Here is a 54586-nt window from a genome sequence, read left to right as displayed (position 1 = left end):
ACCTGCGGGCCGTCACCACCAACTCCATCATTGCCCACCCCCTCGGCATCCTGCAGGGCGTGGATCACCTGTTCACCGGCAAGGTCGAACGCATTGACGTCGAAATGCTGCAAAAGCTGCTCGACGGCGGGGTGATTCCCGTGGTGCCGCCGCTCGGTTTCGACGGGGACGGCCGCACTTACCGCGTCAACTCCGACAGCGTGGCGGTGGCCCTCGCCGAGGCGCTCCGGGCAACCAAGCTCATTTTCATCACCACCACCGACGGCATCCGCGTCGGCGACCAGATGATCCGCCAGATGCTCGTGGGCGAACTCGAAAGCGTGCTGGCCTTGCAGCGCAACGCCATTCCGCCGGACACGCTCTCCAAAGCCGTCCATGCCGTGGCCGCGTGCAAGGCGGGCATTCCGCGCGTGCACATCATCAACGGCCGCGTGGATGAGGGCCTGCTCGCCGAAGTGTTTTCGAACGAAGGCATCGGCACGCTCATTTACGCCAACGAATATCAGCAAATCCGCCGGGCCATGAAAAAGGATGTGCGCAGCATCCTCAACCTGACCAAGGCATCCGTGGCAACCACCGAACTGGTGAAGCGGACGCGCGCCGCCATCGAGAAGCAGCTCGGCGATTATTACCTGTTCGAGATCGACAAGAACACCGTGGCCTGCATCGCGCTGCACGTTCATGCCGACCAGAAGAAGGGCGAGCTCGCCTGCCTTTACGTGAGTCCCTCGCACGAAAACCAGGGCATTGGCCGCAAACTCATCCAGTTCATCGAAACCAAGGCCCGCGAACTGGGGCTCACCGAACTCATCGCGCTCTCGACGCAGGCGTTCAACTATTTTCAGTCCAAGGCCGGCTTCGCCGAAGGCACGCCGGACGACCTCCCGCCAGCGCGCCGCGAGAAATACGACCAAAGCGGCCGCAACTCCAAGGTGCTCGTCAAAAAGTTGAAATAGGCGGCGGCAACGGGCACCCCGCGAGCGCGCCTTCAACCGGCAAGGTTTCGCTATGAGGCGGCGTGGGTTTCCACCCAGCGCGCCATCAGCCAGAGCAGGTCCGCGAGGCGGTTGAGGTAGATGATGATTTCCGCATTGTGCAGTTGCGCGGCCTCCTGCAACGCGCAGACGCGGCGCTCCGCGCGGCGGCAAATCGTGCGGGCGAGATCCAGAGCCGCGGAATGCATCGTGGCACCCGGCGTCGCCCAGCCCTTGAAGGTGAGACTCTGCGCCTCGATTTCCTGCACCAAGGCGTCAAGCTTTTGGGTCATTGCCGACGTGACCAGCGAATAGCCGTCTTTCACGTAACGGGGCAAATCCTCCACCGCCGTGGCCAGTTCGCCCATGAGAATCACCAGGTCCTGCTGGATGACGAGCAGGTGGTCGCGAATGAAACTGTGCGCGGCGGAGGCCCGGGCCATGCCCAAAGCGGCGTTCAGTTCATCCACGGTGCCGTAGGCTTCCACGCGCGGATGGCTCTTCGCGACCCGCCGGCCATACATCACGGCCGTGGTGCCCTGGTCGCCAGTCTTGGTGACAATGCTCATGGCGGGAACTTTGGCACGTGCGGCCGGAACGTGAAAAGTTAAATGAGTGAAATCAGTGAGAAGTGGAAGGCCCACGTGACCGGCTCCCACGCATCACTCATTTGATTTTTCCCCGACCGATCTGACGCCTGCCCATTTCACTTTGCCAAAGCGCGCGGGCTGCCGTAGCGTCCCACCACATTCGTTGCCATGGCACGACTCATTTTCAAAACCGCCTTCACGGCCGCGTTATTGCTGCTGCTGGTCATCATGGGCATGAACAACCGGCAGCTGGTCGAACTGAATCTGCCGCCGTTGCTGTCCCGGACTGAGAAGCAGCCCGCGGCCATCATGTATTTCGGCTTCTTCGCCGCGGGCTTGCTGGCCGGCGCGGTGCTCACGGCCGGACGCCGCGGCAAGAGCAAGTCCGAATAGCCCGCCTCGCGCTTCCTGCATGCACGCGAGCCGGCCACGAATCGTCTCCCCGCCACCCTCCCGGCGCGGGCTCCGGCTCCGGCTCACCCGGGGGCTGGCCGCCTGGCTGTTGTTGCCGATGCTGTCGACCGGCGCCGAAACCAACTCCCCGCCGCCGGACGGCTGGTTGACCAACGCGTTCACCTGGCCGGATTTCGCGGGCTCACCGGCCAGCAGTCAGCCGGACTTCGAAAGCCTGCGGGCCGAAACCAGCGGCGGCAGGCTGAAAATCTTCTGGAGCCCGTCCGCCTTGGATACGAATGCCGCCGTGCAATTCTTTGTCAGTGCAGATTCGCCCGGCCACTGGCCGGCACGCGACTGGCGCGGCTACGGGGCCGTCGCGCACGATACGAATTGGGAGGCCCGGATTCCCGTGGATGATGTGGATGTGCCGCTCGTTTACTTCGCCGCCGCGGCACGCGCGGGCGCGACGAACTTCTCGCCTCCCCGCATCACCCTGCCCCGCGCCCTGGGTCTGGCGGAACCGACGCGCATATTCTGGCCGTTTGTGGAGGGATTCGAGGAAGGGCCCGGCAGTTGGCGGCTCGCCAGCGACGCCGGGTCCCTGCGACTGACCAGCGAGGCAAAGCACGGCAAGGCGGCCCTGTTGCTCACGCTGCCCGCCGGCAAAAAGGCGGTCTCGGTCGGCACCACCCGGCTGCGCGGCTGGAAAGTGATGCAGCACGGCATCCGCGGGTTCAGCGTCTGGCTGCGGACGCGCCAAGGCACCGCCACGGCGCGGTTTGCCCTGCATGCGGATGCCTTTACGCCGCACCATGCGCGCGATGAGAGCCAACTCGAGGTGCGCATCTCGAATCACTGGCAGCGGGTGGACGTGCCGTTCGACTCCTTTCACCAACCGCCGCCGGCGGGTTTGGACTGGGTGACGTTTGAATTCGTGGCGGATGGCCCGCGGGAAATTCTGCTGGATGACCTGCAATACCTCGGTCCGTGGGAATTGGACGCAGAGTAGTCAGCCCGGACGTTCCACGGTTTTTTTGTAAGCTACAATCCCGTCCGCAATGGCCCGGGCCATCTGTTGGCGATACGCAGTCGAGAAAATCTTCTGTCCCTCGGCCGGATGGCTCATGAACCCGGCTTCCACCAGCACGGCGGGCATCGTCGCATCGCGCAGCACGGCAAACCGCGCCCGGCGCACGCCGCGGTCGTCGGTTTTCAAGGTGTCCAGCAGCGCGGATTGGATTTTGCAGGCGAGCCACACGTTCTGTGCGTTGAACCGGTTGCCCGGGTAGCCGCCGGTCTCCGCCCCCACGCCCCGGGCGTTGGTGGAACTGGCGCCCGCAGGCGTCAGGCAATACGTCTCAGCCCCGCGCACCGCTCCCTTGCCGGTGGCCACGGCGTTGAAATGCAGGCTGACGAACAGGTCTGCGTGCGCGCGGGCCGCCGCTTTCGGACGTTCCGGCAGGTCCACATACGTGTCCGTGCCGCGCGTCATCACGACCTTGAATCCGCGTTGTGCAAGCTGGGTCCGTAATTCTTTCGCCAGCAACAAGGTGAATTGCTTTTCCTGCCGGCCCGCCTCCTGATTGCCGGAATCGCGACCACCATGGCCCGGGTCCAGACAGATGGTTCGAACCTTGCGCCCCACCGGCAACCGGGGCGGATTGAGCAACGGCTCCAGCGCCCTTGCCGCGTCGAGTTCGGCAAGGTAAAGGGCGCCGTCCCGGCCCGCGACCGGCAGGGAGAGGTAAAGACGGATGTCGTTGAAACGGATTCCCGGTGAATCCAACGTCAGCCAGAGGCGATTGCCGCCGCCCGCGAGCTGGAGGGTTTTTCCGGGAACCAGCCAGCTCGATGACAACTCGTGGGTGCGCGCCCAGTCCGACACGCGCAGGTAAGCGCGGCCGTTGGCCGCGATGCGTTCCACCGGTCGCGGTGCGGCGGGCGCGGCGGCAACCGCCAGTGCCCCCAGCAATCCGAGCGATACGAAAAAAGCCCGCAAAAAATTCACGCGCCCGGAATGTGCCGCTGGCGCCCCGCGCCGCTCAAGTGAAATTGGCGTTTGCTGTTGCGTGGCTTGGCCCGATGCGGATAGCTTCTGCTGTCGGTTTTGGAGCGAACCGGAGCAAATCACCATGGCAAAAACAGTTGAACTGAAGATCGAAGACAAGACCTATCAATTCCCGGTGGTCGAAGGCAGTGAACAGGAGCGCGGCATCGACATCTCGCAGCTGCGCGCACAGACGGGTTACATCACCTTGGATGACGGCTATGGCAACACCGGTTCCTGCAAAAGCGCGATTACGTTCATTGACGGCGAGCAGGGCATCCTGCGCTATCGCGGCATCCCGATTGAGGAGGTGGCCGAGAAGAGCTCCTTCATCGAGGCGGCGTTCCTGATCATCTGGGGGCACCTGCCCTCACCAGCCGAGCTGCGCCGGTTCTCCGAACTGCTGACGGAAAATTCGATGCTGCACGAGGACATGAAGCAGCAGTTCGAGGCGTTTCCCGCCAACGCCCATCCGATGGCCATCCTGTCGTCCATGATCAACGCGGCCAGTTGTTTTTATCCGGAACTGCTGACGTCTGAGATGAAGGCGTCCTTCGACCTGCAGGCGGCCCGGCTCATTTCACAGGTGCGGACCATTGCGGCGTTTGCGTATCGCACGTCACGCGGCCTGCCCATCATCTACGCCAAGCCGGACTACAAATACACGGCGAATTTCCTGCACATGATGTTCTCGCATCCGCTGAAGGATTTCGAACTCGATCCGGCCGCGGTCAAGGCGCTCGACCTGATTTTCCTGCTGCACGCAGATCACGAACAAAACTGCTCCACCTCGACCGTGCGCATGGTGGCTTCCAGCCGCGCAAACCTGTTTGCCAGTGCCGCCGCAGGCGTGTGTGCCCTCTGGGGGCCGCTGCACGGCGGTGCCAACCAGGCCGTGCTCGAAATGCTCGAGGACATCCACAAGTCCGGCGATGACGGCTCCAAATTCATCACCGCGGCGAAGGACAAAAACAGCGGCAAACGCCTGATGGGCTTCGGTCACCGGGTTTACAAGAATTACGATCCCCGCGCGAAAATCATCAAGCGCGCCTGCGACAACCTGCTGGAAACCTTGAAGATTTCCGACCCGCTGCTGGACATCGCCAAGAAACTCGAGGAGGCCGCACTCCAGGAGTCTTACTTCGTCGAGCGCAAGCTGTATCCGAATGTGGACTTCTACAGCGGCATCATCATGCGCGCCCTCAAGATTCCGGTGGAAATGTTCACCGTGCTGTTTGCCATCGGGCGCATGCCGGGCTGGATCGCGAACTTCAAGGAAGTGATGGAAGATTCCGGCTCGCGCATCAACCGGCCCCGCCAGATTTACACCGGTCCGACCTTGAACCACTACGTGCCCCTTCGGGACCGCAAATAAGCGGCTCCTCCGGGTCACCCTCCGCTCGCGTTCCACGCGGCGGGCAACGCATTTGCCAAAGAAATTCCGATGAACATCCACGAGTATCAAGCCAAGCAACTCCTCGCCCAATACGGCGTCGCCGTCCCCGCCGGTTCGCCGTGCAAGACCGTCGATGAAGCCAAAGCCGCCGCGGAAAAGCTGTTCGCCGCGGGCCACAAGCTCGCCGTCATCAAGTCGCAAATCCACGCCGGCGGACGCGGCAAAGGCACCTTCAAGCACGGCTTCCAGGGCGGCGTGAAGCTCGCCAAATCCGTCGCCGACACGGTGAACTTTGCCGAGAACATGCTCGGCAAGACGCTCATCACGAAGCAGACCGGGCCTGATGGTCGTGTAGTGGGCACCATTCTCGTTGCTGCCGCCGAGGACATCAAAAAGGAATTCTACCTCGCCGTCCTCCTCGACCGCGCCGTAAGCCAGCCGCTCATCATGGCGAGCACCGAAGGCGGCATGGACATCGAGGAAGTGGCGGAAAAGCATCCCGAGAAAATCGTCAAGGAACACGTGGACCCGCTGATGGGCTTCCAAGCGTGGCAGGGCCGCAAGATCGCCGCTGCGCTCGGGCTCAAGGGCGACCTCGCCAGTCAGTGCGCCAAGCTCATCGCCGGTGTTTACAAGACGTGGTGGGAATGCGACGCCTCGCTCGTCGAGATCAATCCCCTTTGCATCTGCATCGGTCCCGATGGTAAGGAGAAGATCATCGCCGTGGACGCCAAGATCGGTCTCGACGACAACGCGCTTTACCGCCACAAGGACATCCAGGAGATGCGCGACCTGGCCGAGGAATCGCCGCTGGAAATCGAGGCGAGCAAGTTCAACCTGAATTACATCAAGCTCGACGGTTCCATCGCCTGCCTCGTCAACGGCGCCGGCCTTGCGATGGCCACGATGGACATCATTCAGCACTTCGGCGCCAGCCCGGCCAACTTCCTCGACGTCGGCGGCGGCGCGAGCAAAGACCAGGTCACGGCGGCGTTCAAGATCATTCTCACCGACCCGAGCGTGAAGGCCATCTTCGTGAACATCTTTGGCGGCATCATGGATTGCAACGTCATCGCCACCGGCATCGTCGCGGCCGTCAAGGAAACGGGCTTGAAGCTCCCGCTCGTCGTGCGCCTCGAGGGCAACAACGTCGCCGCCGGCAAGAAGACGCTGGCTGAATCCGGCCTGACCATCATCAGCGGCGACTCGATGGCCGACGCGGCGCAGAAGGTGGTTAAAGCGGTGAAGTAAATCGCTGGGTGAATCCGGGTGTTCCAACAAGACCGGGCGATCAGCCCCTGCACGACGGCAACATGACCGTTGAGCAGTTGAGGCGCCTGGTGGAAATCCAGACGGAAGTCGTGAAACAGGCAGAGCAGGTTAAACTCGCGCAGCAGCATCGCCGCACCAACGCGCTGAAGCTTGCCGCCGCACCCCGCCGCCTGCTCTCATTTCTGTCGCAACTCTGGTGACCGGGAAGAAGTCGTATGAAAATCAAAGAAATTGCCTTCAGCTGTTATGCCGTCACAGACATGAAGCGCGCCCGCGAATTTTATGAGGGCGTGCTGGGGCTGAAACCCACCAGTCATTACGGCGAGCCCGGCGGTCCGCAGTGGGCCGAATACGAAATCGGTCCCGGTGCACTGGCCATTGGCTGCGCGCCCGGGATGTTCAAGCCCGGCCCGGACGGCTGCTCGGTTGCGCTGGAGGTTGAAGATTTTGATGCCGCCATCGCCACGCTCAAGCAGCATAACGTGAAGTTCCGCATGGAACCGATGGAAACCCCCGTGTGCCACATGGCGATGGCCTTCGACCCCGACGGCAACACGCTGTGCATCCACAAGCGGAAGCAATCATAAATCCCAAATCCGAAATCATAAATTTCCCATGGCCATCCTCGTTAAACCCGACACCAAAGTTCTCGTGCAAGGCATCACCGGCGAATTCGGTGCGCGCCACGCCAAACTCTCCATCGAATACGGCTCTGCCGTCGTCGCAGGCGTCACGCCCGGCAAAGGCGGGCAAGTCTTCGAGCACAACGGCGTCAAGGTGCCCATCTTCGACACCGTCGCCGATGCGGTGAAGCAGACCGGTGCCACGGCAAGTGCTGTGTTCGTTCCGCCCGCCTTCGCGGCCGACGCGATTCTCGAAGGCGTGGATGCTGGCCTTGATCTCGTCGTCGCCATCACGGAAGGCATTCCCGTTCGCGACATGATCCGCGCCAAGCAGGGCATGGCCGGCAGCAAGACGCGCCTCATCGGCCCGAACTGCCCGGGCATCGTCACGCCCGGCACGGGCAAGGATTCGCACGGCGGCTGCCGTATTGGCATCGCGCCCGGCTACATCCACAAGCAAGGCAACATCGGCGTCGTCTCGCGCTCCGGCACGTTGACCTACGAGGCCGTGTGGCAGCTCACCTCGCGTGGTGTTGGCCAGAGCACCTGCGTGGGCATCGGCGGCGACCCCGTCAACGGCACATCGCACCTCGATGTCATCAAACTCTTCATGGCCGACCCGGAAACGACCGGCATCATCATGATCGGCGAAATCGGCGGCAGCGCGGAAGAAGAAGCGGCCGAATGGATCAAGCAGAACGGCACCAAACCGGTCGCCGGCTTCATCGCGGGTGCGACCGCCCCTCCCGGACGCCGCATGGGTCATGCGGGCGCCATCGTCAGCGGTGGCAAGGGAACAGCGGAAGCGAAGATCGCCGCATTCAAGGCCGCTGGCATTGGCGTCGCCACCACGCCGAGCGACATGGCGGACACATTGTTGAAGATGATGTGAGGGCGGACGAGTTGGATGGTTGAATTGTTAAATGGTTAAAGGGCAGTGCACCATCTGCGCCTGTTTGAGCTTTCACTGAGTAAACCGTTTAACTTCGCCCAAGCATGTCCCTGCTCGACTTCATTCTGAATCTGGCGGGGCTGCTCCTCTGGGTGAGCTGGCGTTACGTCCCCTTTGATCCCCTCAGCCAGCGCCGGCCGGCCACGCTGACCGGCACGTTACGGTCAGCCAACCGTCACTCCAAGTTGAGCCGCTCCTTCATGAGCATCGCCTCCTTGGTGGCGCTCTTCGCGTTGCTGTTCCTCCGCGGTCTTTTTTACTGGTGGCTGGGCGAGGCATTGGAGTGGACGCCGGGAATCAATCTGGGAGCCATCACGATTGCGTTCCGCAGTGATCTGCTGTGGCGAATGATGCTTTTTTCCGTGGGCAGCTTTGCCAGCACGCTGCTCCTGTTTTACGGCATGCTAATTCTGCTTTCGGTCGTTCATGGTCGCGACGCGGATGCCGAACCCTGTGTGCGGTTCCTGCGCATCCAACTGGGTGCGATCCACGGCTGGCCGGCGTGGCTGAAAGTGCTGCTCCCCGCGCTGGCCGCCGGACTGGCGTGGCTGGCCTGCGAACCGTTCCTGGCCCGGATGGGCATCGTTCCCCGGGCGCAAACCTGGTCACTGTTGCTGCAACAAGCGGGTGTGCTGAGCTTGAGCACTTATCCGCCCTGGAAACACCTCATCGGGGCCGTGCTGGTGCTTCATCTGCTGAACAATTACATTTACTTCGGCAATCACCCGGTCTGGGGCTTCATCAACACCACGGCGCGTCGACTCCTGCAGCCGCTGGGCTGGACTCCGCGCATCGGCATGGCAGACTTCACGCCACTGGTGGGCATTGCTCTGGTCTTTGTCGCCGCCGAATTCATCCAGCGCGGGCTGACCTGGCTCTACCCCCGACTGCCGCTGTTTTAGCCGGGCGGCGGAAGTTTGACCGTCACCGTGGTCCCCTCTTCCGCATTGCTGGCCAGCGTCAGCGTGCCGCCGTGCAGTTCGGTGATGCGCTTTGTAATGATGAGCCCCAAGCCGGCGCCCTGCTGTTCCTGCGACCGGCGATTGAACTGCATGTAAGCGCCGATGCGGGCGATCTGGTCGGACGTCAGGCCGCGCCCGCGGTCGTTGATTGCCAATGACACGCTGGTGGGCGAGGCGGCCAACGTCACCTTCACCGGCGAACCTGGCTTGGAAAACTTGAAGGCATTTTGCAGCAGCTCCTCGGTCATCTTGGCCAGATAATCCTCCGCGATCGGCATGGAAACTCCAGCAAGCTCCAATTGCAGATCGGCATTCCGGCCCGCGGCGGCGGCCGTCGCGCGCGCCTTTTCCTCGACAATCTGCCGCGCGACCGGCGTCACCTTGCCCCGCAGGGCGGCGGCCTTGTCGGGATCGGCGGCCGCGATTTCCAATTGCACGTAAACGAGAAAATTGTCGATCAGCCGCTCCAGGCGCTTGCCGGATTCGTAAATGGTCTGCCCCATCTCGCTGATCTCCGCGGGGGTCAGCGAGTCCGCGGAAAGTTGCAACAATTCGCCAAAACCGAGAATGCCGTTCAACGGCGTGCGCATTTCGTGTGGCAACATCAGGCTGATGTTGTCCCGCAAATCGGAAAGCTTCTTTTCCGCCTCCTCCCGGGTCGCCTGCGCCTTTTTGAGCCGGGCTTCCACGGCGGCATACAGGGCGTCCAACGTAAAGGGCTTGGGCAGATAATCGTCGGCGCCGAGTTCCATGCCGTGCCGCATGCCGGCAGTGTCGGCCATGCCGGTGATGAGAATGAAGGGAATGGACGCCGTGGCCGGTTCGTTGCGCAGGGTGGAGAGGGTCAGGTAGCCGTCCACCCGCTCCATGCGCACGTCACAGAGGATGAGATCCGGCAAATCTCGCCGCGCGATTTCGATGCCGGTCGTGCCGTTATCCGCTTCAATGACCTCATAGCCGCGCTCGACCAAGGCCATCTTGACCATGTCGCGCAACCATTCTTCGTCATCAATGACCAGGATTTTTTTCATCGGATGCCCGTGATTTACGTCCGCTGCGATGGCAATACTGATGCCAGCTGTCAGCTTCGGGCCAAATTAAGGGGGAAAGCATTGAAGTCGAGCCTCATTCCACCCGACGGAGCCAATGTTCTGCCGACGCCGGCCGGGCTTATTGCAAGGCCCGGGCGTTGACGGTAAAACTTCTCTCCACATTTGAGGCGCTGACATGAAGATCACGCACCAGCCCGTCCCGCAGACTGTAAACCCAGCCGTGCACGGTCAGCGGCTGCCCGCGCTCCCACGCGCTGCGCACCACCGTGGTCTGCGTCACGTTCAGCGCCTGCTCAATCACATTCAGCTCACACAAGCGCGCCACCCGCTGCTCCGCCGGCAGGCGGTCCAGCAATTCAGCGTGCTTCTGCATGACGTCCTGCACGTGCCGCAGCCAGTTGTCCACCAGGCCAAACTTGAGGTTCTCGTAAGCGGCCTGCACGCCACCGCAGCCGTAGTGCCCCACCACGATGATGTGCTTCACCCGCAACACTTCAACGGCGTATTGAATGCAGGAAAGGCAGTTCAAATCGGCATGCACCACGACATTTGCAATGTTGCGATGCACAAAGATTTCCCCCGGCAGAAGGCCCACGATTTCGTTGGCCGGAACCCGGCTGTCCGAACAGCCGATCCAGAGATATTCCGGCGATTGCTGAAGCGACAGCTTCTTGAAAAAATCGGGTCTGTCGGCACGAATGCCCTCGGACCAAGCCCGGTTGTTGTCGAACAGATGCTGTAACGGCTGCATGTGGCACCTGCCGCTTTAGCAGGCATCACCCGCCCTTGGCAAGGATTTGGTCAGTAATGGCCTGCACCAGTTTCTCCGCATCAGGATCGGGCGCGGGGCCGGAAACATCAGAATGCGGCGGCACAGCACAGGTTGCGCCCGGACGCCAGTCACCCGTGTCGCAGAGCTCGCACTCCTTCATGTTGTAGCGTGGATCCACGTAACCGAGGCTCTTCTTGATGTTTAAAATGTCCTTCATCTGCCGGCCCGTGAAGGTGTTGATGGGCTTCCCGAGTTGCGCCGCAACGACGATCGTGCGGCAGTAGGCCTCGATGATTTCCATCCGCCAGTAAGCTTCCTCGATATTGTTGTGCGACCACGTCACGACGCCGTGATTGGCCATGAGGATGGTGTTGTATTGGTCGGTCAACTCGGCGACGAGCTTGCCCATCTCCGGCGAACCGGGCGTGCGATACGGTGCGACACCGACGGAGCAAAAGACTTCATACTCCGGCAGCATGCACGTGGGCGGCGCCTCGCCGACGATGGCGAACGCCGTGGCGTAGGGCGGATGACAGTGGCACGTGGCAACCGCATTGGGCTGGCGCTTCATCATCTGCAGGTGCATCAGGATTTCGCTGGTGCGCTTCTTTGTGCCAAGCAGTTGCGTGCCCTCGAAATCCACGAGGCACATGTCCTCCGGCTTGAGCGAGCCTTTGCTGACGAGCGTGGGCGTGCAGATGGCGATGTCTTCGCCGACACGGATGGCCATGTTGCCGCCGTTGCCGTCCACGTATTCGCGCGCCCAAAGACGCTTGCCCATCTCGCAAATCTGAACCTTCAGACTGTGTGCGTAAGCCGAGTTGAAGAACGCCTCCAACTCACGCTTCGGCGACTTGGAATTCAACTTCACCGGCGGAGGAGCAAGGTGCGCGCCGGCCACGTAGGCCACATCGCCATTCGGCGCTTTGGCTGCGGCAGGCTCGCCGTTGCCACCGGTGGACGCGGCCTTGTTTTCCAAATCACGGATCAGGTCACGGGCCGACGGCGTGATGATCGCGTCGCCCGGCAGTGAACTTAGCGAGCCGCCCTTCTGAATCAGTTCCTCAACGTCCCGGGCTGTGATGACTTTATTCATAGTATCGAGCATCTAGGAGCGAGAAGATAGAATCGCCCGCTCGTAAGCATTTAACATTTTGCTGACTTCCTCGTAATCCGAGAGCAGTTTGCTACAATCGGCATATTTCAAATCCTGCGTCAGTATCAAATAATACTGCACTTCGTCCAAAGACCCTTGCGCGATGTTCATGAACCGCGCTTTGTCCGCTGTGCCCCGCTTCCGAAAACCTTCGGCGATGTTGGCCGGCACGGACACCACCGCCCGGCGCAATTGTGAACTCAACCCAAACCGCTCTTCGGGGAGGGAATCCGCGTGTCATTTGGTATACGCTCAACACCAGCGCATGCGCCCTTTGCCACACCAAAAGATCTTGAAACTTTCGTGCTGGAGTTCCCATGCTCGCTCCCAGCTTCTCGCTCCTCACTCCTTCCGGAATGGATTGTAAAAAATTTCGTCCACCAACGCCGCGTTGATGGCGTCAATCGGTGGCGACGTGGCGAACGGCTGCGCAGCTTCGCGCCCTTCGACGTATCCAATCGTCTGGCCGACCCCGCCGCCAAGCGAGTCGTAAACGACGAGGCTCGGATCCTTACTCAAGCCGGGCGGCGTCTCGCTGCCCTGCTGGTAATGGTCGCGCGTGAACGGGCTCACGATTAGGAAGCGCCCGCCCACTAATTGCGGGTCGAGCTTGCTGAACGTCACGCGACCAATGACCGCGCCCAGCTTCATACCGGCACCCCCGGCTCTTTCTCGTCCACCACGCCGATGACCAGCCAACGTGCCGGGCTTTTGTCGTCGCCCACCGCTTTGCGCGCGGCCATTCCATCCGACGAAATCACCACGCGCTGATGCATGCCGGCGCCATGGGAATCAATCGCCACCTGCGGCGCGCCTTCGGGTTCGCCCGCGTTGTTAATGGGCTGGCAAATCACCAAGCGCCAGCCGTCGAAGCTCGGATGCTTCCGAGTCGCAACCACATTGCCTTCGACGCGTGCGAGGAGCATGCTTAGTAAATCCGTAAATTGTCCACCATTACGCAGCGGCGGACGCGCGTAAAGGTCTTTGGGTTCGTAACGCCTTCGCCGGTCGGCGTGGCGATGGAATAACTCAGGTAACCTTCGCCGCCGAGGCCTAGACCGGCCATGCTCGGACCGTTCTTGATGAACAACGTGGTATCCATCGCCCGCGCCATCGCGGTCATGTGCTCAACGTTGTGCGAGTGGATAATGGACGTGTGGCGATACTCGTGCTCGGATTGCTTCGCGAATTGGATGCCCTGCGCAATGTCTTTCACGCGCACGATGGGCAGGAACGGCATCATCTGCTCTTCCTGCACATAGGGATGCATCAGGTCAGTCTCACCAAAGAGCAACTCGGTGCCTACCGGCAGATTCACGCCCGCGGCTTGCGCCAGGACGGCAGGATCTTTGCCGACAAAATCTTTATGCACATGAGCGCGGGCACAGCCTCCCGCCTCGGCTTCATCGAAGGTGAACGCCGACTTAGTCAAACGCTCGATCTGGCCGCCGTTCAACTTGAGCGCGCCCGCGTTCGCCATCTCGGCCATCAACTTGTCCGCGATGTGGTCGAGCACGAAGACCTGCTTCTCGCCGATGCAGAGAAGATTGTTGTCGAAACTCGCGCCCGCGATGATCGCCTTCGCTGCGCGCTTCAAATCGCATGTGTCGTCCACGAGCACGGGTGGATTGCCAGGGCCAGCGCAGATGGCGCGTTTGCCGGTGAGCATCGCGGCTTTCACCACGGCGGGTCCGCCGGTGATGAGCAACAGGCGGACGACTTCGTGTTTGCAGATGACGTTGAAGGAATCGAGCGTCGGCTTCTCGACCATGCACGCGATGCTCTCGATGCCGGTCTCGCGGAAAATGGCTTCGTTGTAGGCGCGCAGCGCGATGGCGGCGCACTTCGCCGCGCTCGGATGCGCGTTGAACACGACGGCATTCCCCGCCGCGACGATGTTCACGATGTTGCCGCTCATCGTCGGCACAGAATGCGTGCTGGGCGTGACTGCACCCACGACGCCGAACGGAGTGTATTCCTCCATCGTGATGCCGTGGTCACCGCTGCGCCCGTCGGGGCGGATCCATTCCACACCGGGCACAAGCTTGATGATCTTCAGCTTCGCGATCTTGTGGTCGAGGCGGCCGATCTTTGTCTCCTGATATTCAATGCGGCCCCACTCGTCGGCGTAGGCGTCCGCCATCTTCTTGATGATATCAACGATCTTGGAACGACCTTCCATTCCCTTCTCGCGCAATTGCAGAAACGCTTCATGCGCCGCGGCACAAGCTTCGTTCGCGTCTTGAAACACACCGAACTTGCGTCCGCCACTCGACGGCGCGGGTGTGACGGCGGGGGGCACGTGGCAACCGCAGGTGGCGTTCGTTGCGGGCGCGGCGGGCCTCGCGGTCGGCGCGGGAGCAGAGCCGCCCAAGCGGTTCATTACGTCCGCAACCACATCGCGGATCAGGGTTTCGTTGATCTGGCTCATCGAGAGTTAAGTTGCGTCAGGCGCCGGTGCGCGCGTTGTAGATGACTTTCCCCAGCACGTCCACGGTGTCCACGATGCCGATGATGACGGCGTCCACGGGGCAATCCTTGAGGCCGGCGGACAGACGGGCGGAACTGCCCTGGCAGAACATCACCAACTCGCCCAGGCCGGCGCCCACGGTGTCCACGGCCACGATGGTGTTTTGACCGTTCTTGAACTTGGTCGGATCTTTATCATCCACCAGTTGAGGCCGGACGAGCAGGAGCTTGCGTCCGAGCATCGTGCCCTCTTTCTTGGTGGCAACCACCGAGCCTTCGACTTTGGCGAGGAACATAAAGTTAGGAGTTTGAAGTTAGAAGTTAGGAGATAGGAGCCAGAAGGCTGGCACTCGCGTGCCATTCCAACTTCCAGCTTCTCGCTTCTAACTATTTTTTCTTGGGCAACACTGCTTCGACGTCTTCGTGCGGACGCGCAATAACGTGGACGCTGACGATCTCGCCCTTGATGGACCTGACCGCCTGCGCGCCGGCGTCAACCGCGGCCTTCACTGCCGCGACGTCGCCGACGACGCACGCCGTGACGAGCGCGTTGCCGACCTGGGTCATGGGGCCGACGAGCTGGACGTTCGCCGCCTTGAGCATCGCGTCCGTCCCCTCGACGAGGGCGACGAGGCCGCGTGTTTCGATCATACCGATTGCTTGTTGTGCCATAAATTTGTTGATGATTCTAGGTTGATGGTTGAGGGAAAAATCAGTTCTTTGCCGCTTCGAGCAGGCGCTTGGTCTCGCGGGCGACGACGAGTTCTTCGTTCGTTGGGATCACGAGCACTTTCACTTTCGAGTTGTCCGCGCTGATGACAGCTTCAGTCGCCTTCACTGCGGCGTTCTTCGCCGGGTCAATGATGACGCCGAGATTGTCGAGGTTTGCGCAGATGGCGGCGCGCAGGTCGGCGCGGTTTTCACCAATCCCCGCGGTGAACACGATGGCATCCGCACCGTTCAACTGAAAAAAGTAGCTGCCGACCCAGTGCCGCGCGCTGGCCACGAGCACGTCGAGCGCTAGCTTCGCGTTCGCATTGCCCTGCTCCGCCGCGGCGCTGATGTCACGGATGTCGTTGGACACGCCGCTCAAGCCCTTCAAGCCGCCTTCCTTCGAGAGCTGGCGTTGCGCTTCCTCGATGCTTATGCCGAGCGTCTTCACGGCGTAAGGCAATGCCTCGGCATCGAGATCGCCGACGCGATTGTTCTGCGGCAAGCCGGATTGCGGGCTGAGCCCCATGCTGGTGCCGATGCCCGCGCCGTTCAGGATGCCCGTCACGCTGGAGCTGCCGCCGAGGTGGCAGGAGATGATGCGCACGTTCGCGCCGTTTACCGAAGTTTTCACGCCGTCGAGATAGAGTCGACGCGCGCGCTCCGCGATGTCGTTGCGACCGAGCAATTCCGCCGAGCGCTCGGCGATGAACTTGTGGCTCGCGCCGTGGAAGCCGTAGCGTCGCACGCCGATGTCGTGCCACGACTGTGGCACGGCGTAACGCATGTTGGCCTCGGGCGCGAATTGATAGAACGCCGTCTCAAACAACCCGACGCGCGGCACGTCCGGCATCCGTTGAGCGAAGAGCCGGATGCCCGTGATGTAAGGCGGATTGTGCGCGGGCGCGAGCCCGATGTAATCGGTCATGGCCTGCAACACGCGTTCGTCGAGCCGGACGCAGCCACTGACGCCTTTCGCCAGCACCGTCTTGAAACCGACGGCGGCGAGTTCGCGTTCGCTGCTGATGGCGCCCGCCTCCTTCAACTGCGCGAGGCAGTCCTCGATCGCCTTGGGATAATCGGTCACGCGCTCAAACCCGCCCTTGTGGAGCAGGCGCTCGGCGCCGTTCGAGAAATCGAACAGCCGCCACTTGAGCGACGTGGAACCGAGATTGGCGACGAGGATTTTCATTCTGGTAGATAGAAGTTGGAAGCTCGGAGTTAGAATTTGCTTCGGCCGTTCTAACTTCTATCTCCTGACTCCTAGCTCCTGATCAGGCCAGCCACTTGCCGAGACCGGCCAGGTCGTCGTGCGGACGTGGAATCACCTGGACAGCGACGACGGAACCCACTGTTGCGGCCGCCGCAGCGCCGGCATCCGTCGCAGCCTTCACGCTGGCGACGTCGCCGCGGAAGAACACGGTGCAGTAACCGCTGCCGATCTTCTCCCAGCCCGTGAACGTGACGTTTGCGGCCTTGAGGGCGGCATCCGTGGCTTCGAACAGGGCGCAGAGTCCCTTGCATTCGATCATTCCAATTGCTTGTTGAGCCATAAAATTGTTGAGGTTCTTGTTTGGCAGTTGATGGCGTTACTTCTTCACGGCGGCTTCGCCGAGGAAACCCTTCGCCAGGTCTTCGTGCGGACGGGCGATGACGTGGCTGGCGACGAGTTCGCCGACTTTGCTGGCAGCTTTCGCGCCCGCGTCCACAGCGGCTTTGACGCTCGCGACGTCCCCGCGGCAGATGACGGTAATGAGACCACCCCCGATGGGAATCGTCTTGCTGATGGTGATGTTCGCGGCTTTGGCCATGGCATCGGTTGCTTCGATGCTTCCGGTGTAGCCCTTCGTTTCAATCATTCCGATGGCTTCGCTCATAAATTATTAGTTGATGGTTCTTGGTTGATAGTTGATGGGAAAATCACTTCGCAAGTTCGCACGGCGTTTCGAGCTGGAGGTTGCACGCATTACCCTCGTCCGTATCAATGTGAACTTCCAATTTGAAGCTCGGGTCCACGCGGCAGACCATTTTGTCGAGCGTCAACCCGCACGGGCCGCCGATCTTCAGCTTCATATGGTCGCCGGCTTTCACACCGTAAAATTCCGCATCGGTTTGGTGCATGTGAACGTGGCGCATCGCGCGAATCACGCCCTGCTCCATCGCGAAGAAACCCGCCGGCCCCATCAACATGCAGCCGGGAGTGCCCTTGATGTCGCCGGACATGCGGAGTGGAATATCAAAGCCGAGCGCGACGGCGTCGGTGTAAGCAAGTTCGACCTGATTGAGATTCCGGCACGGGCCGAGAATGCGGAGATTGGAAATCACACGGCTGCGCGGGCCGATGAGGGTCACCGTTTCCTTCGCGGCGAATTGGCCATCCATGTAGAGCCACTTGTGAACGGTGAGCTTGTGGCCTTTGCCGAAAAGGATCTCCACTGCTTCGGGCGTGAGATGGCAATGGCGCGCGCTGACGTTCACCACGAGCGGACTGGGGGCCTGCGCCATGCGCGGCAAAGGCTTGCCGAGTCGAGCGTAAACCGACTGCCGAACCATGTGCTCAATCACCGCGCGATGCGGAAGCTGTGCTGGTGCCGTGGCCATAATTGTGGGCGCGACTTTGACGAGTTTTGATAATTCGGTCAACAAATTTCTTGCAATATCTTCCAAAATCTATCACAAACACACTCAATGTCGGCAGACGAGCGTCAAAAGCGCATTGAGGAATACCTGCAAAAGGCGGAATTCGCCTCGTTGGAGGAGCTTTCTGCCCATGTTGGGGCCTCGGTTTCGACAGTTCGCCGTGATTTAACCGCCCTTGAAACGAACGGTAACGTTAAGCGAACCCACGGCGGAGCCCGCATTGTCAGTCCGCCCACGGATGAATTCGCTTTTTCCGCCCGTGATACGCATCAACTGAATGAGAAAGAGGCCATCGGCCGGGCCGCCGCGGCGCTGATTCAGCCGAATCAGAGCGTCATTGTGGACGCGGGCACGACGGCCTTCCACGTCGCGCGCCATTTGGTGGACAAGGTGCAGATGGTCGTCACCAATTCACTGCCGGTTGCGAACCTATTTGCCTCAGCCAGCCGGGTGGAAGTCGTTGTCAGCGGAGGGATTATCTACCCGCGATTGGGCGTTTTGGTGGGGCCGCTTGCGGTTGAGACATTTGGCAAGATTCACACGGATGTGGCGATCATGGGTGCGGGTGGCATTACGCCCGAAGGCATTACGAACTCCCATGCGCTGTTAATTGACATCCAGCACCAGATGATTCGCGGCGCGCAGAAGGTCATTCTCTGCCTGGACCACACCAAATTCGGCCGCAAATCAATGATCCCCCTGTGTGAACTGAGCGCCGTGCACGCCATCGTCACGGATGCCGTCCCGCCGAATGATTTACTGGAAGTCATTCAAACCAAAGGTATTGAAATAATTGTCGCGCCGCCGCCGGAAACGGTGCTTCCCAAATGATGGTGGTCGGGCGCGCAGCCAAGGGCGTCACGACTCCGTGATTTGCGTTGAGTTTTTGGGCGGCTGGCCTGAATTTTCTCCCTGCTGGGTTGCGACCTGCCCATCCGCCTACCATGGTGACAAGCGCCGGAAACGCGCCACTTTTTTGAGCTTTTTAGAGATTGGGATGCTATGAAATCGAACGACGCTGCGAATGCAGCGCCCATTGAGATCCGTGAAATGGCGCTGGGCGACATCGAACCAGTGTTCCATCTGGGCGGCAAACTCTTCACGGCCGAACGCTGGCCCACGTTATACCGCTCGTGGGACGAGTATGAACTCGTGGATCTCTACGAATCACATGGCGAATACTGCCTCGTCGCGGAAGCCAACAAGCGTGTGGTTGGCTTTGCGCTGGGCATGATGATGAAAAAACCGCGCAACGCATGGCGCTACGGCTGGCTGCTCTGGCTCGGCGTCGCGCGGCGACATAAGCGTCGCGGCATTGGCGACCGCCTGGTAAACCGGCTCACGGAGCGTTTCATTGAGGACGGCGCACGCATGATGTTGGTGGACACCGACGTGAACAACGAGAAGGCCATCCACTTCTTCAAGAGTGCCGGTTTCACCAATGGCATCCACCACATCTACATGTCGCTCAACCTGGAATCACACCCGCGTTACATCGAGCGCAAGGCCGAGCGCGAGGGCTGGCTCGCCACCGAATAGTCCGCCCACCCCAAAACTTATACGGCCGCACCCTGCAACAGCACGCCCAGCGCCTGCCAAACCTGTTCCACCGGCAACCTCGCCAGACCGCCTTCCGCGCGGGCAATGATGACGCGCTTTCCCTGCGGCCGCCAGACGGCCTCGGTGGTGTGCCCCCAAAGCGCGAGCGTGGGCACCGCCAGCGCGGCCGCCAGATGCGTGATGCCGGAATCGTGGCCGACAAACGCGGCACAGAACCGCAACAGCCCCGCCAGTTCGGCGAGCGGCAGACTGCGCGCCAGCCGGACGCGCGGCGTGGAAAGCCGCGCCGCCAGCCGCTCCAAACGGTCGCCTTCCGCTTCGCCGCCCACCAGCAGCACGTCATTTGGACTTTCCGCCAGCACGCGCGCCAGCAACGCCTCCCAACTGGCCTCCGGCCAGTTTTTCCGTTCGCTCCCGCTGCCCGGATGCGCCGCGATTAAACCGCGTTCACATGCATTTCCGGCCGCCGCGACCGTTTGTTTGATCAGCCGGGGAACCGGATCGGCATCGAAAATCGCCAGCCGTTCGAGCGGCTTGAGATAAACCTTCGTCGCGTGCTCCTGCCCGCTTTCCTTCGGCCGGTGAGGCCCCTGGAGGAATTGGGCCCGCGAGCACGCCGCCACGTTCGTTCTGAAGATGTCGTCGGGGTCAAACAGGTAGCTGACGATGATGTCAAAACGCGCAAAGTAATCCGCGGTCGCCGGATCCAGCACGCCGCGCCGCGCGAAAAAACCCGCCAGGCCGCGCGCTTCAATGGGTTGAACGCGATCCACCAGGCCGCCGTATTGCGCCAGTTGCGCGATGTGGGGATAGCCAAGAACTTCGAGATGCGCTTCGGGAAATTGCCCGCGAAGCGCAGCCATGGCCGGCAGCGTCAGAATGAAATCGCCGATGGCACCGCCGCGAATGACGAGAATGCGACCCCGGGTGACACGCATGCACGGGGTCAGAAGTTGTGGAACGCCGTCAGTCCCAGTGCCGCAACGAACAGACAGAAGCCCAGGCGCAACCCGCAACCGATCCGGGTGCGGCCCTCGGTGGCGGTGTTCCACTGGATCCAGTCGCGCAGCCGCCACGGAGAAACCGTCAGCCAGATGCCCGCCACCACGAAAACGTAAGCCCAGCCCTGAATCACCAGCACCCAGGGTGAATCTGTGAGGTGCGGCCGGCCCGTGTCCACCATGAGCTTGGCCAGCAACAGAAACACAACCGCCAGTCCGCGCACCGCGAGAAAGTCATGCACAAAGATGCACGTGCCCAGCCCGATGGCGGCAAAGGCGATCATCATGTGCGGCTTGAAGGCGGCGAAGTCGGCGATGGATTCCAGACTCAGGTTGTAGAGGAACCAGGCGGTGCCCAGCACCATCAGCGCCACGCCCGCAGGAATGTGGCGCGGAAACTGGCGCGCCTTCGCGGCCAGCCCTTTGGGGTTCAAGAGCCCGTAAGCCTGCGGCACGGCGCCCATCAGGCCCAGCACGAGGGCCAGCGTAGAAAGCTTGAAATTCATGTCAGGCGGGTAGATTGCCGGAGGCCGGGGTGAGGCTCAATCCAGATTCACAATGGCGGGATCCCCATAAAGGGTGAAATTGCTGGCCCGCGTGATGCGCAGGTCCAGTAACTGGTCGCGGTGCCGTTCAGACCCTTCAAAAACCACGATTTTGTTGCAGCGCGTGCGGCCCGTGAGCCGCGCATCGTTCTTCTTGCTTGGCCCTTCGACGAGAATTTGCACGGTGCGTCCCACAAACGCCCGATGCTTCTCGCGACCTACCTCATTGATGAGCTCGAACAGCCGTGCGTGGCGCTCTTCGATGACCTCCGGCGGGAGCTGCTCCGGCATCGCCGCCGCGGGCGTGCCCTGGCGGGGCGAGTATTTGAAGAGATAGGCCTGGTCGAACGCCGCCTCGCGCACGAGCGAGCACGTCTGTTGAAAATCCCCCTCCGTCTCGCCCGGAAACCCCACGATGATGTCCGTGCTGACGCCGATTTCGGGACGGACGGCACGCAGTTTGCCGACAATCTCAAGAAAGCGCGCCCGCGTGTAGCCACGATGCATGAGCTTCAAGACCCGGTCGCTACCGCTTTGCACCGGCAGATGGGCGCTCTCACACAGTTTGGGCAGGCGTCCATACGCCTCCACGAGGTCGTCACCGTAACCTTTGGGGTGCGGCGAGGTGAAACGAATGCGTTCCAGGCCCTCGATTTCATGCACGGCTTCGATGAGCTGGACAAAGGCGGACTTGCCGTCGCGCCTGGGCAGGTCGCGCTTGGCGTAGCTGTTTACGATCTGCCCCAGCAGCGTGATTTCACGAACGCCGCCCGCCACAAGTGAACGGCATTCGGAAACGATGTCCGTGATGGTGCGGCTGCGTTCCTCGCCGCGCGTGTAAGGCACAATGCAGAAGGTGCAATACTGGTTGCAGCCTTGCATGATGCTGACAAACGCGGTCACGGCCCGGCCGCCTTTGCCGCCCAGCAAATGCTCGCGGATCGCCGCTTCGCTCCCCTGCTCCGCCTCGGTGTCCACCACCTTGTCCCGCCGGCCCGCCAGCAGGTCATCCAGATATTCGGCCGCGCGATGAAACTTCTGCGTGCCCAGGACCAGATCCACATCCGGCAGCCGGTCAATCAACTCCCGGCCACGGCTCTGTGCCATGCAGCCCATGAAGCCGAACACCTGGTTGGGACGCTGCTTTTTGGCCTCGCCGATGACCGCCGCCATTTTGCCGAGCGCCGTCTGTTCGGCGTTGTCCCGCACACTGCACGTGTTGAGCAGCACCACGTCAGCCACATGTTCGGAGGCCGCCAGCGTGTAGCCCTTCGCGACCAGCTGGGCCGCCACGGCCTCGCTGTCGCGCTCGTTCATCTGACATCCGTAGGTCTTGAGGAAAACGCTCGGCATTGAAACAAAAGCGGCGGTCAGTCTAACCATCCGCCGGATGTTGAAAAGCGCGAATGAACCGCGGGGCCCGGCCGCGTTGATCCGGCAGGTCTTACATGTCCTGCAGGAAAAGCGCCCGATTCTTCCACAAGTAGGCGCAGCCGGAATAAATCGTCAAAGCCACGGCCACCCAGACGGAGAGCTGGGCAAAGCTCACCGCCCAGGGAACATCCCGCACGAGATGAAGGCCAAAGATGGACTGACCGACCGTCCCCCATTGCGGGTAAGCGCGCACGGTCAAGATGGCGATGATCGCCACAATCTGCGAAATGGTCTTGTGCTTGCCGAAACCTTCCGCTGCCAGCACGAGATTCTTCGCCGCCGCCAACAACCGCAGCCCCGTGATGGCCAGTTCGCGAGCCACAATCACCACAACCATCCACGCGGGAATCAAATTCAGACCGACAAAGGCGATGAAGGCTGAACAGGTCATGATTTTGTCGGCGAGGGGATCCATCAGGATGCCGAAATTGGTGATGAGCTGGCGTTGCCGCGCAATGCGGCCGTCCAAAAAGTCGGTAATGCCGCCGAGGCTGAACAGCACCAGCGCGAGGGTCTGGTGCCAGGGCATCTCCGTGAACATCACCACCAGAAACGCCGCCGTAAGAACGAAGCGCGAAACGGTCAGCTTGTTGGGCAGATTCATCGGGGAAAGGTTGAACGTTGAATGTTGAACGTTGCAAGTTTCAAAGCGGCAGCCGGCCGCTTTCAACTGGCAACCGGCCGCCTAACCGGCTGGCTCGGCAATCAGATCGTAATCCGTGTGCCCGATGATGTTGACCTTCGCGAACCCGCCGGATGGCAGCTTGCCGCGGATGTAGATCCGGCCGTCAATGTCCGGTGCGTCCGCCTCGCCGCGCGCCACGAGGTAACGGCCCTTGAGTTGGGCCGCATGGGCATCCGTTTCCCGGATAAGGCCGTGCTCCCACGAGGAAACGTTCGCCCCGGCGAGCTGTTTCGCGCTGGCCTCGCCTTCAACCAGCACCTTGATGCTCCGGCCGACGAAGCGTTCCGCCACTTCAACCGCAACCTGGTGTTGCGCGGCCATGGCCCGTTCGCGGCGGCGCTGCTTCACCTGGTCGGACAACTGCCCCGCCATGGCGCCGGCACGCGTGCCGTCCTCCTTGGAATAGGCAAACACGCCAAGCCGCTCGAACTTGGTCTCGCGGATGAAGTCCAGCAACGTTTCAAACGCGGCCTCCGTTTCGCCGGGAAAGCCGACGATGAACGTGGTGCGCAAGGCGATGCCGGGCACGCCGGCGCGAATCCGCCTGAGCAGGTCCACAATGTATTGGCGGGACGTTTCGCGGCGCATGCGTTCCAGCATGTTGTCGTGGATATGCTGGAGCGGAATGTCCACGTAGCGCGCCACCTTGCGACACTCGGCAATGGTCTGGATAAGCTCGTCGGTCCAATGAGCCGGATGCGTGTAGAGGATCCGAATCCAGAAATCGCCGCGCAACGCGTTTAACTCGCGCAACAGCGAGCACAGGGTGGTCGCATCGGCGGTCAGTGATTGGGTGGCTGCGCGGAATTTGTCCGGCGACGAAATCGCGCGGCTGTGATTCGGCCGCAGGTCGAGACCGTAATAGGTCGAGTCCTGCGAAATCAGGTTGATTTCCTTCACGCCGTCGGCAATCAGCGCCTTCGCCTCGGCCACAATGTCGGCCTGCGTGCGGCTCCGGTGCGAGCCGCGCATCCGCGGAATGATGCAGAAGCTGCACGGGTGATTGCAGCCCTCGGCAATCTTCAGGTAGGCGAAATGGCGCGGCGTGAGCCGGAATCGCGGCGTCTCGTAGTCCGGGATGTAAACCGGCCGCGCCGTGACGTCCAAAACCGGCGCGGCAGACGGCGGACTGAGCAGCGTCTTCGTCCGGCCAAACTGCTCCGTGCCGCGCACGGCGTTTTGCGGCCCGTGTTCGTCAGCCGCCCGGCCGTGGTCGAGTTCGGCCAGTTTGGCCACGACCTTTGACTTGCGTCCGCGAACCGGCCCGGACGGATTCGCAACCTTGGCAGCCCGCCGAGCCAGCGCCGTCTTCACGATGTCGCTGACCTGGGCGACCTGATCAATGCCCATGAACGCATCGACCTCGGGGAACAGATTGGGCAATTCGTCGCGGAACCTTTGGGACAGGCAGCCGGAAACAATCAAGCCCTGGCCGCGATTCTTCGCCTCCCGCACCTGCGCGGATTCCAGAATCGTGTCCACGCTCTCTTCCTGCGCCGCGTCAATGAACGAGCAGGTGTTGACAATCACCGCGTCCGCCTGGGCCGCGTCGTTGGTGATCTCGATGCCGTCCTTGAGCAGCGAGCCGAGCATGATCTCGGCGTCCACGAGATTTTTCGCACAACCGAGCGAAATCATGCCGACGCGAATGGGCGGCGGAGTTGGAGCGGGTTTGGTCATGAATCAATGCTGCGCCGGCAAAACGGCGTTCGCCGTGCCGGCCGGCATGGGACGGGCGGAAGGCCTGTGTCGCTAGGCGGCCGCCTGTTTCTCTTTGTGCTGGACGATTGGCTTGGACTCACCGCGCACCACCGGCGCCGTGATGGTCACTTGGGCGACGTCCTCGGAGCCCGGCAGATCATACATCGTGTCGAGCATCAATTTCTCAAGCAAACTGCGGAGCGCGCGGGCGCCGGTGCCCTTTTTAATCGCCTGCACGGCGAGCTCATGCAGGGCGTCCTCCGTGAAATGCAGCGCCACGCCTTCCATCGCCAGAAGCTTGGTATATTGCTTGGTCAGCGCGTTCTTGGGACTCGTCAACACCGTGACCAGCTGGTCTTCGGTGAGTTCGGCCAGCGTCGTCACCATCGGCAACCGGCCGATGAATTCGGGGATGAAACCGAAGCTCAGCAAATCTTCGGGTTCAACGTGCTTGAGCATTTCGTCCCGCTGCACGGCAGCGGCCTTTTGTTGCGCCTCGGCGCCGGCAAAGCCCATCACATGCCGGCCCAGCCGGCGCTGGATGACTTTCTCCAGTCCAACGAACGCGCCGCCGCAGATGAACAGGATGTCCGACGTGTCCACGCGGATGTATTCCTGCTGCGGATGTTTCCGGCCGCCCTGCGGCGGGACTGCGCAAACCGTGCCCTCCAGAATTTTCAACAGCGCCTGCTGGACGCCTTCCCCGGAGACGTCGCGGGTAATGCTGGGTCCGTCCTGCTTGCGCGTGATCTTGTCGATTTCGTCAATATAAACGATGCCGCGCTGGGCGCGTTTGACATCGTAATCACAGTTCTGCAGCAGGCGGAGAATGATGTTCTCCACATCCTCGCCCACGTAACCGGCTTCGGTGAGCACGGTCGCATCGGCGATGGCAAACGGCACGTCGAGGATTTTGGCGAGCGTCCGGGCGAGCAACGTCTTGCCCGAACCGGTCGGTCCAACCATGAGGATGTTGCTCTTTTCCAGTTCGACGTCCGCGTGGGGATCATCGCTGGCGGGCTGCTCTTCACCCGCGGCCGGCCGCTCCTTGATCTGAAGGCGCTTGTAGTGGTTGTGCACCGCCACGGACAAGGTTTTCTTGGCGTGTTCCTGGCCGATGCAATGTTTGTCGAGTTCGTGCCGGATTTCCGCCGGCCGCGGGACGCGGCCGATTGGCTTGTGCTTGCGCTCACGGGCCGCCGCCTCGGTGTCGAGGACGTTCTTGCACAACGTGACGCAGTTGTCGCAGATGTAAACGCCGGGGCCGGAAATCAACTTCTTCACCTCCGCGTGGGACTTCCCGCAGAAGCTGCACATCGTCATGTTCGTCGGACGGGCCATACTCAAGCGACCACGGAGGTTTTCTCGGCCAGCCCGGCAATCTCCTTGCGTGAAACGACCACCTGATCAACCAGGCCGAAAGCCTTGGCTTCGTCGGCGGACATGAAATTGTCGCGGTCGGTGGACTTGCCGATGTCATCCACGCTCTTGCCGGTGTGCTTGGCGAGGATTTCGTTCAGGCGATCCTTGAGGCGCAGAATTTCCTTCGCCTGGATGCTGATGTCCGTGGCCTGGCCCTGCACGCCGCCCCACGGCTGGTGGATCATGATGCGGGCGTTCGGCAGCGCGTAACGCTTGCCCTTCGTGCCGGCCGCCAGCAGCACGGCGCCCATGCTCGCCGCCTGCCCGATGCAATACGTGTTCACGTCGCAGGTCAGAAACTGCATTGTGTCGTAAATCGCCAGGCCCGCCGTGACGCTGCCGCCGGGCGAATTGATGTAGAGATGAATGTCCTTCTTCGGATCCGTCATCTGGAGAAACAAAAGCTGGGCGATGATGAGGTTCGACACCATGTCGTCGACCGGCGTGCCGAGGAACACGATCCGGTCCACAAGCAGGCGCGAATAAATGTCGTAGCCGCGTTCGCCACGACCGGTCTGCTCGACGACCATTGGCACGAGGAAATTTTGTGCGTTCATAATCTTAAATCAGGCGGCGCAACCTAGAGGACGGCGGCGACAGCGTCAAGCAACGCGGGCGAGGGGCATTGTCCTAATTTGCCCTGGTTGGGGCGCGGCTATGCGCGAAGCGTCAGCCGCAGCAGTTCAGGAGTGCTGTGCCTGGTCCCCAATACAGTCGCGCTCCCTTTAAATCCGGACACTGCCATGGTCCGCAAATCGGCGTGCGTTGGGCTGGAAATCGCCTTAAGTAATCCGCATGACGTTTGTCCTCGAACACATTGCCCTGCCGGCCCAAAACCCGGCGGCCCTGCGCGACTGGTATGTGGCCAGGCTCGACGCCACCTGCGTGGCGCCGAATGGCACCGAACCGCCCTACTTCATCAAGCTGCCCGGCACTGCCACGACCTTCGAGGTTTACGCCGCAACGGGTTCCGTCCCTCAGACTGCGGACAACGGCCTCGCCGGCTGGCGCCATCTCGCCCTGCGCGTGGCGGCCATCGAAACCGCCCGGGCCGAACTCGAAAAACGCGGTGTGGTGTTCCTGGACCCAATCAAGCTGGCGGCGGGCGGCGGGCGTGTGCTCTTCTTCCAGGATTGCGAGGGCAACCTGCTCCACCTGGTCGATCGTCCGCCGGATTCAATGTTCGCTTGAGGACGCCGCGGGCGACGAAATCGCGCCCGCGCCGGAGGCGTTGGTGGTTTGGCTTTCGCTCCGGCGGCTTTCGCTCCGGTGGAACTGCATGATGGGCACGGGCTGCGCGGACCGGGCGAAAATGACCGAACGTGTGCTGCCGGTGCCACGCCCGGACATGCGAAACACGGGAGCAAAGAGATTCCGCACCAGCCGGCCGATGTCGTATTGCACGCGCGGCGGCACATCCACCCGACTGCCCCAAACGAAAACCGTTCCATCCGCCGTCAGTCCCGCACTTGAATTCCCAAACGCAGTCACGGCCACCCAGTTGGTCCCTCGCCCCACCCGCACCGGCGATTTTTCCATGCGTCCGGTTCCATTGCCAATTTCGCCGTAACTGTTGCTCCCCCAACCCCAGAGGGTCCCGTCCGCACCAATGGCCACCGTGTGAATATTTCCACCCGCGACAATCGACCACGCCTGACCACCAACAACGGGCGTGGGTAAAACAGGGTTCGCATTGGTGGTCATGAAGCCCGCGTTGTCGCCCCACACCCACCAGGAGCCGTCGCGCTTGCGGGCAAGGTTGTGAAACTCACCGGCATAAACCGCCGTCCAGTTGGTTTCGTTGCCCAGTTGAGCCAGCGCAGGCCCGGCACCCGTGGCGTGCCGGCCCCAGCCCCAGAGCGTTCCATTCGGCGCCAGCGCCATGCCATGAAACGAACCCGCCGCAAAAGTTTTCCAGGGGCCGGAACCAATCTGAACCGGATTGGCATGGTCGGTGGTGGTCCCGTCGCCCAACTGGCTCTCGTTGTTGCTGCCCCAGGCCCACAACGTGCCGTCCCGCTTCTGGGCGACGTAAAAACTCGAACCCGCACCGATGCGAACCCAATCGGTGTCGCGGCCAAATTGCACCGGCTTGCCGGAATTGGGCGCCATGCCCCTGAGCGCGCCCCAGACCCACAACGTGCCGTTCGTCTTGAGGGCCACGGTGGAACTGACGTCCGTGGCGGCTGCTTTCCAGCAAGGTTCCGCGCTGATTTGCCGGGGACTGCATACTGCGGTGGACACCACGCCGAGTTCGCCCATCTTCGAATCACCCCAGCCCCACAACGTCCCGTCGGCCGCAACGACGATCATCCGCCCCCAGCCCGCCACCATCTGTGGCGCAACCAGCGGTCTTCCCGACAACGCCGTCGGCAACTTGGTCGCCGACGATTGCCCGTCGCGTGGCCAACGGAACCAGATGAGCAACGCCAGACCGGCGAGCGCGGCCACCGCGATGAGTCCCCATTTAACCGGTGCCTTCATAAACGTGTGAGAGTGCGGCGTTGCGGATTGCCTCAAGCTTGCGGGATGAGCTGCCACAATTTCACAAACGCGGTGGTGAAATCCTCCGGCCGCTCCGCCAGCCAGCGTTCGATCTGCGCGCGGGAAAACCAGCCGCCGGTTTCAATCTCGTCCGCGTTCAACGTAAACGGCCCTTCGCCGGTGCAGCGATAGATCCACACGAATTCCTGGTCCGTTTCGCGGCAGGCTTCGATGCGCAGAATGCGCTGCGGCGGCGCGGCGGGTGTCCAGCCGAGTTCTTCCCCCAGCTCGCGCATCACCGCGGTGTCGTAATCCTCGCCACTGTCCACATGACCGGAGCACGCCGCGCCCCAGCGGCCCGGCTCGCGATCCTTCGTCTTCGAGCGCTTCTGGAGAAACAGCTCGCCGCGCGCATTGAACACCAGCACATGCACCGCGCGATGCAACAACCCGCGCGCATGCACCTCGCTTCGCGGCGCGCGCCCGATCACTTCGTCGCGCTCGTTGACGATGTCGAAGATGTCTTCAGTCATAATCCCCTCGTCATGAATTCAGAATTCGAAGGCCGAGCCTGCGGCCAACTAGAAGACCCGCCCCGGCTCCAAGAAAAGCCAAGCCGTGCCATGCCAAGATGGAATCTCGCCAGATGGCACTTACAAGCATGCCAAAGCCAAGCCCGATCGCGACCAGGCCACCAAGGCCGAAAAATCGCCATTGGTGATTTGTCGAGTCGGCCTCTGGCATTGGGCTGCGGTTCACCACTCGCTGTAAATTCCTTCCCACCTTGCGCGCCATTTTCTCAATCAGCGCTCCAAGAGCAGATGCAACGGCGAAAAATATAAACCCAGCCAACGCCCACCATCTCAACTCGGCGGGAGTTGCGTTTCCACCGAAATCTCCCTCCGTAACCATTCCCAACGCGACAGCGGCAAGACAAACGATGGTGGCCAGTTTCGAAAACAGACACGGTGGCTTCATGCTTTCTCAAGAAGCTGCTTGGTTAGTTTGACGAACTCTATCAGCGTTACCGCCTCGGCGCGGATTTGGGGTGAGAGATTGAGCTCGCTCATGGCGCGGGCCAGTTGCTCCTCGGGCCAGTCAGCACGGAGGAGTTTTGCCATCATCTTGCGCCGCTGGCTGAAGGCTTGTTTCACGACGCGCACAAACACCTTCGTCTGCGCCGGCGTCAGCAACGGCTGCGGACGGCGCACCAGCGTGAGGCAGGCGGAATCCACGTTCGGCTGCGGGAAGAAGCAGCCCGCCGAAATCTTGAACAGCGCGCGCGGTTCGTAGTTCAACTGCACCAGCAGCGTGAGCAGACCATAATCCTCCTCGTTCGCCTGGGCCCGCAATCGTTCCGCCACTTCCCGTTGCAGCGTCACCACCATCCGGTCCGGCCCGTGTTCGGCCAAGGCCAGTTCAACCAGAATGGGCGACGCCACGGAATAAGGCAGGTTCGCCACGAGCTTCCACCCGCGCCAGTCGCGGGGATGGCGTTCAAGATATTTCAACGCGTCGGCGTGGATGAGCTGCAAGGTGCCGGTTGTTTGGGGCAACCCACCCCCTCCCAGGAGGGGAACTTCATTTGCGGGCGCGCTCGAATCTGCGCTCCGCTCTTGGGAGGGGTGGGGGGTGGGTTCGTCCGAATCACCCGCGGCTCTCGCCCCACCTTGAAACCGCAGCCGCAGAATCTCCACCAGCCGGGCATCCATCTCGATGGCCAGCACTTCGCCCGCCTGGGCCAGCAGCAATTCCGTCAGCGGGCCGAGGCCGGGACCAATCTCCAGAACCTTGTCCGCCCGGGTGAGTTCGCCCGCGGCGGCGATCCTGGCGAGAACCTTCTCCTCGTGCAGAAAATTTTGCCCGAGAGATTTCGTGAGCTGAATCCCGCGCTCGGACAACAGTTGACGCATCTCGGGAAGTTTCATCGGTTCAGAACCTCTCCCATTGCCTGCACGGCTTCCGTCAGTTGCGCCTCGGTGATGGTCAGCGGCGGTGTGAAACTGATGACGTTGGCGTGCTCGCCTTCGGGCAGAAAAATAAAACCGCGTTGCAACAATGCCTTGATGGCCGCCAGCGCTTCGGCGGTGGCCGGCGAACCATCCGGGCGGCGCAACTCGACCCCGGCCATCAGGCCGACCCCACGCCGGGTGATGTTGAGCTTCGGCTGGCCGGCTTCCAGTTGCGCCCCAGCCAGCCGGTCGAGCAGAACAGCGCCCAATTTGGCGCTGCGTTCGACGAGCTTCAGCCGGCGGATTTCATCGATCTGGGCGAGCGCCATCACGCAGCCAACCGGGTGCCCGAGATACGTGCTCGTGTGGATTGCCTCGCCGTTGGAGTCCGGCCATGCGGCGTCCATGACCGCCGCCCGGCCGACGCACGCTGACAACGGGAAACCGCCCGTCAGGGCTTTGCCGAGGCAGATCAGGTCCGGCACCACGTGGCTGTGTTCGCACGCGAACCACTTCCCCGTGCGACCGAAGCCCGTGTAAATCTCGTCCAGGATCAGCAGCGCCTTGTGTTCGTCGCACAACTTGCGCAGCAACGGCAGGAAGCCCGGCGGCGGAAGGTTGATGCCGCCGCGGGCCTGCACCGGCTCCACCAAAATCGCGCTCACCCAGCCGCGCTGGAAGAAGCGCCGGATTTGCAGTTCCACCACCGCGAGGTCGGCGGGCCGGGCCGGAAAATCCACGAAGTGGCCAAATTCCTTCAGCTGCAGGTGGAACGGCCCCCGAAAATGTTCGCGGTGCGTGGCGTTCAGCGTGCCGTAGCCCAGGCCGTGATACGCGCCCTTGAAGGCAATAACGCCGTATTTGCCCGCGGTCAGCATGGCCGTTTTGAGCGCCGCCTCGACAGCTTCAAAACCGGAGTTGCAGAAAATGGTTTTCCCCGTTGGCACGGTTCCCCCGCCGCCTCGCGACTCCGGCCCGCGAGGAGGCGTTTCAACGTGGGAATGGGCCAATGCTTCCCCCCAGCGCTCGAAGGTGATCCGGCTCAATTCCTGCGCGAGCCGCGCCTTCAGCGCATGCGGATGCACATCGCCCATTGCGTGCAGCAACCGGCCCATCTGCGCCTGCCCCGCGGCCACGACGTTGGCATTCGCATGGCCGGCGGCAGCCACGCCAAACGCCGCGGTCAGATCGAGATATTTTTTGCCTTCCGCGTCCCAGACGTGAACGCCCTTGGCACGCTCCCAAACCATTGGCCACGTGCCGTCCGGGTCGAGGAACGTGACGTTCCGCGATTCGTAGCGGCGCAACAGGTCGAGGGTTTCGCGGGTGTTCACGTTGGCAAGGAGCAGATGAGTTGCACGGCAAATGGTTGAATGCGTCGTTCGGCAACCTGCAGTGCTTGTAACAATTCACTCATGTCACTCATTTGGCGGATTCGTTTCAAACGCCACGTTGCTCCGGCGGCCAGATGATTTTGTGCAGTTGCGCCTGGAAACGCACCGGCAGCGCGTCGGCGATGATGCGTTCCACCAACTGCTGGCGCGTGAGGGGCGTCTGGTCCGCCGGAACCCGCTTCAACGATTTGTCCTGCTGCTCGGGTCGCAGCGGATGCACCCAGGACATCAGCAGCGGACAAAGCGCGTCCAGCCGGTGCGTGGTGATCTGTTGCCTGGCCCACTCGTAATCCTCAACCGTGCCGATGACGAACTTGATTTCGTCGGTGGCCTTGAGATGCGGGAGGTTTTCAAAACGATTGCGCGCCACTTCGCCGCTGCTGGGGCATTTCAAATCCATGATGCGCCGCACGCGCGGGTCCACCCCGGAAATATCGAGCGCGCCGCTGGTTTCCACGAGCACGGTGAAACCAAGATCGCAGAGTTGTTTCATCAGCCCGAGCGACCCGGCCTGGAGCAAGGGTTCACCGCCGGTCAGCTCCACCAAAGGCAATGGCGGATGGCCAATGACAGAGGACGGTTTCTGGTAGGGCCGGGCCAGCCTCTGAACCTCGGCAATCACGTCCGGCAGCGGACGCTTTTTGCCCTCGGTGAAGGCATACGCCGTGTCGCAGTAGGAGCAGCGGAGATTGCAGGCGGTCAGGCGCACAAAGACGCACGGCAGCCCGGCGAAGGTGCTTTCGCCCTGCAAGCTCAGGTAGATTTCGTTGACAACCAGCGTGTCGGCCACGCGCTGACTGTAATGGTTCGGACCCGCGGAGTGAACCTCGAACCGTGCCGCTGGACTTTTCGCCGTTCGCATGTCATGAAAAGGCACGCCTTCTGCGCAATCAGCCATGATGTATTCGAATCGCCGTCAATCCTTTCGCGCGTTCTGGTTAACGGTGTGCGCTGTGGGTGCCGCAGGGTTGTTGGGCGGCGCCGCCGTTTTGCCAGCTGCCGCGTCCATTCTGGACGCTACCGGCACCACCCTGCTCCGCCAGGTCACGACCAATCTCGACGGCACGGGCATTGCGGTGGCGCAGGCCGAGGCGTCCGCATCCACCAATTTTCCAACTTTCGAGGTCAACCCGGCCTGGGTGGGCCAGCCCGCCGCGTTGTTCACCTACTATTCCACCAACGGCACCAGCACGAATTTTGCGGACGCGGTGGGCGCCGAGTCAGACCACGCCAATGGCGTCGGCATGAATTTCTACGGCAAATCCGGCGGCATTGCCCCGAACGTGGCCCGCGTGGACAATTACGAGGCGGACTTTTTCATCAATAACACCATCATCACCGCCACCCCGCCGCCCATCCCGGCCGGGTTGGTGAATCAAAGCTTCATTTTCGACAGCACCGACATCAACAATCAGGAAACCGCCGATGCCTACTACGACGCTTACGCCGCGCAATACGGCACGCTGTTTGTCTCCGCCGTCGGCAACGGTGGCCAGGTCTATCCGCCCGGCACGTGTTACAACGGGATCGGGGTGGGCGACTGCGACGGCGGGACCAGCGTCGGCCCGACGCGTGATAACGGCCGCTCGAAACCCGATCTGGTCACATTCGGACAGGCCACCAGTTTCTCCACGCCGTTTGTGTCGGGTGCCGCCGCCGTCTTGATGCAGGCGGGCCAGCGCGGGGATGGCGGCAGCGACACGAATGCCGCGGCCGATGCCCGCACCGTGAAGGCGCTCCTCTTGAACGGCGCCATCAAGCCCACCAACTGGACCCACACGGCCACGGCGCCGCTGGACCCGTTGTTTGGTGCCGGCTTGCTGAACGTGTTCAACTCATACATGCAACTGGCGGGTGGCAAGCAGGCCAATTTCGTGGCGGGCAGCGTGCCGGCCGGCGGCGCGCATCCGCCCCTGGCCGCGACGAACACCATTGCGGCGTGGAGCGGCTGGAATCTGGCGGCACTCACCAATGCGCTGGGAGGTCTTCCGCCGGCCACGCAGGACCGCCTCAACTACTACTACTTCGAGTTGACCAACGCCGTCGCCAACGCCGGGTTCACCCTGACCGCCACACTGGTCTGGAACCGCGACCCGCTGGTATTGCAACCAGCCACGCCCAATCTCAACAACCTCGACCTGTTCCTCTACGACGTCGCCACCAGCAATCTCATCGCCTGCAGCACCAGTCTGGTGGACAACGTGGAGCATCTTTACGTGAACGGCCTGCCACCCGGACGCTATAATTTGCAGGTCCGCAAAAGCGCCGCCGGACAAAACGTGACGAGCCGCGAAACGTATGCGCTCGCGTGGGAATTCTTCGCCCTGCCGTTGACGATTACGCCCACGTTGACCCACGCCACGCTGTCATGGCCGATCTACCCGGCCGGCTTCACCCTGGAATCGGCACCCGATCTCGCGGCGCCCGTCTGGTCGCCGGTTAACGTTGCGCCGGCGGTCAGCAACGGCCTGAACCACGTCACCATCGACGCCACCACGAACGCGGCCCAGTTCTTCCGCCTGCGCCGGCCGTGACGACGGCACGGCGGCGGGCGCCGGTTCACGACTTTTCAATCCCGGCGGACGCGCTACCTTGCAGTCATGGAAATCTATGACAGTCCGACCTTTCGCATGGCCTGCCAGCAGTTCGAACTTGTCGCCGACCGCCTCCAGATTCCGCAGTCCGACCGCGACCGTCTCAAGTATCCGAAACGCGCCTTGACAGTGGCGGTGCCCATTCATCGCGACGATGGCTCGACCCAGGTGTTCACCGGCTACCGCGTGCAGCATTACCTCACGCTGGGCCCGACCAAGGGCGGATTGCGTTATCATCCGGGCGTGACGCTCGGCGAAGTCGCCGCGCTCGCCATGTGGATGAGTTGGAAGTGTGCGCTGACCGGCCTGCCCTATGGCGGGGCCAAGGGCGGCATCACCTGCGACCCGCATCAACTCTCCCGGCCGGAGCTCGAACGCCTGACCCGCCGCTACACCCAGGAGATGATCCCCTTCATCGGGCCGCGCACCGATGTGATGGCGCCCGATGTGGGCACCAACGAACAGATCATGGCGTGGATGATGGACACATATTCCACCCACGCTGGTTACACGGAACCCAGCATTGTCACGGGCAAACCCGTTGGGCTGGGCGGTTCGCAAGGCCGCCGCGAGGCCACCGGCCGGGGCGTCGCCTACCTCGTCAACCGGGCCGCCGACACCCTGGGGCTCGACATCACCAAGGCCTCCGCCGTGGTGCAGGGCTATGGCAACGTCGGTTCCGTGGCCGCGCTTTCGCTGGCGCGGCAGGGCGCAAAAATCATTGCCGTGTCCGATGTCAGCGGCGGCACCTACAACGCGCAGGGACTCGACCTGTGGGCGCTGGATCGACACCTCGCCCAGCAGCGCGGTGTGAAGGGGTTCCCCGGCGGCGACGCGATTTCAAACGAACAACTGCTGCTGCTCCCGTGCGACATTCTGGTGCCCGCGGCCCTGGAACGCGTCATTACCGAGGCGAACGCCGGCCGGCTCCAGTGTCGCATTCTCGCCGAGGCCGCCAATGGCCCGACCACGCCGGAAGCCGACCGCATTCTGAATGAGCGCCCGGAAATCTTTGTCATTCCCGACGTGCTCTGCAACGCTGGCGGCGTCGTCGTCAGCTATTTTGAATGGGTGCAGGACTTGCAAAGCTTCTTTTGGAGTGAAACGGAGGTGGTGGACAAACTTTACCGCATTCTCGAAAACGCCTTTACGCAGGTCCTAAAAATGCACCGCGAACAAAAAATCCCGCTGCGCCTGGCCGCGCTCAGCCTTGGCGTCAAGCGTGTGCATGAGGCCAAACGCATCCGCGGGCTGTTCCCGTAGCGGCTTACTCCAAGCCCCGCTCGGTCAACTCATCCTCATCAAGTCCCAGGTAGTGCCCAAGTTCGTGCAGGTAGGTCGTGCGGACTTCCTCGCGAAACGCCTCCTCATTCCGCGCGGCCTGCTCCCAAAGATTGTCGAGGAACAGGATGATTTGCGGCGGCATCGGCACGGATTCCTCCTCGGCGAAATCCGGACCCACAAACAGCCCCAGCGTGTCGGCCTCAATTCCGTCGGCCTGCAAGCCCGCATTCGGCACACGCTCCAAGGTCACCGGCACCTGGCGGGCCCGTTCACGCAAGGGCGCGGGCAACGCCTCCAGGGTCGCCGCGACTTCATCGAGCGCGAGTCGGCGCAGTTGATCAACCAGCCCGGTCATGCCCAGCGGGTTAGCACAGCCCGTCGGGGCGACGCAAGCGGCGCCACTTGTCATTTTGCCCGGGACGGGTGTTAATTACCGTTGTGAACTGGAAACTTTGCCCCCTTTTGCTCCTCGCCGCCGTGGTCGCCGGCTGCGATTCGCGTCCGCACATTGCCAATGCCGCGCCAGCGCCGACAAACGCCGCGCCGCGCCAGACCTATCAGGTCAACGGCACCGTCATCGAGGTGCAGCCCGCCGAAAAGTCCGTCGAAATCCAGCACGAGGATATTCCCGGCTACATGCAGGCCATGACCATGCCGTTCGACGTGAAAAACACCAACGAACTGACCGGCTTGGGCCCGGGCGACCGGGTGAAGTTCCGCCTGATCGTCACGACCAATGACGCCTGGATTGAGGACGTCCACATCACGGAAAAATCTCTCAGCGGCGTCCCGACGCGCGGGCCGTTCCGCCTCGTCCGTGACGTGGAGCCGCTGAACATCGGCGACGCCCTGCCGGAGTATCATTTCACCAACGAACTCGGCCGGGCCGTCAGCACCCGCCAGTTCAGGGGCGACGCGGTCGTGCTGTCGTTTCTCTTCACGCGCTGTCCGTATCCGATGTATTGCCCGCTGACCGCCGGCAAGCTGGCCGATTTGCAGCGCCGCCTGACCGGCCTGACCAACGGACCGGCAAACTGGCACATCCTCGCCGTTTCCATCGACCCCGACTACGACACGCCGCCGGTCTTGCAGGAATACGCCAAGCGCTATGCGTATGACCCGAAAACGTGGAGCTTCCTGACCGGCGACCTGGTGGACGTCACGGCGCTGGCCGAACAATTCGGCATGACCTTCTGGCGGGAAGGCGAGACACAGTTGCCCAGCCACAACCTGCGCACGGTGGTGATCAACGCCAGCGGCCGCGTGCAATCCATCGTGCCGGGCAACCAGTGGACCGTGGACGAACTGGTGCGCGGCGTGGTGAAAGCCGCGGCGGCCAAGCCCTGACCGGACGGGCCACCAACAATGCCTCCGCGGAGACCTTGCCGAATTTGGCGTGCGTCTCAGCCGCGTAGGATCTGCCTCGCCGCCTTCACCAACGCGGCAGCCTCCGCTTCTGTGCCGATGGTGATGCGCAGATATTCGCTCACTTCCGGCGCGCTGAACCAGCGCACCAGAATCTTTTCCTCACGCAATTTCTGAAGCCACACCTTCGCGGGAAACTTGGGCGGACGCGTGAGAATGAAATTCGTCTGGCTCGGCAGCACCACGAAGCCAAGCTCCGCCAAGGCACACGTCAGCACCTCACGGGTGCCGATGACCTTCCGGAAGTTCGCCCGGTAGTAAGACAGATCATCAAGGGTGGCGAGCGCAGCAACCTGGCCAAGACCGTTCACGTTGTAGCTGTCGCGAATCTTGTCCAGCGCGGCGATCAACTCCGCATGACCGACGAAATAGCCCACGCGCTGGAAACACAGCGAATAGGCCTTCGAGAACGTCCGCGCCACGAGCACGTGGGGATGTTTCAACGCCAGCGACAGGGCATTTTCTTCCGCGAAATCCACGTAAGCCTCGTCCAGCACGGTCACGCCCCGCTGTGCCTGGCACAACGCGTCAAGTTCCTTGGTCGCGTAGCCGCGTCCGCTTGGCGCGTTTGGCGTGGTGATGAAGGTGAGCGCTGCATTGAAATCCCACTGTTTGCCACGCTTCAACTCCACCCCGCTCGGCAGCCCGAAGTCCGGCTTCAGCGGCACTGCGTTCCGCGCCGCGCCGTGAATGTCCGCCAGCACCGGATACAGCGAATAGCTGGGCGTGAAAAACTGCACCACGCTCCGCGAGCGCTTCCGCGTTCCGCGTTGCGCGCTTTGCGGCTCCACAAAAGCCCGCACCGCCAGGGCCAGGCATTCGTCCGAGCCGTTGCCGATGAAAACATTCTCCGGACCGCACCGATGCAGGCGCGCCAGCTTCTCGCGCAGCGCCTGTGCGGTCGGATTCGGATACAACCGCAGCCGTTCATCCACCGCCGCCCGCACCGCCACCCGCACTTTCGGCGACGGCGGGTAAGGATTCTCGTTGGTGTTGAGCTTGATGAGGCCCTTGATTTTCGGCTGCTCGCCCGGCACGTAGGCGTGCAAGCGGTGCACCAGCGGTCGAATCAAGGAACGAACGTTGCGCGTTGTCATGGAGGCTGAATTTCAAATGAAGCCGCGCAAAAGTCGAGCGCGCGAAGAACGGGTCAGCGCAACGGCCGCGCCGGCACGCCGGCAAAGGTGATTTTGACGGGTTTGATGAAGCCGTCCGCGTCAAACTCGAGCCGGTCGATGCAAACGACGCGATGGTTGCCGTCGGTTTCGCCCAGCGGACGGCGATGATAGACAATGTAGTATTCCTCCCGGCCGGGCACCTTAATCACGGAGTGATGGCCGGCACCCGTGGCCACGTTGGGATCCTGCTGCAAAATTTTCCCGACGCGCCGAAACGGCCCCAGCGGCGAATCCGCCACGGCATACGCCACGCAATAATCGGGGCCGGTCCACCCGCCTTCAGACCACATGAAGTAATACTTGCCGTTGCGCTTGAGCATGAACGGGCCTTCGACATAACCCGCCGGTGTGATTTCCTTGAACACCGCGCCATCGGCAAAGGGCAGCACCCCGCGAAAATCGGCCTGCAGGCGGACGATGTTGCAATGCCGCCAGCCGCCGTAAATCAGGTAAAACTGGCCGTCGGTGTCGCGAAACACAAACGGGTCAATCGGCTGCGCGCCATGGTGAAAACGGTCCACCAGCGGTTTGCCCAAGTAGTCACGGAACGGGCCTTCCGGCCGGTCGGCCACCGCCACACCAATCCCGCCCGACTGGTGATCGTTCTGAATATCATTGGCCGCGAAGAAGAGGAAATAGCGGCCATCCTTGGCGATAATGGACGGCGCCCACAGCGCGCGTTTCGCCCAGGCAACGGCATTGGTGCCCAGAATGTGATCGTGCCGCGTCCAATGCACCAGGTCCGGCGACGAGAACGCGTCGAATAACACCTGCGCGTCATACGGCGCGGAATACGTGGGATAAACCCAGTAACGATGCCCAAACACCGCGCCCTCCGGATCCGCATACCAGCCTTGAACAATCGGATTGCCGGATTGTTCCTCGCGCGATGTGGCCGCATCCGGCCGTTGGCTGCGGCACGCGCACAAGCCGCCCAATCCCACCAGCAGAATAAAACGCAGGACTCGTTTCATGTTATTCCTCAGTGTTCCCCACGAATCGTCGCACTTTTCCCGTGCCCTTCCAGGCCCTCCATCTCGGCAAACTTTTGCACCGCCTTGAGCGACTTCTTCAACGCAGGCTTCGAGTATTCCACGAGGCTCGTCCGGCGCTGGAACATGTCCGCCGTCAAACCCGGGAACGACAAGCCCGCGCCGCCCGTGGGCAGCGTGTGGCTCGGCCCGGCGACGTAATCACCCAACACGGTCGGCGTCCACGGCCCCAGGAAAATGGCCCCGGCGGTGGTGATGCGTTCGGAAACCTTGCCGGCCTGGCGTGTCATGATTTCGAGATGCTCCGGCGCCAGTTGGTTTGTCAGCGTGATGGCGTCGGCCAGGGTTTTGGTCTGAATGGCCCAACTGTTGTTCGCGAGCACCGGCGCAATCAGTTCGCGGCGTTTCGCCTGGGGCAACTGCTTCGCGATTTCCTTCTCAACCGCCTTCACCACCTTGGCCGATGGCGTGACCAGCCAGACGCGCTCGTAGCCGGAACCGTGCTCCGCCTGCGCAATCAAATCAGCGGCGGCGAACCGCGCGTTCGCCGTGTCGTCGGCCAGGACCAGCAATTCGCTCGGTCCGGGCAGCAGGTCGATCGCCACATAACCCACCAGCAGCCGCTTGGCCGCCACGACGTAGGCATTGCCGGGGCCGAAAATTTTCTGGGTGCGCCGAATGGTTGCCGTGCCGAGGGCGAGCGCCGCAATGGCCTGGGCGCCGCCCACGCGATACACTTCCGTGGCGCCGGCCACCCGCGCCGCGTAGAGCAACGCCGGATTCACCGTGCCGTCCTTGCCGCATGGCGTGCAGACGACGATTTCCGGACAGCCGGCCGCCTTCGCGAGCGTCACCGTCATCAGCGCGGTCGAAACCAATGGCGCCATCCCGCCCGGGATGTAAACGCCCACGCGCTGGAAGGGATCGAACTTCTCCCCGACCTTTGCACCCTGGGTGTTGCGGGCCGACCAGTTTTTCCGCAGGCACCGTTTGCTGTAGGCGAGAATGTTTTTATGCGCCAGCGCCACGGCGTCGCGCAGGGCGGCGTCGGCGCTCAAGGCCGCGCCCATGAATTCTGCCTGCGTCACGGCCAGTTGCTCCGCCGCCAGCTTCGCCCCATCGAAGCGCTCGGTGAACTCCAGCAGGGCCGCGTCGCCGCGCTCGCGCACGCCCTCCACCAGGGCGCGGGTCCGCTGCTCGATGACCGGATCAAACAAGCTCGACGGCGCGGTGACCTCGGCGAGTTTCGCGCGGTAGTCGGCATCGGTGTGACGAATCACTTTCATGCGCGCAGGCTAACAGGTTGAAGCGCGCCACGCCAGTTGCGGCTGGCCAAAACCCACGCACGCCGCGTGAAAATTTTCCCGCGCGCCCGGGCGGCTGTGGGCAAACCACCTCAATTCCCCAACAAAACGCGGGCTTTCGTGAGTGGCATACGCCATGCGCTGGGACTGGGTATCCCGACGTCAACCGTGACGCCGGCAAAAACTCAACTCCGGAGGTTGTCATGAACAACATGAATGGTCCCGACCTGCCGCCCACCCCCGCCACCCTCGTGCCCCCGTCATTGAACGTCGAAACGTCCGCCGCGGCGGGAACGCCCTTTGATGGGCGGCACTGGTTCACGCGCCTGCTGGCCACGAATCCGTTTTACCTGATCAGCGCGGCCTTGTTGCTCTACGGCATTTATCGCGTATCGGTGGACCCGGCGCTGTTCGCGGGTGACCGGACGCAGCTTGAATTCAACTTCGGCTCGCTCCAGTTCTACGAAATCCTGCTGGCCGGCACAGCCATTCTGCTGGCCCGCCGGCGGGTCTGGTATGACGCAACCTTGCTGGTCTGCCTGGAGAACGCGCTGCTGTTCGTGCCGTTCATCCTGATCAGCCAGGCGGCCCTGATGGAACAACACTGGGTCTGGGGTTATTGCGGCGCGGCGGTGACGCTGGTCATCGCCCGGACGACGGCCCTCAAAACCTGGTTTCAGAATCTGAATTTGCCGGCGCGCCTGCTGAGTTGTGGCGGCATCGTGCTGGCAGTCAACGCGGCGCTCCCCGTGATTTTTCGACAACTGCACGAGTCGAAAGTCGGGACCAAACCCACGGAGGGCGCCGCCTACGATTTCAACCTGTGGAGCTGGCTGGCGTTGCTGCCCGCGTTGATTGCGTGCATCAACCTGCTGCCCCGGCCAGGCGCCGGCGGCGGCGCTGCGCCCCGATCCCGGTGGCTGCCCCCGATGCTGTTTGCGTTGTGGCTGGCCGCCACCATCACGCACCTCTACAGCCTGGGTTACGTTTATGACTTCGATCTCCACCGCAACATGATTGCGCCGGCCCTGGTCATGCTCAGTTGGACACTCAATTGGCGGATCACGGACGTTGTCACCCGGCCCGGTGAAAAAACTCGCCGGGCGCTGTTGATTGCACCGCTGGTTACTCCGATGGTGGCCGGGTTCACCAACAACGCCACGGCGCTCGCCATCGCCGCGTTCAACGTGATCGTTTATGGCCTGACTGCGTTGTTGGGCGCCCGGCCACGCCTCGCCCGCAATTTGGCGGTCGTCTCACTGCTTATGGTTATCGGTGCCATTCCGCATCAATGGGGTGGCGTCCTCGTCCCCGGCTTCAGCCCGGCCAAAGCCGTCGCGGTCGCCGCACTGGCCGGCCTGATTCTTCCCGCGCTGCTGTCCCGCAACCCAAAGCTGGGATTCCTCGGGGCATTGGCCGTGGCCGCGGGCGTGGGCGCGCTGGGAGGACCCGGCGGGCGGGCCGTCAATTGGGGTGTGCAAGCCGGCTGCGTGTTTTTCCTCCTGCACAGTTTGCGCTGGCTGGACTGGCGGGAGAAGGGCCTGCCGGTGGCCCGCGGCCTGGGCGCGGCGCTCTGGCTGCTGCATTCGTTTGCCTGGGTTCACCACGGCGGACCCGGCCTTGGACTCGCGGCGATGGGCCTGATCGTTTTGGCCGCGTGGGCCGCGGCGCGTTATTGGGGGTGGGTGCGGGGGCTGCGCTGGGTTGGCGTTGTGGGAGGTCTGGTCATGGTCAGCCGTCCGCTGGACGCTTTGGGAGGCTGGGTGGCCACGGCTCCGGCAGGTCTGCTCGCGGTAGCCGGTAGTTTCGCGTTGTTCGCCCTGGGCACCGCCGTGGCGCTCACGAAACAGCGCTGGCATCGGCCGGCGGAAAACCGCGAGTCCCATTAGCGGGCGCCGGAGTTCCGATTCACTTCGCGCTGGGAACTCCGGTGGTTTTTGCAATAGTCGCGGCATGTTCAGTTTTCGCTCCTTTCGTGTTCCCAAGGCCAAGGGCCGGCCCGGCCGCGCGGCGCGGCCCGACGGCAGTTGGGGGATCGTATTGGGATTGTTTTTGGCCGCCGGTCGCGGGATGACCCCGGCGCAGCAGGTGCCTGATCCCGCGCAGCCCGGCGGCAAATGGGAGACGCTGGAGCATTGTGAGTTTGTGACCAACGCGCTCGCGGATGGCGACAGCTTCCACGTGTTGCACGCGGGCCGGGAATACGTGTTCCGCCTTTATTTTGTGGACGCGCCGGAGAAGGATCCGACTTTGACGGAGCGCATTCAGGACCAGGCCGCCTATTTTGGCATCGCGCCGGAGAGTGTCACCCGCGCCGGTGTGCTGGCCGCCCGCTTCACCCGCGGGCAATTGACGGGCACCAACTTCACCGTGCTCACGCGCTGGCAAAATGCCATGGGCCGAAGCAGCCTCGCCCGGTTCTATGCCGTGGTGCTGGTCGGCCGGGCCAATCTCGCGGAGGAACTGGTGGCGCACGGGCTGGCCCGCATCTACGGACTGCACGCCAACTTCCCCGGCGGGCCACGCTCCACCACGTTCGTCAACCAGCTCAAGCATCTGGAACTGACGGCCCGCGAAAAGCAGCTGGGAGTCTGGGACGAACGCCAGTTCCCGCGCGTCGAAGACGGCCATCCGGCCGCGCCAACCAAGACGACGCCTGCCCTGGCAACGGATGCGGCGCCAGCGGCGACGGCAAGCGTTGAGCTCAACTCGGCAACCTTGGAGGAGCTCGTCGCGTTGCCCGGCGTGGGCCGGAAGCTGGCGGAGCGCATTGTTGCGCACCGTCCTTATGCATCCGTCGATGATCTCGCGACCGTGCCAGGAATTGGCCCGAAAACGCTGGCCAAGGTGCGCCCGCTGGTGCGGGCCGAACGGCCGAAGCTGGATACGTCCACCCAACCGTAGGCGGGCTCATTCCAACTGAAGAACGACGCGGTTGCCGTTGGTGCCGTAGGTGCCAGCCTCCGTCTGTCCCAGCGTAATCCGGTCCGGGGCAATCTTCAGGATCTGCACCAACTGCTGCTGGACGGCCTGAGCCCGCGCAGCGGCCAGGGCCGCATAATCCGCATCCGATACCGGCGACGCAGCGGTCAAACTGTTCTCCATTTGCTCGGGCGTCGGTGCCCCGCCCGCCGCAGCGGCTGCACTCGGGAGTGATTTTGATGTGCTCTGCTCCGGCGCGCTGGGCACCGCAGCATCACGCTTGAGCAACTGGCTGGCGCCTTTCGTGACGTCGGTTGAGGGGCGGACGGCCGCGCCCGCACCAGGCTTGGCTTCAGCCGCCTGCACCCCGGCAGGAACGGTTACCACGGCCAGTTGCGGATTGGTTTTGACGAGGTCACGGTAGGCCGCCTGCACGAGGTCCAGCCGGACTTCAGGGGCAATGACGATCGCTTCGGGTTTCAAATTTTCGCGGGCCGAAGCGCGCAGCGAATTCCAGCGGGCCGTCCGAAGTTGCGCCTCCAGCTTGGCCCGGCGCAAGGCCCAGCCGTCCAGTTCGGGATTCACATTGCCGGCAATTTCGAGCTGCAGTTCGGGCCGGGCTTCCAAGGCCTTCGCCAGCGTGGCCAGTTTTTGTTGCGCCACGGTGTCGAGCTGCGCGGAGCCTGGAGCAAACTCCTGGAACTGCATGTCCTCGCCGCCCCCGCCGCCGACGAGGCTGCCGAGGAGCGCGAACGGCGACGTCACGGCCTTGACGAATACGTTGCCAATGACGTGCCAGATGACCGGGCCAAGACGGAACTTGGGATCGTCGAGATTGCCCTCCACCGGCACGTCGATTTCAATCTTGCCGGAGCGATCCTTGAGCAACGCGATGGCGAGCTTGACCGGCAGGCTGGTGGCGTCCGGACTGGCCACCTTGTTGCCCAGCGTGAGCTGGTCGAGGACGACGAGGTTGCGGCCCTTCACGGCGCTCTTGGTGATTTGGTATTGCAGATCCACGTCGAGCTTTCCGCGGTTCAGCCGGTAGCCGAGATATTTGCCCACGTAAGGATCCACAGGCAGCAACTGCACGTTTTTGGCGGAAATTTTCGCTTCGGTGGCCTCCTTCGCGTGCAAGGGATTGAGCCGGGCGGTGACCTCCACCGGTCCCGTGCCGCCCACCAGCGTCTGCACTTCAATCTGCGCGGGCCGCATTTCGTCGGTGGAGAGTTGGTGAATCGCGGCGTGAATCTTTTGCAACGAAGCCCGGGCAGGCGGCGTAACCGACCGGTCGAGGAACTGGATTTCGCCGTTCTCAACCTGAACGGTGCCCACGGCCACCTTGGGCAAGTCCAGCGCCGCAAAGGTGTTGGTATCCATGCCCAGCAGCGTTTTGATCTGGCCGAAGACGCGTTTGATTTCGCCACCTCCCACAGCCGCACCGGGTGAAGCAGCCGGCGGAGTTTCAGTCGCGGCCGCTGTCGCGTTCGTCGCCGCCGCGGGCAGGATGGCCATGACATTCAGCGTGCGGTTGGTTTCCATCACCAACCGGGCCGCCACGTTGCTCAAGGTGACGTTGGAAACGGTGACGGTGGGAGGATTGAGACTGGCGTTCACGCCATCAAAGTGCAGCGCGCCCCATTTGAGCAAATCCTCGCTGCCTTTGCCCAAAACATTCAAATCGTCGAGCGCGCCGTTGCCCGCAAAGGTCACGGTTGGAATCGCGCCGGGATTGGCCTGCACGCGGATCCGGCCGTCCATCCCCACCTTGCTGCCCAGCACGTAAACATTCACGAACGGCTGCAAATAAGGGCTGAGCGGCGCCAGTTCAACCTGCTGCGCCCGCACATCGAGGTCCGCCACGAGCGGATCAAGCGTGGCGTTGAGCTTGGTTGTGATGAGACCATTGGTGTTCCAGCGCAGCGAAACGTCCGTGGTCATGTTGGTGTCCGGGCGATTGGACAGGTTGCGCGCCGTGACATCGATCTTGTCCACGCCCACTCGCACCGCCGGCGTGAGGGAATCATCCTCGAAATTCACCGCGCAATCCCGCACCGCGACATCGCGGACCGTGGCAGTGCCGAGGTTGGTGCTGGTCAGCAAACGGGAGAACAGGTTGGTGGCGGACTGGAGCAGCAGGAGAATCCCGCCCGGGGCGGATTCGGCGGTGTTCAACTGCGCCATCTCAACCACGTTGAAATTCGCGTTGGTTGCGCGCCGCAGATTGAACGTCGCCCCGCGCACGGCCACCGCCCCCACCGTGAGCCGGCGCGCGAGCAGGTCGCCCGCGACATCGGACACCGAAAACTCGGGCAGGTCCAGCAGGTCATTGGTCTGCCCCGGTTCGCCCAGCCGGAACGAACGCAAGGTGGCCGTCAGGTTGGAAACGGCCGCGTTCGTGGCCGTCGCGCTCATTTCAAAGTTGTAGTTCACGTGGAATCCGGCCACGCCGTCGCGGATTTCAAATCGCACAAAATCCTCGTAAAGCGGCGCGAACTTGTTCAGCGACACATTGTCCACAGCGAGCTCGCCGGAGGCCTTGATCGGATCGAGCGAAAAATTGCCGCCCCACGAAAACGTTTCCCCCGAGTCGGTCGAGCCGCTGAACAGGTGCGGATTGCGGCTGTTGGGGTCGGTGCGGAAATCGGTGAGCGCAATCTTCACCGGTCCCACCACGCGATGAAACGGCTGCTTCGGCGTGAGATCGGTGAACTCCAGTCTGGCGCCTTCCACGTGCAGTTGACGGATGTCCACGGCCAGTGGCGGCGCCGGTTCGCTGGGTTTGGCCGCCGCGTTCGTCCCCGCGTGCGCCTGCAGAATGTCCGAGAAGTTCAGCGAGTAATCCTTGTTCACCTGGACCCGGACGTAGGGGTTGCTCACCGAAACCTCGCGGAAGACCCAGGGATGTCCGAGAAACGAGGCCAGTTGCAGGTTGACGTAAACCTGGTCCCACGAAAGCAAGGTCGCGGCGTCACGATCCTTCACCCGCAAGCCGCGCACGGTCACCGACAGCGCGTAAGGATTCAGCCGCACGGCGGCGATGGACACCTCGCGGTGCAGTTGTTGGCCGAGCTGCCGGACCGCCACGGCGCGAATGATCGGGGGAAGAATTAAAAACCCCAGCAGGGTGTAGGCGAGCCCCAAGCCCGCCGTCCATTTGATTCCTTTCCGCATCCGAGGCGATGCGGGTTTGCCAAAGATTGTCAGATTCATGCGCCGTTTGCCCCCACCGATCCGCCGTTCCGCAGCGGTGCCACACCATCCTAATCCCGCGCCCACCTTTTTCAACGAAACCCTTTGGCACACGAAATCCGCTTTACATCACGGCCTGCTCTCGCAAACTGCCCGCCTGTTATGGACAAGTTTTGGAGCATCCTTTGCGTGCCGATCGGCCTGGCCCTGTGCATGACGCCCGCGGCAATCGTCTGGTGGCTGGTGGACCGCAAGAAGCCCGGCCCCGACGACGTGCAGAAGGCTAAAAAAGCCTGAAGAGCGCGCCGGCGTGCGCGCTCTTCCCTTCCTCCGCTCCCGTCTCTGAGCTGGTTTCAACCCGGCGACACCCGCTGGATGTCTTGTGGTTCCTTGCTTGAGGATTCGTCCGGCATGAGCTGGCGGGAGCCTTGTTTCCGCATTGCAAGAATCTGGTTTTGCGGGATTGTATCAACGTCATGCCGAACCCTTTTCGCCCCAAACCGCTCAGCCGGGGCCGCATTGTGGTGGCCCTCGCCATCGCGGCGTTGACGGATGCAGTTCAGATCGGCCTGGGGCCTTTGGGATGGGCGTTTGTTGATGAAGCGGGCGATGTCATTGCGATGCTGCTCATCAGCGTCCTCCTGGGGTTTCATCCCCTCCTGCTGCCGACCTTCATCGTGGAAATGTTTCCCGTCGTGGACATGGTGCCGACGTGGACAGGCTGTGTGGGAGCGGTGATTCTGCTGCGACGCCACCGGGCATCGGCCACGGTTCCGGAGCCACCGGCCGCCCCGTCGAAGCCAGCCGGACCGGCTGGTCCAATCATTGACGTCTGAACCGGCGACTGACGGTCAGGCCTCGCGTTTTTTGAAGAGCCCGCTGGGATCTGCCAGATTGAGGACGGAGAGATCCAGCCCGCCCGAAGGATCGCGCTCCTGAGCGGAACGCATCTGGCGCGCGATCCTCTGGGAGGCGGTGGTCGCGAAGTATTTCACGGCCCCGACGCCCACAGCGGCGGGAAACAGCACCAGGAGCAGGCAGTTGTCATCCACGCACTGGATGAAAATGCTGTAATTTTCGCCCTGCTGATAGGTGCTGTTGAAACCGGTTTCCTGCGCCAGGCTGGCAATGCTCTGGCTCGCCATGAACGCGCCGGAGGCCAGCGCGGCAATCGTGGTCAGGTCAAAGTCACGGTCATTGCCCTGGCTGGTGATGAGGAACCCGCCCTTGTCGGCGACCAGCGCTGTCGAGGCTTCGCTTTTGGCAAGCAACTCGCGCAGCGCGGCATCGATTTGGAGAATATCCTCCTCGATGAGTTGTGGCAGCGTGCCCATAATCAGGCGTATTGCGGCTGACTCTGATTGACGAACTTGTGGAGGAGCATGCGGGTGATCATGTTCAAGGATTCGAACACGCCCTCGCACTTGTTGGCGCAGCCGGTAAACGACGGCACCTGCACTTCGCGGTTATTGAGGAGAAAATCCATGTATTCCACCGGCGCCACGTTGGGCAGGTCGCGCTTGTTGTATTGCAGCACGTAGGGAATGTCATCCAGGTCCAGCTTCAAGCTCTTCAGGTTGTCCTGCAGGTTCTGGAAGCTTTCCACGTTTTCGGCCATTTTCTCGTATTGCGAATCCGCCACGAACACGATGCCGTCCACGCCGCGCAGCACAAGCTGGCGCGTGGTGTTGTAAATCACCTGGCCGGGCACGGTGTAGAGCTGGAACTTCGTCTTGAAGCCCTTGATCGACATGGCCTCGATGGGCAGGAAGTCGAAGAACAGCGTGCGGTCGGAACTTGTCGCGAGCGACACGAGCTTGCCTTTGTTGCCCTGCGCAGTCTGCACGTGGTCGTGCACCTGCACGAGGTTGGTGGTCTTGCCGCCCATCGCCGGACCGTAATAGACGATCTTGACCTGTAATTCGCGGGTAGCCTGGTTGATGATAGCCATATTATTGCGCTTTCTTGTAATCGAGTTCTGACGCGAGTTGAGCCAGCACCCCCGAGGGGAGCCGCTCACCCGCCCGTCCAAAGGCGGCGAAGAAAATGCCGTTCACGCGGAAAATCTTCCACGGCACATTGCCGACGGTAAACTTGAGGTTGTTGAGTTCGCCCATGCGCAGCTCCTTGGTGCAGCCGCTGAGCTTGGAATACATCTGCGGAATCAGGGCCGCGATCGTGTCACCATTCAAACTCGAATCGAGTTTTGACGCGACCAGCAGGCCGTCCGGCAACACCACCAACGCTCCGTAAACCCCTTCCAAGGTGGACGCCTTTTTCACCACCTCGGCCGGCGTGGCCTTGCGCGACATGAAGGTTGTGCTCGGCGACGGACCGCGGAACAGCGACGTATCCTGCATCTTCGCCGCTTCCTTCTCGTCATCCCAGACAAAGTAGTTGGTGTCGGCCGGCAGCGCAGGCATGGCCGGCATCTCCTTGGGAACCAGCGGTCCCGGAGCCGCTTCGGCCTGCGGAAAACCGAAGAACAAATTCGGAATCTTCTCGTCCACCGTGATCCGCTTCTTGCCGTTGGCCAATTCCTTCTGGCGGGCCATGAACAGGGGTGCGATCACCGCCAGCGGCAGACTGACCACCATGCCGTCGTGGGCCGAAACACTCGGCAGCGGCGCGGGCTTGATCCAGGAGCGAAGCTGTTTCCAGGTGAACGCAATCTTGCCGCTCTTCAAGCCGGCCTCAACCTGATCGGCAGGCAGTGCCAGCAACGCCTCATCGAGATTCAACTGCGCCATTTCCAACCGGAGCGCTTCCGGCAAAGCCTCGCCCAACGCGGCAAACGAAAGGCAATACGGACTCGCATCGGCGAGTGTCGGTGCCGGGGCGGCCGCAGGCAGCCGGAATCCATTCCCATCGCCGTTGCCATTTCCGTTACCATGACCATTGGCGCCATGATGACCATTGCTTCCGTTGGAGCCGTTGACCGGTTTGGCCGCGGGCGGCGTGGGCAGCTTGGGCAATCCGGTGCCTGGCAGCTTGTTGGCCGGAGGCTGACTGACCGCCGGCAGCACCGCCCCCGTCGAGGCGGAAATTGAAGGCGTCACGGGACGCACCGGAGCGGCCGGTGCGGGCTTCGGCAAATTCGTGGGCAGCGGCGTGCCGGGCGTGATCGGCTTGCTGACCGAGGTCACGTTGCCGCGGGTGCGCGGATCCACCGCCGGAGGAACGGGGGCGGCGGGCCGCGCACCCCGCGGCGGCAACGCCAGTGAAGGTTTCGGCTTTTCCGTGCTCAAGGTCAGGCCATGTCCACCCGGACCGAACGGGCTGACAATCTCTTCCGGAATTTCAATCTGCCGGCGCGAGCGGGAATTCAGCAACGTCGGCGCGATCCGGCTCACCAACTCATTCAACGGCAGGGTCACCATTAAAAAATCACGATCGGCGGCATCCAAAAAGGCTTCCGATGCCGCCTGACGAATTTCGCCAAAGGAGACGCGCACCAATCCCTGCGCCAATTGGGGCAGGATTTTGTCCAACGGCAGACTCACCGTGCTTTCGCCGATGCGGTCCGCCTTCACGCGTTGCTGCAATTCCACCGGGAAGGACGCAATCAGCGAGGCCAGCGGAATCACAATTTCTGCTCCCTTGACGCTCACCGTGGCCGCCGGAACGGTCGCCGGAGCGGGAGCTACGGGAGCGGCTTTGGGCAAAAAAGCTTTCCGCGGTTCGGGCGCCGTAAAAGGATTTTCCGCCATGATCGCCGTCGGCGCTAAGGCTTCGGGGGCCTCCGCCGTGGCAGGTGACACGGCGTCGGGCGCGTCGGCGGCACCGAAATCGGCATCAACAGGAACGGCCGCCTCCAGTTCACTGGCCGGCTTCCCGAAAATGCCTTTCATCAGGTTGAAGAGTTTCATGTCCGCTTAAATTTGTTGTTGTATTCGCTGATACCAACACGTGGCCGACTCGCAAAATGCCCGCTCGAACGCTGCTTCGGTGCCATTCGTGCCTGACTGCGGATTTGGAGTCTGCACGAACCATGCCAGCGGCAACCGGGAAAACCTGCACGCCCCGCCAGCCCGCCAGTTGGGCTAATCCCCGTGACCAATGGGGCTTTTGCCGCCTGTTCAGACGCTGCTTCTGTCTCATCAGTGGACTGCGGCTGTCCACATTGGGTCCGGCCGGCGGCACCGCACAACCTTCTCCGGAGGCCGTCACTGATTGTCTTCGCCTGAACTCCGCGAGGATTCGCCGATTTCTGTGATTGGAAGATGCTTGGGAACGGGCTTTGCTAGGGAAGCTTCGTCGAGACCCTCCTGCGAGGAACAACGGCCAGGAGTCGCGACATCGAAAACAGTGTCGATGGAGACCAAGCGCAAAATCTTGTTGGTGGATGACGATCCCGAATTTTTGGAGATTTATCGGGAGCTGCTCGCGAATTTGCCGAGCCATCCCGAAGTGCAGACCGCCGTTTCCGGCGCCCGCGCCATTGCGGCGCTGGAGGCCGAGCCGTTCGATCTGCTCATCACCGACCTCAAAATGCCGCGCATGGACGGCCTGCAGTTGCTGTCCATCATCCGCCGCAAACTGCCTGATCTGCGCACCGTGGTTTTGACCTCCGTTGTGGACGAACAATTCCGTGCCCGCGTTTATTCCCTGGGCGTGGACATCTTCTGGCAGAAGCCCAACACGGAACGCGAGGTGGGCATGTTCCGGGACTGCATCCAATCCCTGCTGGAGCGCGAGGAGCAGGCCGGCTTCCGGGGCGTGCACAGCAAAAGCCTGGTGGACATCATCCAACTCGAATGCCTCTCGCAAAGCTCCTCCGTCCTGCGCATCACCAACGGACCGTTGATCGGGAAGATTTGGATCAACCAGGGCGAACTCTACGACGCGGAAGCCGGAAACCTGCGCGCCAACGAAGCCTTTCAACACATCCTGTCATGGAAGACCGGCACGTTCGAAGTGCTGCCCGCCGAGCCCGGCCATCCGCAGGCCATCACGGTTTCCTACAACGCGCTGCTGCTGGAATCCGCCCAGGCCATTGATGAAGCCCGCGGCGGCGAACAGCCCGCCAGCGAAGGTGGCGCGGAAAAACGGGCGCTGGATCCCCTGGCTCAGTTTGCCGACCTCGAATTTTTCATCACCCTGCCCGAAGGCTCGAGCAAACCGCGGGAAGCCCGCGGCTTCGAAAACCCGGAAGGCATGGCCAAGTGGACCAAGAACACGCTGGACCGGCTCACCGCCCTGGGCGACCGGCTGCAAATCGGCCAGCCGGAATCGGTCGTGGGCTTGAGCTCGTCACGCCACGTGGGCCTCGCGCAACGGGGCGACCTGCGGTTCTGCATCGGCTGGCGCCATTCGCTGGACGCGAATGATGTCCGTGAAATGACCAAGAAAGCTGCGGCGCTATGGGCTTCCTGAATCTATTCAGCAAACCAACCGCCCCGACCATGGTCCGGCTGCCGTCGGGAAGCTTTACCGTGGACCGCTCGGGCCGCACGGTGGTCTCCACCCTGCCCTCCTCGTTCCCCGCGGAACTCGTGGCAGAGATTGCCAAGCAGGTCCTGGCCACGTTTGCCGAAGCGGCGGCCGAACTGCCGCTCAAGGAGCTGGTCATCCACTTTCCCAGCCTGAAAATCATCGCCCGTGAAATGCGCGGCGGCGCCATGATTTTCCTCGTTCCCGTCAACCTTGCCACAACCAACGCCGTCACCCGAACTTTATGAGCACAAAAGCATTGGAAGAACTTGTCCAGCACATGGAGAATTACATCGAGTGCTGGAAGCAGTTTAATCAATTTCTCAACCTCGCCCGCGCCAAGAAATTCACCATCGAGGACGAAAACCATTTTCTGGAGGTGAAAAGTGTCATCGTCCAGGAACTTGAATTGATCCTCGCCGCCATGGAAATCACTGCGCCGACCAAGGAGGAAGTGCATGCCCTGATTGCCGCCGCCCCGTCGCTCCGGTTTCTGGCCGAGTCGCAGGACGGCGCCTTGCGCAACATGGAAAGCCAGTGGCACCGCATTTACATCGGCTGGCACGCCATTTTGGGCCAGCTCAAGGTGCAGCAGCAGGCGGACGATGCAAAATCGCCCCTGGCCGGATTGTTCGGCAAGAAGGCGAAATAGCCAAAGGCGCGGGCCGCGCATTTCCGGCTTGTTTGTGGTGGCGTTTTGGCGTCTTTACCGCGCATGCTTGACTGGCTTGCTGTCACCATCCTGGGAATCATCGAGGGGATCACGGAATTCCTGCCCGTTTCGTCCACGGCTCACCTGCTGCTGGCGGAGCACTGGCTGCCGCGCCAGACCGAAGTGTTCAACGTGGTCATTCAATCCGGCGCCGTGCTGGCGGTGATTCCGCTCTTCAAGGCACGCTTTCGCCAGTTCCTGTTTGAATGGCGGCGGCGTGACACGCAGGACTACGGACTGAAAATTCTCGCGGCGTTTTTCCTCACCGGCGTTGGCGGGCTGCTGCTCAAGAAGGCCGGGCTGGAGCTCCCCGAAACAGTCTGGCCGATTGCCGCGGCGCTCATCGTGGGCGGCGTGGCGTTTGTGCTGGCCGAGGCCCGGCTCCGCGGGCGCCCGCTAAGCGGTTCCGTCACATGGCTGATGGCCATCACCGTCGGCTTCGCGCAACTGCTGGCGGCAGCCTTTCCCGGCACCTCGCGTTCCGGCGCCTGCATGGTGTTGCTGCTGCTGCTCGGCTTGAACCGGCCTCTGGCCACCGAGTTTGCGTTTCTGGTCGGGATTCCCACCATGCTGGCCGCGGGCGGCTACGAAATTTTCAAGTCCCTGCATCACCCGGCCGTCAATACGCCGCCCGAAAACTGGCCGATGATTGGCCTGGGTTTCCTGGTTTCCGCGGTCGTTTCTTTCGTGACGGTGAAATGGCTCCTGCGCTACGTGCAGACGCACACCTTCACCGCGTTCGGCTGGTATCGGATCGCCCTGGCCGTGATCGTCCTGCTGTTCGGATTGCGCTGAGGCAGGCGCGCCATCCGATGAAATCATTGCGCGGGGATGAAAATCTTCTGGCCCACACGCAGGCTCGTGGGCTTCACGCCGGGGTTGGCTTTGAGCACGTCCTCTACCGTAATCTTCACGCCTTTGTCACGGTAGGCGGATACCACGCTCGACAGCGTGTCACCGGATTGAATCACGTATTCGTAGCCCCGTTCCGGACCGCTCGAAGTGGAGCCGGTCTTCGGCGTGTCATCGGGCGGCCGGCTCGTCCGCCGGGCGCTGGCATCCGTCAAAATGGCGCGCAGCTTTTTGAGTTCATCGACCGTCAGATCATGATCAGCCATGCGTTTGCGGTCCACTTCCTTGATGGCGTCAGCCAGGTTTTTAACGTCCGCCGCGTCGGCAAAATTGCCCGGCGGCTTGGCCACCTGCTGCCGCAGCTCCTGCAATTCCTGCTGCACGTCGGAAAGCTTCTTTTGCAGGTCCACGTTGCTTTGTTGCAGGGTTTCAATCTGGTTCTGCAACCGGTTCAGCCGCTCTTCCGTGGCCGCATCCTGGGCTGGCAGCGCGAGGGGCAGCGCCGCCA

At 62.3% G+C, this 54586-nt stretch carries 59 protein-coding genes and 1 pseudogene (1 of these 60 cut by a window edge); 23 read left to right on the top strand and 37 right to left on the bottom strand.

The window, feature by feature from the left end:
- On the top strand, positions 1-956 hold the 3' portion of the coding sequence (argA, locus tag VFV96_03180) for an amino-acid N-acetyltransferase (GenBank protein HEU5069397.1). 325 nt of this gene lie to the left of the window's left edge; the window shows 956 of its 1281 coding nt (coding positions 326-1281); its start codon lies off the left edge, out of view; its stop codon occupies positions 954-956.
- Between the two features lie 50 nt (positions 957-1006).
- Here the strand turns inward: argA and VFV96_03175 are convergent, their stop codons facing one another.
- A complete protein-coding gene (locus VFV96_03175) occupies positions 1007-1543 on the bottom strand; it encodes a cob(I)yrinic acid a,c-diamide adenosyltransferase (GenBank protein ID HEU5069396.1) in 537 nt (178 codons plus the stop codon).
- Between the two features lie 189 nt (positions 1544-1732).
- Here VFV96_03175 and VFV96_03170 point away from each other — a divergent pair, with 189 nt between their 5' ends.
- Both VFV96_03170 and VFV96_03165 read left to right on the top strand, forming a co-directional pair.
- Complete coding sequence (locus VFV96_03170; GenBank protein HEU5069395.1) at positions 1733-1957, top strand: hypothetical protein; 225 nt, start codon at positions 1733-1735, stop codon at positions 1955-1957.
- A 118-nt stretch (positions 1958-2075) separates the two neighbouring features.
- Positions 2076-2969, top strand: coding sequence for a hypothetical protein (locus VFV96_03165; protein ID HEU5069394.1), 894 nt, complete (start codon positions 2076-2078; stop codon positions 2967-2969).
- On the opposite strand, the gene VFV96_03160 is transcribed toward VFV96_03165, so the two are convergent.
- A complete protein-coding gene (locus VFV96_03160) occupies positions 2970-3968 on the bottom strand; it encodes an N-acetylmuramoyl-L-alanine amidase (protein ID HEU5069393.1) in 999 nt (332 codons plus the stop codon).
- 124 nt (positions 3969-4092) lie between these two features.
- Between VFV96_03160 and VFV96_03155 the strand changes: the two genes are divergently transcribed.
- From VFV96_03155 to VFV96_03130, 6 genes are all read left to right on the top strand, one after another.
- Entirely contained in the window at positions 4093-5382 is a 1290-nt protein-coding gene (locus tag VFV96_03155; GenBank protein HEU5069392.1) for a citrate synthase, read from the top strand.
- Positions 5383-5451: 69 nt separating this feature from the next.
- Positions 5452-6654 (top strand): ADP-forming succinate--CoA ligase subunit beta, encoded by a 1203-nt coding sequence (gene sucC / locus VFV96_03150; protein HEU5069391.1) that lies wholly within the window; start codon positions 5452-5454, stop codon positions 6652-6654.
- Between the two features lie 8 nt (positions 6655-6662).
- The gene (locus VFV96_03145; GenBank protein ID HEU5069390.1) at positions 6663-6875 is read left to right on the top strand and encodes a hypothetical protein; all 213 of its coding nucleotides are present in this window, start codon (positions 6663-6665) and stop codon (positions 6873-6875) included.
- A 15-nt stretch (positions 6876-6890) separates the two neighbouring features.
- On the top strand, positions 6891-7262 hold the full coding sequence (locus tag VFV96_03140) for a VOC family protein (protein ID HEU5069389.1): 372 nt from the start codon (positions 6891-6893) through the stop codon (positions 7260-7262).
- A 28-nt stretch (positions 7263-7290) separates the two neighbouring features.
- Positions 7291-8190: a succinate--CoA ligase subunit alpha gene (gene sucD, locus VFV96_03135; protein ID HEU5069388.1), complete on the top strand. Its 900-nt coding sequence runs from the start codon at positions 7291-7293 to the stop codon at positions 8188-8190.
- Between the two features lie 104 nt (positions 8191-8294).
- Positions 8295-9152, top strand: a complete 858-nt coding sequence (locus VFV96_03130) for a hypothetical protein (protein ID HEU5069387.1) — start codon at positions 8295-8297, stop codon at positions 9150-9152.
- Here VFV96_03130 and VFV96_03125 read toward each other — a convergent pair.
- The 13 genes and pseudogenes from VFV96_03125 to VFV96_03065 all read right to left on the bottom strand — a co-directional run bounded on the left by VFV96_03125 (position 9149) and on the right by VFV96_03065 (position 17973).
- On the bottom strand, positions 9149-10243 hold the full coding sequence (locus VFV96_03125) for a hybrid sensor histidine kinase/response regulator (GenBank protein HEU5069386.1): 1095 nt from the start codon (positions 10241-10243) through the stop codon (positions 9149-9151). The two genes, VFV96_03130 and VFV96_03125, sit on opposite strands and share 4 nt — an antisense overlap.
- Positions 10244-10382: 139 nt before the next feature.
- A complete protein-coding gene (gene can / locus VFV96_03120) occupies positions 10383-11015 on the bottom strand; it encodes a carbonate dehydratase (GenBank protein HEU5069385.1) in 633 nt (210 codons plus the stop codon).
- A gap of 25 nt (positions 11016-11040) precedes the next feature.
- Positions 11041-12132 (bottom strand): class II aldolase/adducin family protein, encoded by a 1092-nt coding sequence (locus tag VFV96_03115; GenBank protein ID HEU5069384.1) that lies wholly within the window; start codon positions 12130-12132, stop codon positions 11041-11043.
- Between the two features lie 12 nt (positions 12133-12144).
- Positions 12145-12511, bottom strand: a pseudogene (locus VFV96_03110) (four helix bundle protein).
- A 23-nt stretch (positions 12512-12534) separates the two neighbouring features.
- Positions 12535-12843 (bottom strand): EutN/CcmL family microcompartment protein, encoded by a 309-nt coding sequence (locus tag VFV96_03105; GenBank protein HEU5069383.1) that lies wholly within the window; start codon positions 12841-12843, stop codon positions 12535-12537.
- Positions 12840-13118, bottom strand: a complete 279-nt coding sequence (locus tag VFV96_03100) for a EutN/CcmL family microcompartment protein (GenBank protein ID HEU5069382.1) — start codon at positions 13116-13118, stop codon at positions 12840-12842. The genes VFV96_03105 and VFV96_03100 overlap by 4 nt, the downstream gene beginning before the upstream one ends.
- Positions 13119-13120: 2 nt before the next feature.
- Positions 13121-14623, bottom strand: coding sequence for an aldehyde dehydrogenase family protein (locus tag VFV96_03095; GenBank protein ID HEU5069381.1), 1503 nt, complete (start codon positions 14621-14623; stop codon positions 13121-13123).
- A 16-nt stretch (positions 14624-14639) separates the two neighbouring features.
- Positions 14640-14957, bottom strand: a complete 318-nt coding sequence (locus tag VFV96_03090; GenBank protein ID HEU5069380.1) for a EutN/CcmL family microcompartment protein — start codon at positions 14955-14957, stop codon at positions 14640-14642.
- 91 nt (positions 14958-15048) lie between these two features.
- Positions 15049-15333, bottom strand: coding sequence for a BMC domain-containing protein (locus tag VFV96_03085; protein HEU5069379.1), 285 nt, complete (start codon positions 15331-15333; stop codon positions 15049-15051).
- Between the two features lie 40 nt (positions 15334-15373).
- Entirely contained in the window at positions 15374-16564 is a 1191-nt protein-coding gene (locus tag VFV96_03080; GenBank protein ID HEU5069378.1) for an acetate kinase, read from the bottom strand.
- Between the two features lie 82 nt (positions 16565-16646).
- Positions 16647-16925: a BMC domain-containing protein gene (locus VFV96_03075; protein HEU5069377.1), complete on the bottom strand. Its 279-nt coding sequence runs from the start codon at positions 16923-16925 to the stop codon at positions 16647-16649.
- Between the two features lie 36 nt (positions 16926-16961).
- Positions 16962-17249 carry a BMC domain-containing protein gene (locus VFV96_03070; GenBank protein HEU5069376.1) on the bottom strand — a complete coding sequence of 96 codons (288 nt, stop codon included), beginning with the start codon at positions 17247-17249 and terminating at the stop codon, positions 16962-16964.
- Positions 17250-17292: 43 nt separating this feature from the next.
- Positions 17293-17973: a phosphate propanoyltransferase gene (locus VFV96_03065; GenBank protein HEU5069375.1), complete on the bottom strand. Its 681-nt coding sequence runs from the start codon at positions 17971-17973 to the stop codon at positions 17293-17295.
- Positions 17974-18060: 87 nt separating this feature from the next.
- Between VFV96_03065 and VFV96_03060 the strand changes: the two genes are divergently transcribed.
- Together VFV96_03060 and VFV96_03055 are read left to right on the top strand one after the other, a co-directional pair.
- On the top strand, positions 18061-18843 hold the full coding sequence (locus tag VFV96_03060; protein HEU5069374.1) for a DeoR/GlpR family DNA-binding transcription regulator: 783 nt from the start codon (positions 18061-18063) through the stop codon (positions 18841-18843).
- A gap of 171 nt (positions 18844-19014) precedes the next feature.
- Positions 19015-19551, top strand: coding sequence for a GNAT family N-acetyltransferase (locus tag VFV96_03055; GenBank protein HEU5069373.1), 537 nt, complete (start codon positions 19015-19017; stop codon positions 19549-19551).
- Between the two features lie 17 nt (positions 19552-19568).
- Here the strand turns inward: VFV96_03055 and VFV96_03050 are convergent, their stop codons facing one another.
- From VFV96_03050 to clpP, 7 genes are all read right to left on the bottom strand, one after another.
- Positions 19569-20510, bottom strand: coding sequence for a glycosyltransferase family 9 protein (locus VFV96_03050; GenBank protein HEU5069372.1), 942 nt, complete (start codon positions 20508-20510; stop codon positions 19569-19571).
- Positions 20511-20518: 8 nt separating this feature from the next.
- Positions 20519-21079, bottom strand: a complete 561-nt coding sequence (locus VFV96_03045; GenBank protein HEU5069371.1) for a hypothetical protein — start codon at positions 21077-21079, stop codon at positions 20519-20521.
- A 36-nt stretch (positions 21080-21115) separates the two neighbouring features.
- A complete protein-coding gene (miaB, locus tag VFV96_03040) occupies positions 21116-22471 on the bottom strand; it encodes a tRNA (N6-isopentenyl adenosine(37)-C2)-methylthiotransferase MiaB (GenBank protein ID HEU5069370.1) in 1356 nt (451 codons plus the stop codon).
- Positions 22472-22562: 91 nt separating this feature from the next.
- Entirely contained in the window at positions 22563-23156 is a 594-nt protein-coding gene (pgsA, locus tag VFV96_03035; GenBank protein HEU5069369.1) for a CDP-diacylglycerol--glycerol-3-phosphate 3-phosphatidyltransferase, read from the bottom strand.
- Between the two features lie 81 nt (positions 23157-23237).
- A complete protein-coding gene (gene rimO, locus VFV96_03030) occupies positions 23238-24917 on the bottom strand; it encodes a 30S ribosomal protein S12 methylthiotransferase RimO (GenBank protein HEU5069368.1) in 1680 nt (559 codons plus the stop codon).
- A gap of 72 nt (positions 24918-24989) precedes the next feature.
- On the bottom strand, positions 24990-26279 hold the full coding sequence (gene clpX, locus VFV96_03025; protein HEU5069367.1) for an ATP-dependent Clp protease ATP-binding subunit ClpX: 1290 nt from the start codon (positions 26277-26279) through the stop codon (positions 24990-24992).
- Positions 26280-26281: 2 nt separating this feature from the next.
- A complete protein-coding gene (clpP, locus tag VFV96_03020; GenBank protein ID HEU5069366.1) occupies positions 26282-26917 on the bottom strand; it encodes an ATP-dependent Clp endopeptidase proteolytic subunit ClpP in 636 nt (211 codons plus the stop codon).
- Between the two features lie 238 nt (positions 26918-27155).
- Between clpP and VFV96_03015 the strand changes: the two genes are divergently transcribed.
- Positions 27156-27551: a VOC family protein gene (locus VFV96_03015; protein HEU5069365.1), complete on the top strand. Its 396-nt coding sequence runs from the start codon at positions 27156-27158 to the stop codon at positions 27549-27551.
- On the opposite strand, the gene VFV96_03010 is transcribed toward VFV96_03015, so the two are convergent.
- The 6 genes from VFV96_03010 to VFV96_02985 all read right to left on the bottom strand — a co-directional run bounded on the left by VFV96_03010 (position 27537) and on the right by VFV96_02985 (position 33052).
- On the bottom strand, positions 27537-28844 hold the full coding sequence (locus VFV96_03010; GenBank protein HEU5069364.1) for a hypothetical protein: 1308 nt from the start codon (positions 28842-28844) through the stop codon (positions 27537-27539). The two genes, VFV96_03015 and VFV96_03010, sit on opposite strands and share 15 nt — an antisense overlap.
- Before the next feature lie 32 nt (positions 28845-28876).
- Complete coding sequence (locus tag VFV96_03005) at positions 28877-29377, bottom strand: NUDIX domain-containing protein (protein HEU5069363.1); 501 nt, start codon at positions 29375-29377, stop codon at positions 28877-28879.
- 10 nt (positions 29378-29387) lie between these two features.
- Positions 29388-29822, bottom strand: a complete 435-nt coding sequence (locus VFV96_03000; protein HEU5069362.1) for a hypothetical protein — start codon at positions 29820-29822, stop codon at positions 29388-29390.
- Positions 29819-30757, bottom strand: coding sequence for an rRNA adenine dimethyltransferase family protein (locus tag VFV96_02995; GenBank protein HEU5069361.1), 939 nt, complete (start codon positions 30755-30757; stop codon positions 29819-29821). Before VFV96_02995 ends, VFV96_03000 begins: the two co-directional genes overlap by 4 nt.
- Before the next feature lie 11 nt (positions 30758-30768).
- Positions 30769-32130: an aspartate aminotransferase family protein gene (locus tag VFV96_02990; protein HEU5069360.1), complete on the bottom strand. Its 1362-nt coding sequence runs from the start codon at positions 32128-32130 to the stop codon at positions 30769-30771.
- A gap of 106 nt (positions 32131-32236) precedes the next feature.
- Positions 32237-33052, bottom strand: coding sequence for a radical SAM protein (locus VFV96_02985; protein ID HEU5069359.1), 816 nt, complete (start codon positions 33050-33052; stop codon positions 32237-32239).
- Between the two features lie 127 nt (positions 33053-33179).
- On the opposite strand from VFV96_02985, the gene VFV96_02980 reads away from it, so the two are divergent.
- Positions 33180-34724: a S8 family serine peptidase gene (locus VFV96_02980; GenBank protein ID HEU5069358.1), complete on the top strand. Its 1545-nt coding sequence runs from the start codon at positions 33180-33182 to the stop codon at positions 34722-34724.
- 66 nt (positions 34725-34790) lie between these two features.
- The gene (locus tag VFV96_02975; GenBank protein ID HEU5069357.1) at positions 34791-36047 is read left to right on the top strand and encodes a Glu/Leu/Phe/Val dehydrogenase; all 1257 of its coding nucleotides are present in this window, start codon (positions 34791-34793) and stop codon (positions 36045-36047) included.
- Positions 36048-36051: 4 nt separating this feature from the next.
- On the opposite strand, the gene VFV96_02970 is transcribed toward VFV96_02975, so the two are convergent.
- Complete coding sequence (locus VFV96_02970; protein ID HEU5069356.1) at positions 36052-36423, bottom strand: metallopeptidase family protein; 372 nt, start codon at positions 36421-36423, stop codon at positions 36052-36054.
- 83 nt (positions 36424-36506) lie between these two features.
- Here VFV96_02970 and VFV96_02965 point away from each other — a divergent pair, with 83 nt between their 5' ends.
- A complete protein-coding gene (locus VFV96_02965; protein HEU5069355.1) occupies positions 36507-37415 on the top strand; it encodes an SCO family protein in 909 nt (302 codons plus the stop codon).
- 56 nt (positions 37416-37471) lie between these two features.
- Here the strand turns inward: VFV96_02965 and hisC are convergent, their stop codons facing one another.
- From hisC to hisD, 3 genes are read right to left on the bottom strand one after another with little or no spacing between them, the layout of a single operon-like run.
- Complete coding sequence (gene hisC, locus VFV96_02960; protein HEU5069354.1) at positions 37472-38590, bottom strand: histidinol-phosphate transaminase; 1119 nt, start codon at positions 38588-38590, stop codon at positions 37472-37474.
- Between the two features lie 53 nt (positions 38591-38643).
- Positions 38644-39645, bottom strand: a complete 1002-nt coding sequence (locus VFV96_02955; GenBank protein ID HEU5069353.1) for a glycoside hydrolase family 43 protein — start codon at positions 39643-39645, stop codon at positions 38644-38646.
- 8 nt (positions 39646-39653) lie between these two features.
- On the bottom strand, positions 39654-40949 hold the full coding sequence (hisD, locus tag VFV96_02950) for a histidinol dehydrogenase (GenBank protein ID HEU5069352.1): 1296 nt from the start codon (positions 40947-40949) through the stop codon (positions 39654-39656).
- A gap of 221 nt (positions 40950-41170) precedes the next feature.
- On the opposite strand from hisD, the gene VFV96_02945 reads away from it, so the two are divergent.
- On the top strand, positions 41171-42856 hold the full coding sequence (locus tag VFV96_02945; GenBank protein ID HEU5069351.1) for a hypothetical protein: 1686 nt from the start codon (positions 41171-41173) through the stop codon (positions 42854-42856).
- Positions 42857-42920: 64 nt separating this feature from the next.
- Positions 42921-43871, top strand: a complete 951-nt coding sequence (locus VFV96_02940; protein ID HEU5069350.1) for a helix-hairpin-helix domain-containing protein — start codon at positions 42921-42923, stop codon at positions 43869-43871.
- Positions 43872-43877: 6 nt separating this feature from the next.
- Here the strand turns inward: VFV96_02940 and VFV96_02935 are convergent, their stop codons facing one another.
- Positions 43878-47102: a DUF748 domain-containing protein gene (locus VFV96_02935; GenBank protein HEU5069349.1), complete on the bottom strand. Its 3225-nt coding sequence runs from the start codon at positions 47100-47102 to the stop codon at positions 43878-43880.
- Positions 47103-47243: 141 nt separating this feature from the next.
- Here VFV96_02935 and VFV96_02930 point away from each other — a divergent pair, with 141 nt between their 5' ends.
- Complete coding sequence (locus tag VFV96_02930; GenBank protein ID HEU5069348.1) at positions 47244-47378, top strand: hypothetical protein; 135 nt, start codon at positions 47244-47246, stop codon at positions 47376-47378.
- A 179-nt stretch (positions 47379-47557) separates the two neighbouring features.
- Positions 47558-47917 carry a hypothetical protein gene (locus VFV96_02925; protein ID HEU5069347.1) on the top strand — a complete coding sequence of 120 codons (360 nt, stop codon included), beginning with the start codon at positions 47558-47560 and terminating at the stop codon, positions 47915-47917.
- A gap of 15 nt (positions 47918-47932) precedes the next feature.
- Here the strand turns inward: VFV96_02925 and VFV96_02920 are convergent, their stop codons facing one another.
- The 3 genes from VFV96_02920 to VFV96_02910 are packed head-to-tail and all read right to left on the bottom strand — an operon-like array spanning position 47933 to position 50950.
- Positions 47933-48415: a roadblock/LC7 domain-containing protein gene (locus VFV96_02920; GenBank protein ID HEU5069346.1), complete on the bottom strand. Its 483-nt coding sequence runs from the start codon at positions 48413-48415 to the stop codon at positions 47933-47935.
- A 2-nt stretch (positions 48416-48417) separates the two neighbouring features.
- Positions 48418-49032 (bottom strand): ADP-ribosylation factor-like protein, encoded by a 615-nt coding sequence (locus tag VFV96_02915; protein ID HEU5069345.1) that lies wholly within the window; start codon positions 49030-49032, stop codon positions 48418-48420.
- 1 nt (position 49033) lies between these two features.
- Positions 49034-50950 (bottom strand): roadblock/LC7 domain-containing protein, encoded by a 1917-nt coding sequence (locus VFV96_02910; protein HEU5069344.1) that lies wholly within the window; start codon positions 50948-50950, stop codon positions 49034-49036.
- A 445-nt stretch (positions 50951-51395) separates the two neighbouring features.
- On the opposite strand from VFV96_02910, the gene VFV96_02905 reads away from it, so the two are divergent.
- The 4 genes from VFV96_02905 (at position 51396) to VFV96_02890 (ending at position 54021) form a co-directional block, all read left to right on the top strand.
- Positions 51396-52457 carry a response regulator gene (locus VFV96_02905; protein HEU5069343.1) on the top strand — a complete coding sequence of 354 codons (1062 nt, stop codon included), beginning with the start codon at positions 51396-51398 and terminating at the stop codon, positions 52455-52457.
- A complete protein-coding gene (locus VFV96_02900; protein ID HEU5069342.1) occupies positions 52445-52762 on the top strand; it encodes a hypothetical protein in 318 nt (105 codons plus the stop codon). Before VFV96_02905 ends, VFV96_02900 begins: the two co-directional genes overlap by 13 nt.
- Positions 52759-53166, top strand: coding sequence for a hypothetical protein (locus tag VFV96_02895; GenBank protein HEU5069341.1), 408 nt, complete (start codon positions 52759-52761; stop codon positions 53164-53166). Before VFV96_02900 ends, VFV96_02895 begins: the two co-directional genes overlap by 4 nt.
- 63 nt (positions 53167-53229) lie before the next feature.
- Positions 53230-54021, top strand: coding sequence for an undecaprenyl-diphosphate phosphatase (locus VFV96_02890; GenBank protein HEU5069340.1), 792 nt, complete (start codon positions 53230-53232; stop codon positions 54019-54021).
- Positions 54022-54044: 23 nt separating this feature from the next.
- On the opposite strand, the gene VFV96_02885 is transcribed toward VFV96_02890, so the two are convergent.
- On the bottom strand, positions 54045-54586 hold a 542-nt coding region (locus VFV96_02885; protein ID HEU5069339.1), incomplete at its 5' end, for a LysM domain-containing protein.

It is taken from the genome of Verrucomicrobiia bacterium, assembly GCA_035765895.1.
Classification (GTDB): Bacteria; Verrucomicrobiota; Verrucomicrobiia; order Limisphaerales; family DSYF01; genus DSYF01.
This window is presented reverse-complemented; position numbering and strand designations above follow the sequence as displayed.

What these genes read in the sequence shown, in the direction of transcription:
- VFV96_03175 (HEU5069396.1), bottom strand. Translation starts at nt 1,543, where the DNA reads ATGAGCATTGTCACCAAGACTGGCGACCAGGGCACCACGGCCGTGATG.
- VFV96_03170 (HEU5069395.1), top strand. Translation starts at nt 1,733, where the DNA reads ATGGCACGACTCATTTTCAAAACCGCCTTCACGGCCGCGTTATTGCTG.
- VFV96_03165 (HEU5069394.1), top strand. Translation starts at nt 2,076, where the DNA reads ATGCTGTCGACCGGCGCCGAAACCAACTCCCCGCCGCCGGACGGCTGG.
- VFV96_03155 (HEU5069392.1), top strand. Translation starts at nt 4,093, where the DNA reads ATGGCAAAAACAGTTGAACTGAAGATCGAAGACAAGACCTATCAATTC.
- sucC (HEU5069391.1), top strand. Translation starts at nt 5,452, where the DNA reads ATGAACATCCACGAGTATCAAGCCAAGCAACTCCTCGCCCAATACGGC.
- VFV96_03140 (HEU5069389.1), top strand. Translation starts at nt 6,891, where the DNA reads ATGAAAATCAAAGAAATTGCCTTCAGCTGTTATGCCGTCACAGACATG.
- sucD (HEU5069388.1), top strand. Translation starts at nt 7,291, where the DNA reads ATGGCCATCCTCGTTAAACCCGACACCAAAGTTCTCGTGCAAGGCATC.
- VFV96_03130 (HEU5069387.1), top strand. Translation starts at nt 8,295, where the DNA reads ATGTCCCTGCTCGACTTCATTCTGAATCTGGCGGGGCTGCTCCTCTGG.
- VFV96_03125 (HEU5069386.1), bottom strand. Translation starts at nt 10,243, where the DNA reads ATGAAAAAAATCCTGGTCATTGATGACGAAGAATGGTTGCGCGACATG.
- can (HEU5069385.1), bottom strand. Translation starts at nt 11,015, where the DNA reads ATGCAGCCGTTACAGCATCTGTTCGACAACAACCGGGCTTGGTCCGAG.
- VFV96_03115 (HEU5069384.1), bottom strand. Translation starts at nt 12,132, where the DNA reads ATGAATAAAGTCATCACAGCCCGGGACGTTGAGGAACTGATTCAGAAG.
- VFV96_03105 (HEU5069383.1), bottom strand. Translation starts at nt 12,843, where the DNA reads ATGAAGCTGGGCGCGGTCATTGGTCGCGTGACGTTCAGCAAGCTCGAC.
- VFV96_03100 (HEU5069382.1), bottom strand. Translation starts at nt 13,118, where the DNA reads ATGCTCCTCGCACGCGTCGAAGGCAATGTGGTTGCGACTCGGAAGCAT.
- VFV96_03095 (HEU5069381.1), bottom strand. Translation starts at nt 14,623, where the DNA reads ATGAGCCAGATCAACGAAACCCTGATCCGCGATGTGGTTGCGGACGTA.
- VFV96_03090 (HEU5069380.1), bottom strand. Translation starts at nt 14,957, where the DNA reads ATGTTCCTCGCCAAAGTCGAAGGCTCGGTGGTTGCCACCAAGAAAGAG.
- VFV96_03085 (HEU5069379.1), bottom strand. Translation starts at nt 15,333, where the DNA reads ATGGCACAACAAGCAATCGGTATGATCGAAACACGCGGCCTCGTCGCC.
- VFV96_03080 (HEU5069378.1), bottom strand. Translation starts at nt 16,564, where the DNA reads ATGAAAATCCTCGTCGCCAATCTCGGTTCCACGTCGCTCAAGTGGCGG.
- VFV96_03075 (HEU5069377.1), bottom strand. Translation starts at nt 16,925, where the DNA reads ATGGCTCAACAAGCAATTGGAATGATCGAATGCAAGGGACTCTGCGCC.
- VFV96_03070 (HEU5069376.1), bottom strand. Translation starts at nt 17,249, where the DNA reads ATGAGCGAAGCCATCGGAATGATTGAAACGAAGGGCTACACCGGAAGC.
- VFV96_03065 (HEU5069375.1), bottom strand. Translation starts at nt 17,973, where the DNA reads ATGGCCACGGCACCAGCACAGCTTCCGCATCGCGCGGTGATTGAGCAC.
- VFV96_03060 (HEU5069374.1), top strand. Translation starts at nt 18,061, where the DNA reads ATGTCGGCAGACGAGCGTCAAAAGCGCATTGAGGAATACCTGCAAAAG.
- VFV96_03055 (HEU5069373.1), top strand. Translation starts at nt 19,015, where the DNA reads ATGAAATCGAACGACGCTGCGAATGCAGCGCCCATTGAGATCCGTGAA.
- VFV96_03050 (HEU5069372.1), bottom strand. Translation starts at nt 20,510, where the DNA reads ATGCGTGTCACCCGGGGTCGCATTCTCGTCATTCGCGGCGGTGCCATC.
- VFV96_03045 (HEU5069371.1), bottom strand. Translation starts at nt 21,079, where the DNA reads ATGAATTTCAAGCTTTCTACGCTGGCCCTCGTGCTGGGCCTGATGGGC.
- miaB (HEU5069370.1), bottom strand. Translation starts at nt 22,471, where the DNA reads ATGCCGAGCGTTTTCCTCAAGACCTACGGATGTCAGATGAACGAGCGC.
- pgsA (HEU5069369.1), bottom strand. Translation starts at nt 23,156, where the DNA reads ATGAATCTGCCCAACAAGCTGACCGTTTCGCGCTTCGTTCTTACGGCG.
- rimO (HEU5069368.1), bottom strand. Translation starts at nt 24,917, where the DNA reads ATGACCAAACCCGCTCCAACTCCGCCGCCCATTCGCGTCGGCATGATT.
- clpX (HEU5069367.1), bottom strand. Translation starts at nt 26,279, where the DNA reads ATGGCCCGTCCGACGAACATGACGATGTGCAGCTTCTGCGGGAAGTCC.
- clpP (HEU5069366.1), bottom strand. Translation starts at nt 26,917, where the DNA reads ATGAACGCACAAAATTTCCTCGTGCCAATGGTCGTCGAGCAGACCGGT.
- VFV96_03015 (HEU5069365.1), top strand. Translation starts at nt 27,156, where the DNA reads ATGACGTTTGTCCTCGAACACATTGCCCTGCCGGCCCAAAACCCGGCG.
- VFV96_03010 (HEU5069364.1), bottom strand. Translation starts at nt 28,844, where the DNA reads ATGAAGGCACCGGTTAAATGGGGACTCATCGCGGTGGCCGCGCTCGCC.
- VFV96_03005 (HEU5069363.1), bottom strand. Translation starts at nt 29,377, where the DNA reads ATGACTGAAGACATCTTCGACATCGTCAACGAGCGCGACGAAGTGATC.
- VFV96_03000 (HEU5069362.1), bottom strand. Translation starts at nt 29,822, where the DNA reads ATGAAGCCACCGTGTCTGTTTTCGAAACTGGCCACCATCGTTTGTCTT.
- VFV96_02995 (HEU5069361.1), bottom strand. Translation starts at nt 30,757, where the DNA reads ATGCGTCAACTGTTGTCCGAGCGCGGGATTCAGCTCACGAAATCTCTC.
- VFV96_02985 (HEU5069359.1), bottom strand. Translation starts at nt 33,052, where the DNA reads ATGCGAACGGCGAAAAGTCCAGCGGCACGGTTCGAGGTTCACTCCGCG.
- VFV96_02975 (HEU5069357.1), top strand. Translation starts at nt 34,791, where the DNA reads ATGGAAATCTATGACAGTCCGACCTTTCGCATGGCCTGCCAGCAGTTC.
- VFV96_02970 (HEU5069356.1), bottom strand. Translation starts at nt 36,423, where the DNA reads ATGACCGGGCTGGTTGATCAACTGCGCCGACTCGCGCTCGATGAAGTC.
- hisC (HEU5069354.1), bottom strand. Translation starts at nt 38,590, where the DNA reads ATGACAACGCGCAACGTTCGTTCCTTGATTCGACCGCTGGTGCACCGC.
- VFV96_02955 (HEU5069353.1), bottom strand. Translation starts at nt 39,645, where the DNA reads ATGAAACGAGTCCTGCGTTTTATTCTGCTGGTGGGATTGGGCGGCTTG.
- hisD (HEU5069352.1), bottom strand. Translation starts at nt 40,949, where the DNA reads ATGAAAGTGATTCGTCACACCGATGCCGACTACCGCGCGAAACTCGCC.
- VFV96_02945 (HEU5069351.1), top strand. Translation starts at nt 41,171, where the DNA reads ATGAACAACATGAATGGTCCCGACCTGCCGCCCACCCCCGCCACCCTC.
- VFV96_02940 (HEU5069350.1), top strand. Translation starts at nt 42,921, where the DNA reads ATGTTCAGTTTTCGCTCCTTTCGTGTTCCCAAGGCCAAGGGCCGGCCC.
- VFV96_02935 (HEU5069349.1), bottom strand. Translation starts at nt 47,102, where the DNA reads ATGAATCTGACAATCTTTGGCAAACCCGCATCGCCTCGGATGCGGAAA.
- VFV96_02930 (HEU5069348.1), top strand. Translation starts at nt 47,244, where the DNA reads ATGGACAAGTTTTGGAGCATCCTTTGCGTGCCGATCGGCCTGGCCCTG.
- VFV96_02925 (HEU5069347.1), top strand. Translation starts at nt 47,558, where the DNA reads ATGCCGAACCCTTTTCGCCCCAAACCGCTCAGCCGGGGCCGCATTGTG.
- VFV96_02920 (HEU5069346.1), bottom strand. Translation starts at nt 48,415, where the DNA reads ATGGGCACGCTGCCACAACTCATCGAGGAGGATATTCTCCAAATCGAT.
- VFV96_02915 (HEU5069345.1), bottom strand. Translation starts at nt 49,032, where the DNA reads ATGGCTATCATCAACCAGGCTACCCGCGAATTACAGGTCAAGATCGTC.
- VFV96_02910 (HEU5069344.1), bottom strand. Translation starts at nt 50,950, where the DNA reads ATGAAACTCTTCAACCTGATGAAAGGCATTTTCGGGAAGCCGGCCAGT.
- VFV96_02905 (HEU5069343.1), top strand. Translation starts at nt 51,396, where the DNA reads ATGGAGACCAAGCGCAAAATCTTGTTGGTGGATGACGATCCCGAATTT.
- VFV96_02900 (HEU5069342.1), top strand. Translation starts at nt 52,445, where the DNA reads ATGGGCTTCCTGAATCTATTCAGCAAACCAACCGCCCCGACCATGGTC.
- VFV96_02895 (HEU5069341.1), top strand. Translation starts at nt 52,759, where the DNA reads ATGAGCACAAAAGCATTGGAAGAACTTGTCCAGCACATGGAGAATTAC.
- VFV96_02890 (HEU5069340.1), top strand. Translation starts at nt 53,230, where the DNA reads ATGCTTGACTGGCTTGCTGTCACCATCCTGGGAATCATCGAGGGGATC.